40 protein-coding genes and 2 pseudogenes (1 of these 42 running past the window's edge) are annotated in these 57,671 nt (G+C 72.8%); 20 read left to right on the forward strand and 22 right to left on the reverse strand.

Going from position 1 to position 57,671, the window contains the following annotated elements; all coding sequences use genetic code 11:
• Positions 1–1,024 precede the first annotated feature (1,024 nt).
• Together ABD343_RS08105 and ABD343_RS08110 are read left to right on the forward strand one after the other, a co-directional pair.
• Positions 1,025–1,453 (forward strand): hypothetical protein, encoded by a 429-nt coding sequence (locus tag ABD343_RS08105; RefSeq protein WP_344525631.1) that lies wholly within the window; start codon positions 1,025–1,027, stop codon positions 1,451–1,453.
• A gap of 174 nt (positions 1,454–1,627) precedes the next feature.
• Positions 1,628–5,329, forward strand: coding sequence for an amino acid adenylation domain-containing protein (locus ABD343_RS08110; protein ID WP_344526375.1), 3,702 nt, complete (start codon positions 1,628–1,630; stop codon positions 5,327–5,329).
• A 7-nt stretch (positions 5,330–5,336) separates the two neighbouring features.
• Here ABD343_RS08110 and ABD343_RS08115 read toward each other — a convergent pair whose 3' ends face one another.
• A complete protein-coding gene (locus ABD343_RS08115) occupies positions 5,337–6,380 on the reverse strand; it encodes an NAD(P)-dependent alcohol dehydrogenase (protein WP_344525633.1) in 1,044 nt (347 codons plus the stop codon).
• Positions 6,381–6,509: 129 nt separating this feature from the next.
• Here ABD343_RS08115 and ABD343_RS08120 point away from each other — a divergent pair, with 129 nt between their 5' ends.
• Positions 6,510–7,406: a helix-turn-helix domain-containing protein gene (locus tag ABD343_RS08120; RefSeq protein WP_344525635.1), complete on the forward strand. Its 897-nt coding sequence runs from the start codon at positions 6,510–6,512 to the stop codon at positions 7,404–7,406.
• A gap of 103 nt (positions 7,407–7,509) precedes the next feature.
• On the opposite strand, the gene ABD343_RS08125 is transcribed toward ABD343_RS08120, so the two are convergent.
• A complete protein-coding gene (locus tag ABD343_RS08125; RefSeq protein WP_344525637.1) occupies positions 7,510–8,676 on the reverse strand; it encodes a beta-1,3-glucanase family protein in 1,167 nt (388 codons plus the stop codon).
• A 244-nt stretch (positions 8,677–8,920) separates the two neighbouring features.
• On the opposite strand from ABD343_RS08125, the gene ABD343_RS08130 reads away from it, so the two are divergent.
• The 3 genes from ABD343_RS08130 to ABD343_RS08140 all read left to right on the forward strand — a co-directional run bounded on the left by ABD343_RS08130 (position 8,921) and on the right by ABD343_RS08140 (position 13,454).
• The gene (locus ABD343_RS08130; RefSeq protein WP_344525639.1) at positions 8,921–10,183 is read left to right on the forward strand and encodes an MFS transporter; all 1,263 of its coding nucleotides are present in this window, start codon (positions 8,921–8,923) and stop codon (positions 10,181–10,183) included.
• Positions 10,184–10,264: 81 nt separating this feature from the next.
• Positions 10,265–11,089, forward strand: coding sequence for an aldo/keto reductase (locus ABD343_RS08135; RefSeq protein WP_344526377.1), 825 nt, complete (start codon positions 10,265–10,267; stop codon positions 11,087–11,089).
• Between the two features lie 313 nt (positions 11,090–11,402).
• Positions 11,403–13,454 (forward strand): NACHT domain-containing protein, encoded by a 2,052-nt coding sequence (locus ABD343_RS08140; RefSeq protein WP_344525641.1) that lies wholly within the window; start codon positions 11,403–11,405, stop codon positions 13,452–13,454.
• A 119-nt stretch (positions 13,455–13,573) separates the two neighbouring features.
• On the opposite strand, the pseudogene ABD343_RS08145 reads toward ABD343_RS08140, so the two are convergent.
• Positions 13,574–13,852: pseudogene (locus ABD343_RS08145) on the reverse strand (transposase); the annotation flags it as partial.
• A gap of 1,119 nt (positions 13,853–14,971) precedes the next feature.
• Between ABD343_RS08145 and ABD343_RS08150 the strand changes: the two are divergent.
• A complete protein-coding gene (locus ABD343_RS08150) occupies positions 14,972–15,901 on the forward strand; it encodes an NADP-dependent oxidoreductase (protein ID WP_344525643.1) in 930 nt (309 codons plus the stop codon).
• A 37-nt stretch (positions 15,902–15,938) separates the two neighbouring features.
• Here ABD343_RS08150 and ABD343_RS08155 read toward each other — a convergent pair whose 3' ends face one another.
• The 3 genes from ABD343_RS08155 to ABD343_RS08165 all read right to left on the reverse strand — a co-directional run bounded on the left by ABD343_RS08155 (position 15,939) and on the right by ABD343_RS08165 (position 17,953).
• Positions 15,939–16,400, reverse strand: a complete 462-nt coding sequence (locus ABD343_RS08155; RefSeq protein WP_344525644.1) for a MarR family winged helix-turn-helix transcriptional regulator — start codon at positions 16,398–16,400, stop codon at positions 15,939–15,941.
• Between the two features lie 113 nt (positions 16,401–16,513).
• Positions 16,514–17,677: a beta propeller repeat protein gene (locus ABD343_RS08160; protein WP_344525646.1), complete on the reverse strand. Its 1,164-nt coding sequence runs from the start codon at positions 17,675–17,677 to the stop codon at positions 16,514–16,516.
• A gap of 51 nt (positions 17,678–17,728) precedes the next feature.
• Positions 17,729–17,953, reverse strand: coding sequence for a hypothetical protein (locus tag ABD343_RS08165; RefSeq protein WP_344525648.1), 225 nt, complete (start codon positions 17,951–17,953; stop codon positions 17,729–17,731).
• 9 nt (positions 17,954–17,962) lie between these two features.
• On the opposite strand from ABD343_RS08165, the gene ABD343_RS08170 reads away from it, so the two are divergent.
• Entirely contained in the window at positions 17,963–19,381 is a 1,419-nt protein-coding gene (locus ABD343_RS08170; RefSeq protein ID WP_344525650.1) for an NsdA family TPR-like regulatory protein, read from the forward strand.
• 129 nt (positions 19,382–19,510) lie between these two features.
• Positions 19,511–19,804 (forward strand): acyl carrier protein, encoded by a 294-nt coding sequence (locus ABD343_RS08175; protein ID WP_344525652.1) that lies wholly within the window; start codon positions 19,511–19,513, stop codon positions 19,802–19,804.
• A gap of 2,318 nt (positions 19,805–22,122) precedes the next feature.
• On the opposite strand, the gene ABD343_RS08180 is transcribed toward ABD343_RS08175, so the two are convergent.
• A complete protein-coding gene (locus ABD343_RS08180) occupies positions 22,123–23,433 on the reverse strand; it encodes a M64 family metallopeptidase (protein WP_344525654.1) in 1,311 nt (436 codons plus the stop codon).
• Between the two features lie 292 nt (positions 23,434–23,725).
• Here ABD343_RS08180 and ABD343_RS08185 point away from each other — a divergent pair, with 292 nt between their 5' ends.
• Positions 23,726–25,087: a helix-turn-helix domain-containing protein gene (locus tag ABD343_RS08185; protein ID WP_344526379.1), complete on the forward strand. Its 1,362-nt coding sequence runs from the start codon at positions 23,726–23,728 to the stop codon at positions 25,085–25,087.
• Between the two features lie 380 nt (positions 25,088–25,467).
• Here the strand turns inward: ABD343_RS08185 and ABD343_RS08190 are convergent, their stop codons facing one another.
• The gene (locus ABD343_RS08190; RefSeq protein ID WP_344525656.1) at positions 25,468–26,958 is read right to left on the reverse strand and encodes a carboxylesterase/lipase family protein; all 1,491 of its coding nucleotides are present in this window, start codon (positions 26,956–26,958) and stop codon (positions 25,468–25,470) included.
• 98 nt (positions 26,959–27,056) lie between these two features.
• Here ABD343_RS08190 and ABD343_RS08195 point away from each other — a divergent pair, with 98 nt between their 5' ends.
• The gene (locus ABD343_RS08195) at positions 27,057–27,656 is read left to right on the forward strand and encodes a TetR/AcrR family transcriptional regulator (protein ID WP_344525658.1); all 600 of its coding nucleotides are present in this window, start codon (positions 27,057–27,059) and stop codon (positions 27,654–27,656) included.
• Positions 27,657–27,948: 292 nt separating this feature from the next.
• Here the strand turns inward: ABD343_RS08195 and ABD343_RS08200 are convergent, their stop codons facing one another.
• A complete protein-coding gene (locus ABD343_RS08200; RefSeq protein WP_344525660.1) occupies positions 27,949–28,173 on the reverse strand; it encodes a Tn3 family transposase in 225 nt (74 codons plus the stop codon).
• 221 nt (positions 28,174–28,394) lie between these two features.
• Here ABD343_RS08200 and ABD343_RS08205 point away from each other — a divergent pair, with 221 nt between their 5' ends.
• Entirely contained in the window at positions 28,395–29,024 is a 630-nt protein-coding gene (locus tag ABD343_RS08205; protein WP_344525662.1) for a DUF3887 domain-containing protein, read from the forward strand.
• 411 nt (positions 29,025–29,435) lie between these two features.
• On the opposite strand, the gene ABD343_RS08215 is transcribed toward ABD343_RS08205, so the two are convergent.
• The 7 genes and pseudogenes from ABD343_RS08215 to ABD343_RS08245 form a co-directional block, all read right to left on the reverse strand.
• Positions 29,436–29,912, reverse strand: coding sequence for a GNAT family N-acetyltransferase (locus tag ABD343_RS08215; RefSeq protein ID WP_344526381.1), 477 nt, complete (start codon positions 29,910–29,912; stop codon positions 29,436–29,438).
• A gap of 111 nt (positions 29,913–30,023) precedes the next feature.
• A pseudogene (locus ABD343_RS08220) lies at positions 30,024–30,698 on the reverse strand (methyltransferase domain-containing protein); the annotation flags it as partial.
• Between the two features lie 5 nt (positions 30,699–30,703).
• Complete coding sequence (locus ABD343_RS08225) at positions 30,704–31,048, reverse strand: ArsR/SmtB family transcription factor (protein WP_344525664.1); 345 nt, start codon at positions 31,046–31,048, stop codon at positions 30,704–30,706.
• A 340-nt stretch (positions 31,049–31,388) separates the two neighbouring features.
• Entirely contained in the window at positions 31,389–31,892 is a 504-nt protein-coding gene (locus ABD343_RS08230; protein WP_344525666.1) for a GNAT family N-acetyltransferase, read from the reverse strand.
• Positions 31,893–32,070: 178 nt separating this feature from the next.
• The gene (locus ABD343_RS08235) at positions 32,071–33,243 is read right to left on the reverse strand and encodes a cytochrome P450 (RefSeq protein ID WP_344525668.1); all 1,173 of its coding nucleotides are present in this window, start codon (positions 33,241–33,243) and stop codon (positions 32,071–32,073) included.
• A 376-nt stretch (positions 33,244–33,619) separates the two neighbouring features.
• Entirely contained in the window at positions 33,620–34,063 is a 444-nt protein-coding gene (locus ABD343_RS08240; protein ID WP_344525670.1) for a GntR family transcriptional regulator, read from the reverse strand.
• Positions 34,056–34,844: a hypothetical protein gene (locus ABD343_RS08245; RefSeq protein WP_344525672.1), complete on the reverse strand. Its 789-nt coding sequence runs from the start codon at positions 34,842–34,844 to the stop codon at positions 34,056–34,058. Before ABD343_RS08245 ends, ABD343_RS08240 begins: the two co-directional genes overlap by 8 nt.
• A gap of 73 nt (positions 34,845–34,917) precedes the next feature.
• Between ABD343_RS08245 and ABD343_RS08250 the strand changes: the two genes are divergently transcribed.
• The 8 genes from ABD343_RS08250 (at position 34,918) to ABD343_RS08285 (ending at position 40,724) form a co-directional block, all read left to right on the forward strand.
• Positions 34,918–35,085, forward strand: a complete 168-nt coding sequence (locus tag ABD343_RS08250; RefSeq protein ID WP_344525674.1) for a hypothetical protein — start codon at positions 34,918–34,920, stop codon at positions 35,083–35,085.
• A 504-nt stretch (positions 35,086–35,589) separates the two neighbouring features.
• The gene (locus ABD343_RS08255; RefSeq protein WP_344525676.1) at positions 35,590–36,321 is read left to right on the forward strand and encodes a helix-turn-helix transcriptional regulator; all 732 of its coding nucleotides are present in this window, start codon (positions 35,590–35,592) and stop codon (positions 36,319–36,321) included.
• A 112-nt stretch (positions 36,322–36,433) separates the two neighbouring features.
• Positions 36,434–36,649, forward strand: coding sequence for a hypothetical protein (locus tag ABD343_RS08260; protein WP_344525678.1), 216 nt, complete (start codon positions 36,434–36,436; stop codon positions 36,647–36,649).
• 78 nt (positions 36,650–36,727) lie between these two features.
• Positions 36,728–37,348 (forward strand): MauE/DoxX family redox-associated membrane protein, encoded by a 621-nt coding sequence (locus ABD343_RS08265; protein ID WP_344525680.1) that lies wholly within the window; start codon positions 36,728–36,730, stop codon positions 37,346–37,348.
• A 25-nt stretch (positions 37,349–37,373) separates the two neighbouring features.
• Complete coding sequence (locus ABD343_RS08270) at positions 37,374–37,913, forward strand: thioredoxin domain-containing protein (RefSeq protein WP_344525682.1); 540 nt, start codon at positions 37,374–37,376, stop codon at positions 37,911–37,913.
• Positions 37,914–37,918: 5 nt separating this feature from the next.
• Entirely contained in the window at positions 37,919–39,820 is a 1,902-nt protein-coding gene (locus ABD343_RS08275) for an ABC transporter ATP-binding protein (protein ID WP_425578137.1), read from the forward strand.
• A complete protein-coding gene (locus tag ABD343_RS08280) occupies positions 39,817–40,392 on the forward strand; it encodes a S24/S26 family peptidase (protein ID WP_344525686.1) in 576 nt (191 codons plus the stop codon). Before ABD343_RS08275 ends, ABD343_RS08280 begins: the two co-directional genes overlap by 4 nt.
• Before the next feature lie 62 nt (positions 40,393–40,454).
• Positions 40,455–40,724 carry a hypothetical protein gene (locus tag ABD343_RS08285; protein ID WP_344525688.1) on the forward strand — a complete coding sequence of 90 codons (270 nt, stop codon included), beginning with the start codon at positions 40,455–40,457 and terminating at the stop codon, positions 40,722–40,724.
• A 327-nt stretch (positions 40,725–41,051) separates the two neighbouring features.
• Here ABD343_RS08285 and ABD343_RS08295 read toward each other — a convergent pair whose 3' ends face one another.
• The 6 genes from ABD343_RS08295 to ABD343_RS08320 form a co-directional block, all read right to left on the reverse strand.
• Positions 41,052–41,753, reverse strand: coding sequence for a SpcZ (locus ABD343_RS08295; protein WP_344525690.1), 702 nt, complete (start codon positions 41,751–41,753; stop codon positions 41,052–41,054).
• Between the two features lie 4 nt (positions 41,754–41,757).
• The gene (locus tag ABD343_RS08300) at positions 41,758–42,636 is read right to left on the reverse strand and encodes a TauD/TfdA dioxygenase family protein (protein WP_344525692.1); all 879 of its coding nucleotides are present in this window, start codon (positions 42,634–42,636) and stop codon (positions 41,758–41,760) included.
• An 86-nt stretch (positions 42,637–42,722) separates the two neighbouring features.
• Positions 42,723–43,478 carry a hypothetical protein gene (locus tag ABD343_RS08305; protein ID WP_344525694.1) on the reverse strand — a complete coding sequence of 252 codons (756 nt, stop codon included), beginning with the start codon at positions 43,476–43,478 and terminating at the stop codon, positions 42,723–42,725.
• The gene (locus ABD343_RS08310; RefSeq protein WP_344525695.1) at positions 43,372–44,526 is read right to left on the reverse strand and encodes a GSCFA domain-containing protein; all 1,155 of its coding nucleotides are present in this window, start codon (positions 44,524–44,526) and stop codon (positions 43,372–43,374) included. Before ABD343_RS08310 ends, ABD343_RS08305 begins: the two co-directional genes overlap by 107 nt.
• 41 nt (positions 44,527–44,567) lie before the next feature.
• Complete coding sequence (locus ABD343_RS08315) at positions 44,568–54,302, reverse strand: amino acid adenylation domain-containing protein (protein WP_344525697.1); 9,735 nt, start codon at positions 54,300–54,302, stop codon at positions 44,568–44,570.
• Positions 54,302–57,671 carry the 3' portion of a non-ribosomal peptide synthetase gene (locus ABD343_RS08320; protein ID WP_344525699.1) on the reverse strand. The gene runs 608 nt beyond the window's last position, so 3,370 of the gene's 3,978 nt are visible here — the last part of the coding sequence; the start codon falls outside the window, past its right edge — the gene reads right to left on this strand; its stop codon occupies positions 54,302–54,304. Before ABD343_RS08320 ends, ABD343_RS08315 begins: the two co-directional genes overlap by 1 nt.

Raw genomic sequence — 57,671 nt, forward strand, 5'->3', positions numbered from 1 at the left:
GTCAGGGAAAAAGAGGGGCGGGCTGGGAGGGTGGGGTTCGGATTGGCTTTTGTGTGCTGGTTGTTGGGGGTTCGGGAGGAGGTGTTGCTGGGTGGGTGGACCGCTGTGCGGCCATGTACCGGTTCAGGGGGCAAGGTCGGCCCCTCCGGGGCCCGGGGCGTCCAGAATGCACCCACAGTTACTGCGACGCAACCCTCGACACCAGATGATGAGGCGTCAGAAACAGACTCTAGTTCACATTCGCAACCTTCGGAGACAGGTCTACACCATTCTAGCGGAAACGATCATCGAAAACTGACGGTGCATCAGAAAATACGGGCCCCGGCCACTCCCACCAACAACGATCCACAGCCCAGCGACAACGCTCCGCACTACGGCGACAGGCACCCCGCAGCCCCACTCGCGCAAACCGCAATACCCCAACCCGACGACACCTCCCACAACAACCCTTGCGGAAAGCGCACTTGCGGAAAGCGCACGCCTGACCCATGTGTTACGGACGGGCGCCCGCGTCCCACAGCGGTCAGGACCATTCCGGTCAAGACGCATAATAGGGAGCGGTTTTCAGCGGCCACATCGTCTTCATGGCCCGAGCGCCTCGAAGGTGCCGGGGACGAGGCGGTTGAGGTGGACGGAGTTTGCACTCCTCAGCGAAATCGGTGACGCGCGTGCGGGTACCGGTCCCCGAGTCGATGAGGAGCGGGACGCTGCTGCTGGTGGTGAGCATTCGTAGGTAGGCGGCAGCCTGCAGCAGTGGACGGGGGGCGGGGCGGGCCCGGAAGGTGATGTGGTGTGTCATCATCCCCGACAGCGTCAGCCTCTCAGGGGTGCGGCGAATTCGGTACCCCAAGCACCACACCCCGAGCAGGACACGCACGGCAGAACCGAGAGCGTCCGTACAGCAGTTGGCGTGTGTGGTGCTGCTAGATTGCCGTTTCCCTGATGCGTCAGGGAAACGGCAAGCCACGGAGGTGGGGACGTGCGAAGGACGGTCCGGGGCGCTGCGGAGGTGGGGGCGGCGGTCATGATCTCGCTCATACTGGCCGGATGCGGTGACGACAAGCGGCCGTCGGGTGGCGCGGAGGACGCGCGTTCCCCGAACGGAGACCCGGCCTACGACCAGGACCTGCCCGGCGTTTGGGCGAGCGACGGGAACGGGGAATTCTTCACGCTGGTCATCGTCGGCGACAGGACACTGATGCGCTGGAAGGACGGGCCCGACGGGCTGTGCAACGGCGACGTCATGCGCACCGAGAGCTCCACGGACCTGATGTTCCAGTGCTCCAACACCCCCCAGGAGCACGAAAAGGGAACCGTCGAGTACCTGGAGGACGGCAAGCTCCGCGTGAACTGGCAGGAAGCCGAAGGCTCACGGGGCGACAGCAACTTCGCCAGGATCGCCGACGCCCCCGCGAAACTTCCCAAGACACCCGAGGACCTGCCCGGCATCTGAACAGAGCCGTTGCGAGACAGGAATGGCTCTCCCCACGGCGCAACATGGTCGAACGCTGCCTCCACAGGTCACACCACGCACGAGGCAGCCCGGTCAAGGTCTTTCCCCGCTAAGCCAATGATCGTTCCCCAGCGTCGTGCAACCATCGGACGGCCTATGGGTTGGGAGCAGGAGATGCATTACGCCGAGCACGAGGCCGCCCGCCGAAGAGCGGGCGCCCCGGACCGCAGGGCCCCCCGCGCACCCGCTGCGGGCGGCGCCCCGGACGAGACCGTCTGGGGCCTGTTCGAGGCACGGGCGGCGGGACATGGGAGCCGGGTCGCCATCGTGGACGGGGCGGTCGACATCGACTACGCGCGATTGCGGGCCCGGGCGGAGGCGATCGCCGGGGAACTGGCGGCCCGGGGTGTGGCGCCCGGGGCTCTGGTCGGTGTGTGCCTCGGCCGGACTTGGGAGCTGGTCGCAACGCTGCTGGGAGTGCTGCGGGCAGGCTGCGCGTATGTGCCCATGGACCCCGCCTACCCGGCCGAACGGCTGCGTTACATGATCGAGCATTCCCGGGCGGCGTCCGTGGTCGTCGATGCCGGTACGGCGGCGCTGTGCTCTGCGGCCCCCGACCACGTGCGTCTCGATACGGTGCCGGACCGCCCGGCGGCGTCGCGGGCGGCCTGTTCGGCCGGTGATCTCGCGTACGTCATCTACACCTCGGGGTCGACCGGGAAGCCCAAGGGGGTGGCGATCGAACACCAGAGCGTGGTGGCGATGACCGCCTCGATGCGCCGGCTGCTGGGGGACGAGGACCTGGCGGGTGTCCTGGCCGCGGCCTCGGTCTGCTTCGACCCCTCGGTGATGGAGATTCTGGGGACGCTCGCCCTCGGCGGCACGGTCGTCCTGTCGCAGAACGTGCTCGCCCTGCGCGAGCTGCCCGCGGCGCACCGCGTGCGCACGGCCATCATGGTGCCGTCCGCGATGAACGCGCTGCTCGCGGCCGGACCGCTGCCCGGTGGGGTGCGGTGTGTGGTGCTGGGTGGTGAGGTCTTGTCCCGCTCTCTGGCGGAGCGGTTACACGCTGATCCTTGTGCGCCGCGGGTCGTGAACGTCTACGGCCCGACCGAGGCCACTGTGTTCGTCACCGCCGTCGAAGCGGGAAGCGGGCCGATCACCATCGGCAGCCCGGTCCCGGAGGCACGGGCGTACGTGCTGGACGAGTCCCTGAATCCGGTGCCGACCGGCATGGCGGGAGAGCTGGCTCTCGCAGGCGACCAGTTGGCCAGGGGGTACCTCCATGACGACGAGCGTACCCGGCAGAGCTTCCCGACCCTCGCGCCGGACGGCCCGGTTCCGGAGCAGCGGATCTACCGGACCGGCGACCTGTCCCGGTGGACGGAAGCAGGAGAGCTCGAATTCCTCGGCCGTGCCGACCGGCAGGTCAAGATCCGGGGCCACCGGATCGAACTCGATGAGGTCGAGGCCGCGCTGGCCTCGCTGCCCGGAGTGGACGAAGCCGCAGTCGTTGCCACCACGGGCGAAGGAAAGAGCCTCCTGTCGGCGTACGTGGTGAGTCGGCGGGAGTCGTCGGTGACCGCGTCGACCGTGCGCTCCCTGCTGGCCGACCGCCTGCCGAAGTACATGATCCCGCACCACGTCATCTTATCGGCCGAGCTGCCGAAACTGCCCAACGGCAAGGTCGACCGGCTTCGGCTCCCCGCCCCCGCGCGCCACGGCGACGAGGCGGCTCCCGAAGGGCAGGCGGGCCACAACGGCCCGACCGCCTCGATCGCCTCGGTCGCCTCGGTCGCGCCGGTCGCCTCGGTCGCGCCGGTCGCCTCGGCCACCTCGGCCGCCTCGCGTACCGGCCCCGGTGCGCTGCCCTCACCGCACGAGCAGCGGCGCTCGGTACTGCTCGCCATGGTGCTGGAGGAGGCGGCGCTGCTCCTCGGCACCCCCGGTCCCGACGCGGTCCCGCCGGACGAGCCGCTGGTCGCACTAGGGGTCGACTCGCTGGACATCGAGGAGCTCACCGTGCGCCTGTCGCGGGTGCTGGCCACTGACCTGCCTTCCTCCACCCTGGTGGAGCAGATGACTCCCATGGAGGCCGTCGAGGGGTTGATGGCGGTGCTGGACCGTGCTCCCGGCGGCGGCGAGGGGCGCGGGCGCCCGCGGGGCGTCGGGGCCGCGGATCGGCTTGAGGTGTTCCAGGACCAGGTCCGGTCCGGGCACCCGCCGGCCTTCGCCGCGAAGGCGCCGGCCTGGTCTGCGACCGACCGGGGCGCGCTCGTACAGCGCTTCCGGGGTCTCCTGGCGCGCTCGGGACTGGATCCGTACGGAAAGGTCGTCCGCACCGGAAGCGCTGCCCGGGGTGTCGTCGCCGACCCGGGTACGGGCGAGGAGCATCGGGCGCTCATCTGGACCACCAACCTCTACCTCGGGCTCAACCGCGACGCGGAGGTCATCGAGGAGGCACGGAGTGCGCTGGGCCGGTTCGGTACCGGGATGGGGATATCAGCGGCGGGCTCGGGGCAGACCGGCCTGCACACCGACTTCGAGCAGGAGTTCGCCGCCATGGTGGGCAAGCCGGCCGCCTGCCTGTTTCCCACCGGGTTCACCGCGAGCCTCGGAGCCGTCGCCGGAATCGTGGGTGATCAGGACGTCGTGGTCATGGACCAGCTCTGCCACGCCTCCCTGGTGGACGGGGCCCGCCTGAGCGGCGCGAGGGTGCGGACCTTCCGGCACAACGACGCGGCCGACCTGCGGGCAGTCCTCGCAGCGGAGTCTTCGCCCTACCGTACGACGCTGGTGGTGCTCGAGAGCGTGTACAGCATGGGCGAGGGGGCGGCGCCGCTGCGGGAGATCGTGTCGGCGGCGAGGGAATCGGGCGCGCTCGTCCTTGTGGACGAGGCCCATTCGTTCGGGCTGTACGGGGAGCGGGGCGCCGGGCTGTGCGCCGCGGAAGGTGTCACCGAGCACGTCGACTTCATCCTCACGACCCTGAGCAAGGCCCTCGGGAGCATCGGCGGTGTGGTCGCCGCCCGGGAGGAACACATCGCGTTGCTGAGGGCGTCGGCGAGGTCGTATGTCTTCCAGGCGAACATCTCACCCGCCGACGTGGCGGCGGCTCTAGCCGCCCTGCGCAGGGTCGCTGCGGGCGACGCGCTGCGGGCCAGGCTGTGGGACACCGCGCGCTACATGCGGAAGCGTTTCTCGGATGCCGGCTACGAACTCGGCACCGGGGACGGGCTCATCATCACCCCCTTCTTCTCCGACGGCGAGACGCTGGCTGCGCTGGCCCGGGGGCTCTTGCGGCGGGGCGTCCATGTCGCTGCCGTGACGTACCCGATCGTCGAGCGCGGGCGGGGCCGTCTGAGGTTCATCTGCTCGGCGTCCCATACCCGGGCGGATGTCGACGAGACGCTGCAGGCTCTGATCGACGCCGAGGCGGGAGCCGCGACAGTTCCCACGTCGCGCGCTGACATGGTCCGGCGAGCGGGAGGGGACGCGGAATCCACCCGTTTCGACGTGGCGAACTGGGCTGACGCGTTCACGGCCTATCTGGAATCCGTCTTGGCCGGGCTTCCCGCACCGGCGCCACATCTCACGGTCACGATCGTCCTCCCCGGGGACGAGGGGGATCTCGTAGTCCGGGTCCGGATCGACGAACACGGGGTCGCCCGAGACCCCGGCAGCACCAGCGCGACGCCTGTCTGTTCGCTTCGCCTGGTCGACGAGGAGGCGGCAGCCGCACTGTGCTCACGGAACGTGGAGAGCCTGCTGGAGAGTGTCCTCGCGGGCACCTGTGTGCTCACCGGCCATACACAGGCGTTCGTCTGGCTCATCGGACGGCTCAGTGACTGGCAGAACTCAACACGTGGTGTGTAAGGCCTGCTCAGATCGTGGCGGTGTCGATGACGAAGCGGTAGCGGACGTCGGAGTTCAGGACGCGCTCGTAGGCCTCGTTGATCTGGCTCGCCTCGATCAGTTCGATCTCGGCGCCGATGCCGTGCTCGGCGCAGAAGTCGAGCATCTCCTGGGTCTCGGCGATGCCGCCGATCATGGAGCCGGCCAGCACCTTGCTGCCGCCCAGGAGTGAGAAGAGGTTGAGGGCGATCGGCTCCTCGGGGGCACCCACGTTCACCAGGGCGCCGCCCGTCTTCAGCAGGCCGAGGTACGCCCCGAAGTCCAGCGGTGCGGAGACGGTGGAGAGGATCACGTCGAAGGTGCCGGCCAGCTCCTGGAAGGTGGCCGGGTCGCTCGTGGCGTAGTAGTGGTCGGCGCCGAGCTTCAGGCCGTCGTCCTTCTTGCGCAGCGTCTGCGAGAGAACGGTGACCTCCGCGCCGAGCGCGTGGGCGATCTTGACGCCCATGTGGCCGAGGCCGCCCAGGCCGACGATCGCGACCTTCTTGCCGGGGCCGGTGCCCCAGTGCTTGAGCGGGGAGTAGGTGGTGATGCCGGCGCAGAGCAGCGGCGCGGCCACGTCGAGGGAGAGGGCGTCGGGGATGCGGACGGCGAAGCCCTCGGTGACGACGACCTTCTGTGAGTAGCCGCCGTAGGTGGGTTCGCCGTCCTTGCCGATGCCGTTGTACGTCTGGACGTTGCCCTCGACGCAGTGCTGCTCCTGGCCTGCCTTGCAGGGTTCGCAGGCGCCGCAGGAGTCGACCATGCAGCCGACGCCCGCCCGGTCGCCGACCTTGAACCGGGTGACGGCGGAGCCGACCTCGGTGACGATTCCGGCGATCTCGTGGCCGGGCACCATCGGGAAGATCGCCTCGCCCCAGCCCTCGCGGGCCTGGTGGATGTCGGAGTGGCAGATTCCGGCGAACTGGATGTCGATGAGTACGTCGTGTTCGCCGACGGCGCGGCGTTCGATGACGGTGCGTTCCAGCGGGGCCTTGGAGCTGGGCGCGGCGTATGCGGCAACGGTGGTGGTCATGGGTTCCAGGCTGCTCCCGCCGCACCCTCATCACCAAAGAATCCGCAGGTCACCGCTTTGCGTACGCTCAGTGGTCCTACTACTGGCGGGGTCAGGCTCCCGGTCGTACGACCGGGCATACTGGACGGTATGGACGAGGACAGGACACCCGCGACGGACGGCCTGGACCGGCGGGCCGAGCTCAGCGAGTTCCTGCGCACCCGGCGGGCCCGGCTCAAGCCCGAGGACGTGGGGCTCGCCTCGCAGGGGCGGCACCGGCGGGTGCCGGGCCTGCGGCGCGAGGAGCTGGCGCAGCTCGCGGGGGTCTCGGTCGCGTACTACACGCGTCTGGAGCAGGGCAATGGGCGCAATGTGTCGGCAGAGGTCCTCGACGCGATCGCGGGCGCTCTGCGGCTCAGCGACACCGAGCACGCCCACCTCGTCCACCTGGCCCGGCCGACGCGGCAGCGGCGCAGGCCGCCGTCGCCGAAGCGGCGGGAGCGGGTGCGGCCCGCGCTGCGGCATCTGCTCGACGCGATGGAGGGTGTGCCCGCGTACGTGGTCGGGGCGCGCTCCGACATTCTCGCGTGGAACCGGATGGCGGCGGCTCTGTTCGGTGACTGGGGGCGGCTGCCGGTCGCCGAGCGGAACTGGGCGCGGCTCACGTTCCTCGAACCGGACTACCGGGAGCTGTTCCTCGACTGGGAGTCGAAGGCGGCCGACATGGTCAGCTATCTGCGGCTGTACGCGGGGCGGAATCCGGAGGATCCGGAACTGTCGGCGCTGGTGGGCGAGTTGTCGGTCAAGAGCCGGGAGTTCAGGGGACTGTGGGCCACGCATGATGTGAAGGAGAAGGGGCACGGCGTGAAGCGGATGCGGCATCCCGTGGTGGGCGAGCTGTCACTCGCGTACGAGACGCTGCATCTGCCGGATGATGACGGGCAGTCCGTGTCCGTGTATCACGCCGAGCCGGGGTCTTCTTCCGCTGAGGCGCTGCGGCTGCTGGCCAGTTGGGGTGTGGGTGACTTGTCGGGGGCGAAGGTCTAGTCCGGGGCGGGGCCGGTGGTGATCGCCGCGGCCGCCCGTCGGGGGCCCGGGGGTCCCGGGGGTCCCGGGGGTCTCCGGGGTCTCGGGGGTCGGGCGCCAGGCCTCAGTCCATCGGGTCCAGGGTCAAGGTGAGTTCGGTGGGGGCGTTGTCCTCGATGTAGGAGGCGTGGCCTGCCACGTCGTCGAAGGCGAAGCCGTAGGCCTTGCCGTCCTCGGTGATCTCGTGCATGGCCTTGACGTATTTGTGGACCGTGTTGCCCTGGTAGAAGCGGGCCGGGTCCATCACGGGCTGGCGGTCCTCGGCGGCGAGGGTCGTGCGGTTCAGGGCGGCGCCGATCACGGCCGCCACCGGGCCGCCGAGCTGGTCGTTGGGGGCGGCCAGCGCGCCGTCGCAGAAGAGGACGTCGCGGGTGGTCGGCTTCTCGATGGTGACCGTGCCGGGGCCCGTGAGGGTGAGCGCGGTGCCGTTCACGCGGCCCTTGAACTCGCCCTGGCCGGTGGTGACGGTGAGGTCCTTGCCGGTGTAGACGTTCCAGACCTCGTCGATGTACGCGTCGAGGTAGTTACCGGGGAACTTGCCCGCGTCCAGGCCGTGGCCCGGGGCGATGATGCGGCGGTCCTCGACGATCAGGCCGTTGAACGGGCCGTCCGCGAGGGCCTCGAACGCCTTGCGGCGGCCTCCCGGCTTGAGCCTGCCCGTGGTCTGCTGCTTCTGGCCCTTGAGGGAGATCGAGAGCGGGACGCTGAACATGTCCACCGCCGTGGTGTTGCAGAAGAACCCGGCCTCGGTGAACGTGAATTCGGCGCAGTCGTGCAGCACCGGGTAGTTCGGGTCACCCTCCACCCAGCCCGCGGGGTAGGCGAGTGAGGCCTTGCCGTTGCCGTCCTGGACCGCCTTGAACTTCAGCTTGCCGCCGAGCGACACGTAGATGCGGCCGCCCGCCATGTGCGGCAGCCGCAGGTTCCCCGCCTCCGACAGGGGAATCGCGTAGTCCGTGAAGCCCTCCGCGATGTTGTCGCCGAGTCCGACGGTCTTCGCCTCGCCCCCAGCGGTCACCCAGGTGCGCTGGCCCCCGACCTCGCCGAGGACGTAGAGGAAGACGGACTCGTTCCGGAACTCGCCCGAGTTGTTCACCACCTTCAGCGGCATCGTGGCCGCGGCGGCGCCCGAGGGGGCGAAGCCGTCCATCGAGCGGCTGCCGACCACCCCCGCCCCTGTCACCGCCGCCGCTGCCGTGGCTCCGCCGAGGAGTTTCCTTCGCGAGATCACTTGTCCGTGCCCTCCTTACTGTCCGCGCTGTCCGCGCTGTCCGCGCCATGTCAGGAGCCACTACGTGTGCGGCTCGGCGACGGTTCACCGCGGGGCATCGCGCCGGTGTCAGCCGCGCCACAATACCCGCGCTTGCAATTATCCCTCGTGTGCAACTATTGTCGGCGCACGTAAGGCGCTCACGCTTTGCTTACGTGCCGCTTGCGCACCCTTCCCCTCCCCCGTCTCTCAGAGGACCCTCGTCATGCCGCTCGCACTGCTGGCCCTGGCCATAGGGGCTTTCGGAATCGGCACCACGGAATTCGTGATCATGGGGCTGCTGCCCCAGGTCGGCGCGGACCTCGGTGTGTCCGTTCCGACGGCCGGGTTCCTGGTCACCGGCTACGCCCTCGGCGTCGTGGTCGGCGCGCCGATCATGACCGTTGTCTCCACCAAGGTCTCCCGCAAGAACATGCTCATGCTGCTCATGGGGCTGTTCATCCTCGGCAATCTCATCTCCGCCGTCGCCCCGGTCTTCGCCGTCATGCTCCTCGGCCGCGTGGTGGCCTCGCTGGCCCACGGCGTCTTCTTCGGCATCGGCTCCCTCGTCGCCGCCGAGCTGGTGGCGCCGGAGAAGAAGGCCGGCGCGATCTCGATGATGTTCACCGGTCTGACCGTGGCGAACGTCGTCGGCGTGCCCCTGGGTACGTTCGTCGGCCAGAGCGCGGGCTGGCGGGCGACCTTCCTGATCGTCGCCGCGCTCGGCGTGCTCGGCCTGGCGGGCGTCGCCAAGCTCGTCCCCGATGTGCCGAAGCCGGAGGGCGTACGGCTGCGGCACGAGGCCGCCGCCTTCAGGAGGCCTCAGGTTCTCCTGGCCATGGCGATGACCGTTCTCGGCTTCGGGGGCGTCTTCGCGGCGATCACCTACATCGCGCCGATGATGACCGAGGTCGGCGGCTTCGCCGAGTCGTCCGTCACCTGGATCATGGTCGTCTTCGGGCTGGGCATGGTCACGGGCAACCTCGTCGGCGGCCGCTTCGCGGACCGCAGGCTCATGCCCCTGCTCTACACAGCGCTGACCGGTCTGGCGCTGGTCCTGCTGCTCTTCACCTTCGTGGCCTCCGTCAAGGCGGCGGCCGTCGTGGCCTTCTTCCTCATCGGCGCCCTCGGCTTCGCCACCGTCCCGCCGCTGCAGAAGCGCGTTCTGGACCACGCCCACGGGGCCCCGACGCTGGCCTCGGCCGCCAACATCGGCGCCTTCAACCTCGGTAACGCCCTCTCCGCCTGGCTCGGCGGCCTGGTCATCTCCGCCCAGCTCGGGTACACGGCGCCCAACGCCGTCGGAGCCGTACTGGCCGCCGCCGCGCTGGTGCTCGCCTTCGTCTCGCACCGGCTCGAACTGCGGCCCGCCCGTCCCGGCACCACGGGCACGGCGAGCGTCCCCGTCACCGCTTCCGCCTCCACTCCCTCCCCCTCCGCCCCCTCCGCCCCCTCCTCCCCCGCTCCGCAGGAAGCCGTCCGCTCCTGACGTATCGGGCGATCACCCCGGCAGAACCGCACGAAAGGCCCCCACATGACCCCCATGCCTCCCATGGCCCCCATGGCCCCCATGGCTCCCGTACCGAACGTCGCCCTCGCCAACGGTGTGAGCATGCCGCAGCTCGGCTTCGGCGTCTTCCAGGTCCCGGACGAGGAGACCGCCGCCGCCGTCTCCAGCGCCCTGGAGGCCGGGTACCGCAGCATCGACACCGCCGCCGTCTACGGCAACGAGCGCGGCGTCGGGCGCGCGCTGGCCGGCTCCGGGATCGCCCGCGAGGAGTTGTTCGTCACCACGAAGCTGTGGAACGCGGACCAGGGCCGCGATACGACGCTCGCGGCCTTCGACGCCTCGCTCGACAAACTCGGCCTCGACCACGTCGACCTCTACCTCATCCACTGGCCCACCCCGGCCCACGACCTGTACGTGGAGACCTTCAAGGCGCTGGAGGAGATCCTCGCGGACGGGCGGGCACGCGCCATCGGCGTCTCCAACTTCCAGGTCCCGCACCTCCGGCGTCTCATGGACGAGACCGGCACCACCCCCGCGGTCAACCAGGTCGAGCTGCACCCGGCCCTCCAGCAGCGGGAGTTGCGGGCCTTCCACGCCGAGCACGGCATCGCCACCGAGGCGTGGAGCCCCCTCGCGCAGGGCGCGGTGCTCAAGGACGAGGCGCTCGTCCGGGTCGCCGGGGCCCACGGGGTGAGCCCCGCGCAGGCCGTACTGCGCTGGCATCTCCAGCTCGGGAACATCGTGATCCCCAAGTCCGTCACCCCCGAGCGCATCCGGCAGAACCTCGACGTCTTCGGCTTCGAGCTGAGCGACGCCGACATGGCCGCGCTCGGCGGACTGGACCGGGGACTGCGCACCGGCCCGGATCCCGACACCCTCAACTGAGGCGCTCCACGAGCCTTGAGCCGCGAGCCCCTCGCGCCGGCCCCCCGGCCTACGGCGTGAAGAGCTCGCTCGCTCAGCTCTCCGGAGTGGGCGCGGGCCCGTTGAGCACGGTACGGTCATCCCCCCCGCCTCCTGTCCCGCGTCGATTCGGGCAGCAGCGGGACGGACGAACTCCCGCCCCGCATCCGACAGTTCATGACGACGTATCACCCGTGCCGCGGTGTTCGGGCTCCATGTCTAGGCGCCGCGGAGCAGGGAAGGATGACGAGTCATGAGACGTGGGGGGCCTGGCCGGGTGCCGGGGCGTGCGGGTGTGTATCCGCTGTTGTTCGCGCTGGGGGCGGCCGGCGCGTTGGCTGTGGCCTGGTCCTTCGACCTGAGCGTGGCCGAAACCGCGGTGACGGTGCTGCTGGGCCTGGCGCCGGGCTTCTTGGCCTGGGAGGCATTCCGGGTCTCGGTGCCTCCCGTGGATCTGGATGTGGTGGCGAAGAAGCTGGCTGTGGCGGTCAAGTCCCAGTGGGAGGACGAGGCGAAGGTCCGCGGGGTCAACGATCCCTATCCACTGCCGGTCGCCTGGCGGCCCGCGGACGATGACTTAGCCGAGTCCTGGCCGCTGTTGACGGACTTGGCGCGCGCCTGGCCCGGCGGGCCGCCCGGCGATCCCGGCAGGTGGCCTCAGGGTTCGGTCGGACTGGCCGGCCAGGATGGTCGGATCGGAGAGGTGTTCACTGACCGCGTGCCTACCCGGCGCCTGGTGATTCTGGGTGAGCCCGGCGCGGGCAAGAGCGTGCTGCTGATCCGGCTCCTGCAGGACCTCATCGAACGCCGCACCGACGGTGACCCGGTGCCTGTGCTGTTCTCACTGGCGTCCTGGAACCCCAGCAGGCCGTTGAAAGCATGGCTGGCTGACCAACTGCGCCGTATCTACCCCGGACTGCGCGTCCCGGCACCGCCCCCGATCGCCACCACGGCCACGAACAGTCCCGGTGATCTGGCCCAGGCGATGTTGGACGCAGGCCGCATCCTGCCCTTGCTCGACGGGTTCGATGAACTGCCGCCCGCCTTGCACCTGGAGGCGCTCGACGCCCTCAACCGCGCGCTGCCGGCCAGACAGCCCCTGGTCCTGGCCAGCCGCACCGCGCCCTACCGGGCGGCTCTGACCCGGCCTGAGGCCACGGTGCGCCTCAACGGGGCTGCCGCCATCCAACTGCTCCCCCTGGCTCCTGATGCCGCGGCCGCCTACCTGCGCCGGGACGCCGGCGGGCCGCACACCCCCGCCGCACGCCGCTGGGATTCCGTGATTGCCCGCCTGGGCACGGACACCCCGGTCGGCCAGGCGCTGGCCACACCGCTGGGGCTGTTCCTGGCCCGCAGTATCTACACTCCTCGGCCCCAGGCCGTGCCCGAATCTGCCGCAGCCCCGCATCCGGACCATCTGTGTGACACCTCGGCCTTCCCCGACCGCACCGCCGTGGACACCCACCTGTTCGACGCCTACGTCCCCGCCGCCTACGCCCCCGACCACCCCCGCCCGCTGCGCTGGAAGGCCGAACGAACCCATCGCGCCCTGGTCTTCCTCGCGCGCTTCCTGCAGACCCACCGGGACGGCAGCCCTGACCTGGTCTGGTGGGAACTCCACCGCGCCCTCCCCGCGTACACCTACAACGTCGGCGCCGGTCTCGCACTCGGGCTCGCGTGCGTGCTGACCGGCGGGTTCACGGCCGTGAGTGGGCTCATGGGCACGCTCGGGCTCGCAGCCGGGCTCATACTGGCTGGGCCAGGACGCCCGCCGAGTACACGACTGCGCTGGTCACCCCGCAAGTTCGCGGCCGGGTTCACGTTCGGGCTCGCGGGCGTCGCGGGCGGGCTCGTGCGCGTGCTCGAACGCGGGGACGGGCTCAACCCCGCGGTCCTGGTCACGCTCGGACTCGCGGTCGGGCTCATGAGCGGGCTCGCGTTCGGCCTCAAGACAGAACAGCCCGATCTGGCCACCACCACCGCACCGGACACGCTGCTCTCCTCAGATCGCCGTACCTTCACGCTCGGACTCGCGGTCGTGCTCGCAGCCCTGCTCGCAGTCGCACTCGCCATCGAGCTGACGCCCGGGCTCCGGTTGTCCCCGGGCCCGTTCGGGATCGAGCACGGGGCCGCACTCGCAGGCGGGCTCGGGATCGGACTCAGCTACACAGCCTGGGGGCACTTCGTGATGGCCAGGGCATACCTGGCCGCACGCGGCAAAGTCCCATGGGCTCTGATGGCTTTTCTCCACGACGCGCACGAGCGCGGCGTGCTTCGACAGGTCGGGGCGGTATACCAGTTCCGGCACATCGACCTGCAACGCCACCTCGCCCGGCAACGACCATGAACGGACTACCCGAACCCCATGCGCCCTGCGCGGACAACCACCAGCGTGGTGACGAGTCCGCCGGCCAGGAAGAGGTCGTGCCCTCCCACAGCAGGGCGCGGCAGCCCCAGACGTGCAGAGTGGAGTTTCGCCCACACCCTTGCCTCGGTCCACTCGGTGAACCGGCGGAACGCGGTCACCCCGAGGGGCCCAAGCCCGGAGGCAGTTGGTTCCACGTGCAGCCCGTGGTGGCCACGAAGATGATCGCGGCCAGCACCTCCCGGCCGCGCCGCCGCCGACCGCCGACCGCCGACCGCCGACCGCCGCCCTGCGGACGCTCCGGCGCCGGCGGCACCATCCGCTCGAACAACTCCCACAGCTCATCCGACGCCATCCCGCTCAACAAGCGAAGAAGTCACCGTCCCAGACTCCCGCAAGATCACACCAGACGAAATGGCCTCTTAGCGGAGATATGAGGGGAGGTTGTCTCCTACAGACTGTGGAAGCTGCGCAGTCGTTCCGCCTCTTCTTCCATGCCGAGGCGCGGGACCCGCCCAGCCGCCCGGGGAGGGCGTCCGCGAGCGGCTGGCACTGCCGCTTCGAGGCCACCTGCCTCCCGCCTCCGTCGACCGTGCGGAAGACCTGGGGGTACCGCTGCCGTAGGGACGCGGGAAGGGCGCTCCTGGAGAGCAACAGCTTCTTCAACTGCCCCTGTGACGGCGACTCGGTCTGCCACCTGCTCTTCTCCCGGGGCGAGGACGCAGGATCGCCCTGCGAGGAGCAGGCTCCCAGCGTGCCCGCGAGTGCTACCGCCGCCAGGGCCACCGTGCCGCGCAACCGAGCTGCCACTGCCCCTCCTTGAGCCGGAACTGCCCACGCAGGGTAGATCAACACCGCTACGGTCGGTCCGCGCCGGGGCGGGCGGGCCGTGGTGACCCGCGCGAACCGGCCGGGCTGCCACCGCCCCTCACAGCACCCAGGTCACGGGCCGACGGACACCGGAGGCCGCCCGGGCAGGCAAGGGCTGGACCTGCCCGGTCCGGCCAACGTCTCCCGCCCCGGCCGCGCTGCTGCGCGCGCTCGGCGTGCCTCCACAGAGGGCTGGCGGTGCTCGGCCCCGGCCACGACGGCCGCGTCGATCGGCCATGCTCGTGGCCGGGGCGGAGCCGTCTTGGGCTCCGCCCCGGCAACGGGAGTTTCCAGGCCGTCCACCGGGCCTAGGTCACCGGCCTGCGGGCATCGCGCAGGGTCACGGCGTCGACGTCTGATGCTGTGCGCTGCTGTCACCGGTGGCAAGGTCTCCCTATCCGGGCCGCGGGACAGGTGCAACGCCTACGCGCGAAGTGGCATCCAACCATCCATAAGACACACACCCGCTCCACGGAAGCGCAGGTCAAATCGCCTTTCTCCACGCGGGGAGCGCCCAGCCCGCGCGGACGCGTGGGTGAGCCTAGAGTGGATCGTGCTTGCCGGCGTGGGCGTACGGCCGCTCGCGTACCGGCGTGCGGGTTCCGTCGGCCGCAGCGGAGGGTTGCCGCATGAAAGCGATCACGCTCAGTGAGTACGGCGGTCCGGAGGCGCTCCGGCTGACCGATCTTCCGGAGCCGAAGGTGGCTCCGGGCGAGGTCCTGATCCGGGTGAAGGCCGCCGGAGTCAACCCCGTCGACTGGAAGCTCGCCGGGGGCGGGCTCGACGCCCTCATGGAGACGCACTTCCCCCTGATCCCGGGCTGGGACGTGGCGGGGGTGGTCGAGCGCGTGGGGCTGGACGTCGAGGAGTACGTGCCGGGCGACGAGGTGTTCGGCTACATCCGCAAGGACAGCGTCCAGTGCGGGGCCTACGCCGAACTGGTCTCCGCGCATGTGCGCATGCTGGCCCGCAAGCCCACCGCGCTCTCCTGGGAGCAGGCGGCGGGCGTGCCGCTGGCCGGGCTGACGGCGTACCAGGCGATCGAGCGGGTCGGCGTCCGCGCCGGGGAGACCGTCCTGGTGCACGCGGCGGCGGGCGGCGTCGGGTCGCTCGGGGTGCAGATCGCGGTGGCGCGCGGCGCCCGCGTGATCGGCACGGCGAGCGCGCGCAACCACGGTTTCGTACGGGAGCTGGGCGCGGAGCCCGTGGAGTACGGGGACGGGCTCGCCGCGCGGGTGGCGGAGTTGGCCCCGGACGGCGTGGACGCGGTGCTGGACTTCGTGGGCGCGAACGTGGTGGAGGTGTCCCTGGGCCTCCTCGCGCGGCCGGAGCGGCTGGCGTCGATCGCCGATCCGGAGGCGGCGGCCAGGGGCGGCCACTATGTGTGGGTCCGCCCCGACTCGGCGGGGCTCACGGCGCTCGCCTCCCTCGCCGACAGCGGAGGCCTGGCCGTGCATGTGGAGCGGGTGCTGCCGCTGGAAGAGGCCGCCGAGGCCTGGCGGCTGAACCGCCTCGGGCACACGCGCGGCAAACTCGTCCTCGCGGTGGACGGGCGCTGAGGCGGGACCGTACGACTCAGGCCGGTCGGGCCTCCCGTCAGGCCGGGACCGCTGTGCCGGATTCCACGACCCGCACCAGGGGGGCCAGTTCGGGGCGCGCGCCTGCCTCTTCGAGCGCCTCGCGCAGGGCCTTGTCGTTGGTCGGCCGGGCCTCTTCCAGGAGCGTCCGGCCTGCCTCGGTGACGTTGGTGTAGATGCCGCGGCGGTCGGTGGGGCACAGGTAGCGCTCCAGGAGGCCGCGGTCCTCCAGGCGGGTCACCAGGCGGGTGGTGGCGCTCTGGCTGAGGACGACGGAGTCGGCGACCTGCCGCATCTGCAGGTGGCCGCCCTCGCCGTCGTGCTGGCGGCTCAGGACGTCCAGCAGCGAGTACTCCCGCACGCTCAGGCCGTGGCCGGACTGGAGGGCACGCTCGATGTGGGACTCGATCTTTCCGTGGAGCAGCGAGAGCGCGCACCAGCCCTGGGCGAGGGCGGTGAGCGCGGGGTCTTCGGCGGTCATGGGGTCTCGAACCTCCGTCGGAGTGGGGCTGCGTCCCAGGATAGGCCATATCTGAAATTGTCGGCGTGCGCAATTATCGCTCGCCTGCAATCACTGTCCGGGTCTGCCGCGGCTCATCGCGGAGCGTGGCGCTTCCATGTGCGGCCGGCGTCGCGGGAGGTCCACAGGCCCTCGCCCTCCGCGAGGGCGTAGGTCGCGGTCGTCGTGTCCGCGATGCCGTAGAGCGTGGTGCCACGGGCCGTGAGGGTGGTGAAGGAGTCGGGCGGCGAGGGTGTCTTCAGCGGGTGGAAGCGGCGGTTGGTCCCGTCGTCGGCGAGCCAGGCGCGGCCGCCCTCCTCCCCCACCAGCAGCCGCCCGTCCGAGAGCGCCTCCAGCACGAAGGACTGGGGCCCGCGCGTGAGCCGCTTCCAGGGCACGCCGCCGCCGGTGACCGTGCGCCAGTGGGCGCCGTCGTCGTCCGTGACCAGCAGTCCGCGTACGCCGCCGCCCCGGACCAGGGAGACGGCCACGGTGCCGCCCCGCGCGGTGACCGCGCCGCCGGTGTACGGGCTCGGGAGCGGGGCCGAGCCGCGCGTACGGCCCGCGTTCTGCCGTACGACGCGGTCCTGGCCGTCCGAGAGGGGCTGGTCCAGGCTCCAGGCCGTCCCCTTCTCGTCGACGGCCAGCCGGTGCGCGTCGCGGGGGACGCGGGCGACGGGGGCGACCGTGCGGGTAGAGGGGCGGTAGAGGAGGGTCGGCTCGGACTCGGAGAGCAGGACGTCGCCGGGGCGGGTGCCCAGCGCGGCGGCGGAGGTGGTGACCTTGTGACGCTTGCCGCGGGTGTCCAGGAGCCAGCCCCCCGCCGAGTCGCCCTCGCCGGGCGGTACGCGGACGAAGCCGTCGCGTACGCCTGCGAAGCGGGGCCCCGTGCTCTCCGCGTCCCGGTGCCGGGCGCCGTCGGCGACCGTACGGCCGCTCGGGGAGAAGAGGCGCCAGGCGGAGGCGGCCGGGCCCTCGTCGTCCTCGACGGGGTTCGCCTCGTAGGTCAGCAGCAGCGAGCCGTCGCCCGCGCGGGCCACGGCGGCGGGGGCTCCGGCCGCCTCGATGACGTCGGCGGGACTGGGGTGCGGGTCCTTCAGGACGCGCTCGTACAGTTTCTCGCGGTCCTCCGAGCCGCCCTTCCCTCCGCCGCCGTTCCCGTCGCCGGTTCCGCAGGCCGTGAGCGCCAGTGCCGCCGCGATCGTCGCGGTCGCGGCGGCCATGGCCGCCGGGCCTCGTATTCCCCTCCTCCACACCATGCGCCGATCCTCACACAGGCCCGCCGCGTCCCGCCTCCCCCTCCAGGCACTTCAGCAGTCCCGCGGCCAGCTCCCGGCGGGGTGGCTGCCCGCGAAAGCGAAGGCGAAGGCGAAGGCGCGGACGCGGACGCGGGCGTTGGGCTCGGTGGTCTCCTCGGCATCGGTACGGCGGTAGACGTTGGCGTGGGCCGTGGCGTACGCGTCGGGCGTCGGCGAGCGCGTCGCAGGGTGCGGAGTCGCGGCCCGTACGGGCGGCAGCGCGGGCGGCGGCAGCACGGTGCCGAGGTGCCAGGCCCCTGCATTCTCCTGCCCGCACGTGGACAGCATGAATGTATCTGTCAAGGCGATGGTGCGAACCACAAGCTCCGTGCCCTGCTCCGGGAGCTGCAGTGGACGCAAGAAGCATTGGCGCAGGCGGTCAACGCCGCCGGCGCCGAGGGCGGGCTGCGCCTGCGCTATGACCGCAGCTCGGTCTCACACTGGCTCTCGGGCACCCGGCCCCGCTATCCGGTGCCCCTGCTGATCGTCGAGGTGCTCTCGCACCACCTCGGCAGAACGTGCAGCCTTGACGACGCCGGCTTCGACGAGCGAGGAAGAGCGCACAGCCCGTGCCAGGTCACCGGGCAGCCGCCCCTTCACGCCCTGGCGGAGCTCGCCGGCAGGGACGCCGACCCCGCGCGGCGCGAAGGCGTGCGCCGTTTGCCGTACACCGTGCCCGACCCGGCCAGCCTCAGCCTCCCCCGCCTCTCCGGTCCCGCAGGAACCGCGGGGACCGCAGGAACCGGGGGAGCCGCGGGAGCCGCCGTCGGACTCCCCCGTACCAGTCACGACGCATCGGTCCGGTTCTTCACCGGTGAGCTGGGGCGCTACGGAGGCGGGCACACACGCAACACCCTCGCGCTCTACCTCTGCGACGCGGTGCTGCCCACACTGGGACGACGTGGCCCTGGCCCCGCTCCCCCGCGCCCCCAAGCGCTGCTCCGAGCGGCCCGGTTGGCGTTCGTGCTCGCGCGGATGCACGCCGACGAACTCGACCACGGCGTGTCCCAACGCTATCTCCATCTCGCCGCCCGGCTGGCCGACGAGGCGGACGACCCGGTCACCTGGAGCATCGTCATCCGGGCACACAGCGCCCAGTTGCTGGCCCTGGGGCACCGCCGTCACGCCCTCTCCCACGCCGAAGCGGCCACCGCCGCGCTGCCGCGCGGCGCTTCGCCCCCGGCCCGCGCCTACGTCCATGCGCAGCTCGCGGTCGGTTACGCGGCGCTGCGCGACAAACGGAACGCGCTGGCGGCTCTTCGCATCGCGGAAACGGCCACCGAGGCCGCCGAGAAGATCACCCTGACCGCAGGGCCGGGTTCTTCTCAGACCGTTCCGGATCCCTTTGACGCCTACACATCGGCGGCCCTCGCCTTCCAGACGGCCGAGACCCTCCAGCGGCTCGACGACACCCGCTCCGCTCTCGCAGCTCTGGCACGATCTGCCGCTGCGCGGAGCGCTGATGACCGCCGCGGTCTGGCACTCACCCACGCCCGGCGCGCCACACTCCTGCTGCGAGCAGGTCAGCGGGAAGAGGCCCTTGCCCGTTGGCCCGGTCTCGTCGCGCTCAGCGCACCGTTGAGGTCCGCAGCGGTACGGCGAGTCGTCCATGCGCTGGGCGACAAGCTGCGCCCGGGCGCCAGGAGCGCGGCGACGGACTTCTGAGGTTCCGCATCACACCGGGGCGCACGGCAAAGGGCGTTGAACGTGTTGAAAACCTGTTTCCACACGATCCCAGAGGAGAGCTCTCCTTTGGACACCCGTGTACGCGCACTATCTTGACGAGGCGGCGCCATGACGGACGACCCTCCGGTCTCCCGACAGCACATCCAGGACAGGATCCGAGCGCACATCGCCGCAGAACTGTGGCTCTCACCGGAGCGGGTACACCGTTCCGACCGCATGATCGACCTGCCGGGCGGCTCGCCCTCGCGGCTCATCCGTACGATCATCAAGCTGGAGGAGGAGTTCGGCGTCTGGTTGCCGAAGTCCAATCCCCACTGGTTGACGACACTCGAAGCCGGGGCCGAGCGGATCGCGACGGCGCTGGAGTCCGCGCGCCAGGGCTCCGGCTCACCCCACGGGTGAGCGGCCCCGATTACCCGTTGCCGACTCATTCCCTGATCGGCTGGGGCTGGCTACGCGTGCCGAACAGGCCGGGCATGCCCCGTCGCCGTCCCGGCCCTCGAATGGGCCAGTCTCTTGCCCCAGGGAGCCGCGACTGGTGGCTGAGCCGGTACGGCCCCGGGACCCGCAAGCACGCGGGCTCAACAGGTCCCACGTCCTGGACGAGGCCTATCGGGTGACTCTCGGGCAACTCGAAACGCGATGGGTGTGGGGCAGAGCGCGCCATGGCCACATGGAACACATGGATGATCCGATCGCCTATGCATCAATCGCCCCGTTCCTGGACCGCGCAGACAGCACGGTTCACTCGTTCCGTGACGAGCACGGGCTCGGTTCGAAGACCCCCGAACCGCGACTTCGGAGCAGAGACCAGCAGCCGCGGGGGCGCGGCCCGGCCAGTGCGACCCATGATGCGCCCTCCTCGCCCGGGCGCGCCACGGACAGCGCTTGAGAGCGACGGTCCATGAACGACCCGGGCCAGCACCGTGCGGCTGTGCGCCGGGGCCGATCGCCCCCCCGCCCCTGCGCACGGCCGCGGCCGACACCGCGACACGGCCTTAAGGCCCCATCGGCCCTGGCTAAGTGCGGGCGAGCGCGAAACGATGATGTCCGGCGAGGTGCGCGGCGGGCGCCTTGCCAGGCGTGACCGGCCGCCAACGGATGGCTCGTCGACGGCCGGTCGTGATCCGGAGCGCCTCTGGAGCCCGATTTCGCGCTCCGGATCACCCCGACCCGCGCCACCTTGCCACTGCGGGCTGCCCGGGCAATGACCCGAGAACCGCCGAGGCCACCCGCTGGCTCTGCGAGAGCGACCGTGAGTGGCTCGCCGCGTGGTGGCAGGAGGTCGCAGGCCTCCTGCCACGAGTCGGACAGGGCACGTGGCTCAGTACGCGGCACCCTGGAGAGGGTGGGCCCTGCCACCCGCGGTCGGGTCGAAGGCGACCGTGGTCCGGGAGGAAACCGAGAACCTGCCACGTACGCCGCGGTCACCCGCAGTCGCCCGCCGAGCCGACCTCACCCGGAAATATGATCCACACAGCCAGGGCGGGGCACGCCTTGCCGCTCACGCAGCCCGGCTATCTCAAGGACGCCTTCGGCTTGCTCGCCAGGGCCTGATCAAGGCGTTCGCCTTGTACGTGCTGCCCGGCTTCGGCTGAAGACGTCGCCTACGGGCAGCTCGCAGAGAAGCGGCAGGCTCGCCCGGCATCGTCTGACCGGAAGCCCAGCTAGCGACTGCTCGGACGTTCCTCCTCCGAGGAGCCTGCTCGGGGGTGCCTCCGGCTCTGTCCGATAGTCAGTTGCGCTTGATGCCAGGACGAGCCATCCCGGGGCGGCCGAAGGCCAGCGGGAAACGCTGCATCAGGGGCCTTTTGCCGATCGGCACGGCTCCGCGGGCCGCATGAGCGGGCGCCCCCGGCCGATCACGCGTGGCGCTGGTCGAGTATTCATTCCCGAGATGGTCACCGGGGGCTTTCGTCTGAGGGTTTGGCCTGCCTTCGCCCAGCCCGGCGCCTACCGGCTGCGCGCCGTCTACCAGGCACCCGACGGCTCCCGCATCGTCTCCCCACCGAGGCCTCTCCGCGTCCGCTACCCCCTGTCCGCCGCGGACGAGCAGGCCGGCGAGCTCCTCATGGGAGACCAGCAGGGCACGCTGCTCGTCCTTCTGGGCTCCGACAGCACCCACCTGCGCGCGGGCAACGACGCACTGGAATACCTCTGGCCGGAATCAGAGATCCCCATCACAGCCGGAGACGGGGGCGAGGTCGCGCACGGCGTCGGACAGCTCGACGAGCAATCGCACGTCTTCTTCCGGAGCCGGACCGGGCGGCAGAGCCAGAGCGATGGCGGGTACGCGACGCGAGTCACGAGCCGCTCCGCTGCGTACCGCGTGATGCAGGTGCCGGGCGAGAACGGCCGGCGGCACAACACGGAGTTCACCACCCCCGCGACCGGTGACGCGAAGGTGAGCGGGTCTTCGACGTGGCGTCGGGCGGCGCCCTTCAGTTCAGCGTCGGAGTCGAACTCGACCGCTCCGTGCAGCCCGCCGACATCGCTGTCGGGACGAAGGCAACGGCCAGCAGCGAGGAGATCAATCGGGTTCGCAGCCTGGGAACCTGCTGGGAGGGGGCGGCCTGCGGTCGCCCCCTCCCGGAACTGCTGGGCACACCACTCAACGGACACCGCGCAGGGGCCTGGCGGGCAGGACGCACAGGCTCCTGCGCGACTGTCGTCCATGCCGGGGGGGGAAGACTTCCGCCCGACCTCCTACCGGCAGGGGGTCAGCGTTGGACGTTCCACTTGAGTGTGCCATTCAGGAGCTCACGGAGTTTCGGGTCGCGAACCGCTTCGGTCGGGTCTGAGGCCCGCACGGTCACGGCGTGCGTACGACCGTCGTCGGGGACCCTGAGCGTGCCGGGGGTGACCGAACGTTCGCCGCGGGCCTTGCGGACCTCATCGCCGTCGACGTACCAGCGCACGCGTGCTTTCTGGGATGCCTCGATGCGTATGCGCTTGTCGCCGCGCAACTGCCGGTTGGTCGAGGTGGTGCTGGTGACGGCGGGGGCGTGCTTGTGGAAGCCAGCGATCATGGCCTCGCGGCCGGGGAGGTTGAACTCGCGGCCGAGGGTGCGCATGATCGAGTTCTCGGTGGGCCGGTTGACGCCGCGTGCGCAGCAGCCGCCGCCCTCGAATGTGCCTACCTTGCCGCCGTCCGGTGAGTCCTGGCCCAGCCAGCGGTACCACTTCGTCCGCTGCGCGGCCATCTGCTCGGCGCTGAGTGTGGAGAGGTTGGGCTCGGTCGGCTCGGGGCCGGTGTGCCGGCCTTCGCCGTACCAGTATTCGTCGGCGAGCTTGCCGAAGGAGTGGCCCGACTCGTGCACGACGAGCTGGACGGCCTGGGCATTGTCCGAGGACGCGGTGGCGATGCCGTCGTATCCGGACGGCGAGGAGATGTTGTTGTAGCCCGCGCCGCCATATTTGGTGGTGTTGCTCAAGACGATGACGAGGTCGGGGTCGGCGGCCTTGCTCGCGTAGGCCTCGACCTTGTTCTCGTCCACGCACAGCAGCCGCTCCATGTTGTCGCACCAGAAGTACGAGCCAAGGGCGGTGTTCTTGCGGACCTCGCTGGTCGGATCGCCGGAGACGCCGGAATCCTGCGAGTGGGCGTCGACGGCCCAGACGTTGAAGAGGTCCTTGTACTGGGCGTACGGCTCGACCTTGGCGACTTCCTCCCAGTTGCGGCGCACGTCGGCGTGGAAGTCCTCCTGCTGGCCGGCGGTGTAGCCGTCACCGATGAAGACGACGTCGACCTTGGCGTCGGCCGGCCCGGCCTCCTTGATCGGCACGACATCGCCATCGCCCTTGATCTTGTTCTGCTGCTTCTTGGTGAGCGGGGCGGACGCGGGGATGCGTGCGTGTCGGGGGTGACCGCCCGGGCCGTTGGCGTATTCGACCTCGACGCGGTCACGGGACGGGGAGCCGCCACGGTCGTCGTCGGACCGAGCGGAGGGGGCGCCATCGCCCCATTCCTGGCCCGCGGCCACCGGGGCTGTGACGGCGAGCGCCGCCACGAAGGCGATACCGGCGGCCACGGTCAGCCGAGTGCGGGACTTCCTGGGTGCGGGTCTGGGCATGGGAGACCTCCGTGAACTGCGCGGACGCGATCAGCGGCCCGCGCATTAAATGTGGGGGTAATCACGCTTAATGCCTTGGTTAACGTAGAGGTCGGCGGAGTCCGAGGGCAACGCTCGGGCATAAGGTGGCTGTGACGATGGCGAGTTCGCGCCATGCGCTTCCGTGCCCTGCACCACAGACCCGCAGGGCACAGCTCGGCGCCCGACCTGATGGAGGAGGCAAGAGGTGGCGAGAAAGCAACCTGCCGGCATACGGCCTGACGAGCCCACCGCCATCGGACGGAGAGTTCTGCAGCTTCGGACCGAACGGGGCCTCACCCAACGGCAGTTGGCCGAGCCCGCGTACACGCCCGCCTACATCTCGACACTGGAATCGGGCAAGGTGCGCCCCTCCGAGGCAGCACTGCGGCACGTGGCGGCACAACTCGGCGTCAGCCCCGAGGAGCTCGCCACCGGCCGCCCGGCGCACCTCGCCGCCGACCTGCGACTGCGACTCACTGACGCACGGCACGCCCTGGCCACCGGGGCACCCGAGGACGCGGCTGCGCTCTTCCGGTCCCTGCGGGCCGAGACCGTCGAGCACCGGCTCCCCGACGAAGAGGCGAGCGCACTCCTCGGCCTGGGTGACTGCCTCTTGGAGACCGGCGACCTCACCGAAGCGCGCCAGTGCTTCGGAGAGGTCGAGCGGCTGCTCGCCAACGAGCCGCTGACCCGCCGGGTCCCGGCCGTACGGGGACGTGCCGCAGCCCATCGCCTCGGCGGCGAACTCCGCTACGCCTGCTACCTGCTGGAGACCACCCTCGACGAACTCAACGCATCCGGACTGCACGACCCCGACGCACTCCTGCTCCTCTACACGGCATCCATCGCGCCCTACCTGGACATGGGCGCACGGGTCCGCGCCGGACGCGCCGCCGAGCTGGCGCTCGCACTCGCGCCGCAGGTGGACGACCCGGTACTGCTGGCCGGGATGCACCGCGGCGTGGCCCGCACCCACATCGCCCAGGGCCGCATCGCCGAAGCCGACGCCTCGCTCACAAAGGCCCAAGAGCTCTACCAGCAACTGCACATCCGCACCGACCTCGCGCACTGCCACTGGATGCGCGGCTACGTGCACGCCCAGCACGGCGACCTGGAACGCGCCGAGAGCGAACTGTGCACCGCCCGCGCCATGCTGGCCGCCAAGCGGGCCGCACTCTTCACCGAGCAGGTCGAAGTCGAACTCGCGGACGTGCTGCGCCGCCGCGGCAAGACCCAGGAAGCCGAAGAGCTGCTCCGCCCGCTCCTCACCGCACAGAGCCCGGACACCGGATCGCTGCGCACCGGACGCGGCGCCGTGCACGCGGGAGCGGCACACCGTCTGCTCGGCCTCATCGACGAGCAGCGCGGAGACGACCCCGCGGCCGAAGAGCACTACCGTGCGGCCCTGCCCCTGCTCGAAGCCGCGGACGCCGCCGGTGACGTCGCCGACCTGTGCCGCCTCCTCGGCGATCTGCTGCGCCGTGCCGGACGCGTGGAGGAGGCCCTGGACACTTACCGCACCGGCCTCGGCCACCGGGCCACACCTGGCACGACAACACTGGGGCCCGTGCCTGCCAGCCCGCCGATGTGAGCATAAGAGCTTGGTGACGCGTATGGGTGAGGCCCCAGGGACGGTAGCGCGCCCGCTCTTACGATCCCAGTGTCGCGGCCCGCCGGGCGCCCCCCCGCCCCGAGATGCCGAGCAGCTTGGGACTGAAGCGCCGCCGCCCGGCCGACCTCGTCCTGCGCATCTGCGCGATAAGCCCTGGAACCCGTCCGGGCCCTGGCCGGGATCATCTGTGACCTGGGCCCTCCCCCGTCGGCCTCTTCCGGCTCTTGATGTCGTCCGTCGCCCTCGGGCGGGATCTGATGCCAAGCGGGCCGGGTGTTGCCTGGCTGTACGCCAATTCGCGCTGTCCCCGATGGGCAGGTGTGTGGCGGCGTCGCGGTCGTAGGAGCCGACCCGGACCATTACGAATGATCGAAGGGGGCGGGGAAGTCGCCTTCCCAGATCTGGCGGGATGCCTGTTCGGGGTAGGGCAGAGTCTTCGACTCGGCGTCCAGGACGCGGGTGAGGTGCCCGCCGGGCCGGTGGGCGGACCAGCCCGCGTCGCCGGTGGTGACGAAGCGAACCCATGCCTCCTGGAGTTCGCGGGAGAGCGCGACGGCCTCGGGCGTAGGCTCCTCGCCGATGAGCTGGGTGCCGACGGGGCTGTCCAGCGTGCCGAACGCCAGGGGCACGTCGAGGCTGTGGCAGGCGCCCAGGATGCCGTCGAGGGCCGGGGCCACCCAGCACAGTTCGAACAGGTACGAGGTGCCGCCGGCTGCGGCGTTCGCCTCGGCCAGCTTCTGTGACGGCATGCGGAAGAGGGCGTCGGAGTACACCGTCTCCACCAGCTCCTCCGGGCCTGCCTGCGGGAACGCGGCACGGTAGGCCCGGGCGCCGTCCGGTTGCGGGGCGAGCAGTTCCAGGGCTGCCTCGGCGTCCTCCTCGGTGAAGGTGCCGTGCCGTCCGCTCATGACGCTGAAGTACCGGAATTCGTCCCGGGTGTGGCCGACGAGCAGTTCGGTCCCGCTGGCGCGCGCGCCGGTCAGCGCGGGCCAGGGCGTTTCCGGGAGGACCTCGCCGTCGATGACGGGGCACAGCGCGGTGCCGGTCTCCGTGAGGCGTCCCCAGCTCTCCCGGTGCGCGTGGAGGCCGGCGTTGAAGGAGGTGAGCTGGGCGGCCAGGTGCCACGGGTCGATGTCGCGCAGGGCCTCGGCGGTGGGGGCCGCCGCGCCGAGCCGGTCCGCGAACGCGGCGGTGACCTGCCGTGCCAGCGCGGGGGTGCTGTGCAGCCCCGGCACAGAGTGGGCGATGGCCCGCCGGAACAGGCCGCGCGCGGACTTCATCGTCAGCAGGGCGGCGACCGAGCCCGCCCCGGCGGACACCCCGCCCACGGTGACCCGGCCGGGGTCGCCTCCGAAGGCGGCGATGTTGCGCTGCACCCACTCCAGCGCCGCGATCTGGTCGAGGAAGCCGCGGTTGGGCGGCGCGTCGTCGAGGAACGCGAATCCCTCCGCGCCCACACGGCAGTTGAGGGTCACCACGACGACTCCGGCCTCGGCCAGCGCTGCCGGGTCGTACATCGGGTCGCTCGACGCCGCCGAGAGGTAGCCGCCCACGGGGATCCACACCAGCACCGGCAGTCCCGCCGCGCCGGGATCCGGAGTGCCGACGTTGAGCGTCAGCCAGTCGGTGCCCTGCGGGGGCACGTCGATCGGCAGGGACAGCGGCACCACGGGACCGAACTCGACCGCCTGCCTCGTCCCCTCCCAGCGGTGCGGCGGCGCGGGCGCGGCGAAGCGGAGCGCTCCGACCGGGGGCTGGGCGTAGGGGATGCCTCGGAACACCGCGTGCCCCTGCCGACGGCGCCCCTGCACCACGCCTTCCGTGGTCCGTACCTTCGGCTGTTCGGACATGACGATTCCCTCCCTCGGGCGGACCCCAGGATTATGGGTCAGGTGTATTATGTCGACTGTATTGGAAAAGTCCTGGGGTAGCGAGGGACGGGCTGGCGATGCCGAAGCAGGTGGATCACCGTGGACGCCGCGAAGCGATCGCCCGCGCACTGTGGCGGGTGGTGGAGCAGCGCGGCGTCACACATCTGACGATGCGCGTGGTGGCGCAGGAAGCGGGCATGTCACTCGGGCAGCTCCAGCACTACTTCGCCTCCCGGACCGCCATGCTCTCCTTCGCCATGGATTTCGCGTCCGAGCAGACCTCGGTGCGCGTACGCCAGGGGATCGAAAAGCTCGGTGACCGTCCGCACCCCCGTGACGTGCTGCGACTGACGCTCGCGGAAATGCTCCCCCTGCATGCCGATGCCCGCGCGACAAGCCGGATGAGCGCCGCCTACGTCCTGGAGGCGCTGCACGACCAGGCCGTGCACGAGCAGGCGCGCCGCGGCCTCGTCCAAGGGCGGGCCCTCGTCGAGCAGTTGGTCCGCCAGGCGATCGCCGACGGGCACATCGACTCCGGCCGCGACCCGGCGACCGAGACCAACCTGCTCCTTGCCCTCACCGGCTTCACCCCCCTGATCGAACTCGCCGTGATCGAGCCCCCGGACGCGCTCGCCGCGATCGACGTGCATCTGGACCGGCTGTTCAGCAGCACGTGACCTGCCCTCCCCCCGGACGTCGGGCAGGCGGAGACAAGATCAGCTCTAGCGCGGGCCACGGCGCCTGGCATCGGTTGGCCGGAGACTGACGCAACGGTCGGCAGCCTTGCCGTCTCAGCCCGCCGGGCGCCGGTCCTGCGTCGCTGGCTGTCGGAGCGTGGACGGGGCGGCCGGGGCGAGGCCGAGCCGCCGGTCCCTCTCCAGCCGGACAGCGCCTCAGGGCTTGATGTTCGGCCAGGACCTGCTGGAGGAGCAGAGCGTAGACGTGGACGAGGGCGGACTGGAGCAGGTGTCAGCGCGGGCATCGACGTCTCGGCGCGCTCCTTGCCCGGGCGGTCAGGGCGCCGTCCTTGCCGTAGTGCAGCACGGTGTTCGCCGAGTTCCACTTCTCCACGGCCTGGAGGCCGCCGTGGATCTCGCGGCGCAGATCGGGGCTGGCGAGGTAGCCGCAGGCGAAGGCCGTGGGTACGGCGCGGCCGAGTTCTTCGAGCGCCTGGAGGGGCGAGCCCAGCAGCACCTGGAACGGGCGCCGCTGTCTGAGAGGTCCTAAGAGCCTGTGTCTGATCTCAATGGCTCACGAGTTGCACTGGTCACTTGCGATCGCAGCTCATGGGACATCGTGATGTCGTCACAGTCCTGCTTTCCGGGGCCCATAAAAAGTGGCCTCCCCTGCCACGGGAAACCGAATCTGGCGCGTAAAGGGTTCCTTGACGAGACATGTAAAGGCATCCTTGACGCATGCCCGATCCCTCGCCGTCTCTCTCTGCTCTAAGTGCCCTGCTTGCTGAGCAGGGCACAGCCCTGGCTGCTTCGTTGGGCAGCCCGGTGATCCCGCCCGCCTACCTCGACCTGGTCCGATGTGCCCAGGATGTCGACGTTCTGGCCGGGCAGGTACTCACGCTGTGCGTGCAGCGGTGCCGGGACGCCGGTCATACCTGGCAGGAGATCGGCGACCTTCTCGGAGTCACTCGCCAAGCCGCTTTCCAGCGGTTCGGCAAGACCATCGATCCCCGAACGGGAGACCCCATGGACAAGACAGTGCACATGGCCGACGCTGCGGAACGCGCCATCCAGGTCGTCACGGACGTCCTCGAAGGCCGCATGGCCGAAGCGAGGCGGTCATTCAATGCCGAGGTCCTGGCGGCATTCACCGACGAGGTGCGGGGCACGTCCCTGGCCTCCGTCGCCGGTCTCGTCGGCACATTCGAGGGTCTCGGCGAGCAGGCGCCGTTCGTCCGCCGCATCGGCGACCATACGGTCGTCGACATCCCACTGCGCTATGAGGCCGGTGGTATGAAGGCCCGCGTTGCGTTCGACGCGGACGAGAAGGTCGCCGGAATCTTCTTCCTCACACCCGAGACTCCGTGAGCGGCTGCGTCCGCCCCCCCCCCCGGTACTCGTCAGGTCCGATGGTCCGGAGCCTGGTCAGGCCGCGTGGCGTCACGTAACCGTGGGCGACGTCACGGCGCTCGGCGGGACGGTTCCTGCGGCGGGTAGGGCGTCGGGTCATGAGGGTTATGGCAGCCCAGGTGATCAGTGATTCGCTCATCTCGGGCAGGCGTTCGTGGTCGCGGCAGTGACGGCGGGCTCGCATGACCCACGACCAGGAGCGTTCTACTGCCTGGCGACGGGAAAGGACGACGAAGCCTTTCGTGTGTCCAGCGACTTGAGCGCGAGCCATTAGTGCTGGGCCGAGGAGGAGAAGATCGGTGACGATGGTGAGGTGACGTGACTGCCACGATCGCCCGATGAGCCAACGCTTCCTTCGCTTCCGGGCTCTCAGCCGATCAGCGGGCTGCGGCGCTCGATGAGCACCGTGTCCCGCCACACGCCATCCTGCCGCGCGATCCGCTCGCGGCGCCCGACCTGACGGAAACCGGCCCGCTCGTGCAGCGCCAGGCTCGCGGTGTTCTCCGGGAAGACGCTGGATTGCACCGTCCAGATCCCTGCCGCCTCGGTCGAGGCCACCAGCGCCTCCACCAACGCCCGCGCGACGCCCTTGCCGCGCGCGGCCGGGTCGACGTAGACGGAGTGCTCGACCACCCCCGCGTACACCGCCCGCGCCGAGACCGGCCCGGCCGCGACCCACCCGGCCACATCGCCGCTGGCCTCCTCGACGGCCACGTACCGGTGCAGGGGCAGCTTCGCCCTATCGAACGCCTCCCAGGAGGGCGGCTCGGTCTCGAAGGTCGCCTCGCCCTCCTCGATGCCCGCCCGGTACAGCTCCAGCACCCGCCCCGCATCCGCTTCCCGCATCGGCCGCAGCGTGTAGCCGTCGGGGGCGGCAGGCCTGACCGCCTGCACGAGCGCGGAGTGCAGCCCTGCGCCGGCGTCGGTGGTGGGCGTGACGCGGATGTGCGTGAAGCCCGCCGCGAGGAGCTGCGCGCGGTACTCGTCCGCCGTCAGCGTGCCCCCGGTGCACCCCACCTCGCGCTCCGCCTCGGCCCGCTCCTGCGGGGCGAGCCCGGGACGGGCGAGGACGTCGCTCACCGAGAAGCGGCCCCCGGAACGCAACACCCGGTACGCCCCGGCCAGCACGCGCGGCTTGTCGGCGGACAGGCTGAGCACGCAGTTGGAGAGCACCACGTCCACGTGCCCGTCCGGCAGCGGGACTTCTTCGATACGGCCGTGCAGGAAGCGGACGTTGTCCACCCCGGCCTCCCGCGCGTGTTCCTCGGCCAAGGCGACCATGCCGGGGGTGGCGTCCAGGCCGTAAGCGAGTCCGGTGGGGGCGACCCGGCGGGCCGAGAGCAGGACGTCGATGCCGCCGCCCGACCCCAGGTCCAGCACCCGCTCCCCCGGCGCCAGTTCGGCGACGGCCACCGGGTTCCCGCACCCCAGACTCGCGCGCACCGCCCCCTCCGGCAGCGCTCCGGTGGCCGCGTCCCCGTCGTACCCGGCGACCCCGAACCGGCCCGCGGCGAAGGCCTCCTCTCCGCAGTCCACCACCTGCTCCCCCGCCCGCGCGGCCTCGGCCAGCGCCCCGTAGCGTGTCGTCACCTCCGTGTGCGACTGGTCATCGCCGGACGCGTGCTGGGCCATGGTGATCACTCCTCGCAGGCCTCGGGGCCGGGCGGAACGGGTGCGGGACGGCCCATCACCACGTCAGCGGCGGACGGGAAGCAGGTCACGCACGACTCGTTGATCCGGAAGTAGCCGGCCGTCCCGACCCGCTCGACCCGCACGAAACCCACCTCGGCGAGCTGCTTGAGGTGCGCCGAGACCGTCGACTGGCTCACCCCGACCGCCGCCACGATCTCGCCCACCGTCATCGCCCGCCCGCACCGGGCGAGCAGGGAGACCACCTGGATCCGGGTCGCATCGGCCAGCACCTTGAACCAGGAGGCGTACTCCTCGGCGGTGGGCCGGTCGAGAGGCTCAGCATCTTTCATCGTTCATCGACGATAAACGATGAAGCGCGACGGGAACAGAGTTACGCACCGCCTCCCGCTGCCGCGGAGGCGACTCCCGTGACGCGGAGAGCTGGTCGGCCTGTCCGACCGCGGCTGGCTACGGAAGCTGCCCACACGTACGTTCACCTCATCGAGGCCATGGCCGCCTGACCCGGCTGTCCCCGGCGACTGTTGGACTGGCGTGAAGAGAACCAGGAGCACGCCGAGGAGCAGCGTTCGATGAGGTTGCGGCGTCGGTAGGCCGTCCGGTCAAGGAGGCAGCGGCTCTCGCGTCCGCGGAGGCGGCCGCCACGCGTCCGGTCCCGGGGAGGCCGGAGGTTCACGTGGGGGCGGTGAGCGAGATCCAGAGGTCCGGCGGCTCGTCCGGGCAGCCCGGTACCGGCCTGCGTTCCTCCGTCCACGTCCACGCGTCACCGGCGAGTTCACGGGCGGCGCGGCGCCAGAAGGGGCCCGCGGCGGGATTGGTGTCCTGGAAGGCGACCTCCCATCGCCCCGGATGCCGGGCCACGAGCTGCCGTACGGCCGTCAGCCCGACCCCCGTTCTCCGCGCCCCGCGCACCACGAAGAACGCGGTCAGCTCGTACGCCGGGCCGGGGCTGCGTTCCACGAGCGCGAGTCCGGCGGGGCGTTCACGGACCGTCAGGAGATACGGGTCGCAGGTCTCGTCGTCGAGCGCCGTGCGGAGCCGCTCGCTCTGAAAGGTCCCGTCGGGGTCGGGCAGGTGGCCGTTGAACTCCGACATGTCGTGGCAGCACAGCAGCCAGAGCCGCTCCAGTACGGGCTGGTCGGCGGCGTCCGCGCGCCGTACGCGTATCTCTTCCATGGGCGCGCCCCGTCCTTCGCCGCGGGCCGTGGGCCGTGGACCGTGGACCGGCCGCGCCGCTCGCCGGAGCGGAGCGGGCGCGGCCGGGATGCGCAGAGTTGGTCGGCATGTCACCAGATGCGCCACGCCTGCTTGTTCGTCACCTGCTGGAGACGCCGGATGAACTTGCGCATGCTCTTCACCTCCTGTCGTCGCTCGATAGGGCCGCCGTGGCGGAGGACGCGGTGGTCGCCCGGCGGTGGAGCCGGAAGTCGGGCGGGGTGATGATCCCCTGGATTCTGGGCCGGGCGGAGCCTTCGCGCACGGACAGCCGCGCCCCTTGGGAGAGGGCGGCCAGCAGGGCGCCGGCCGTGTCGAAGGCGACCGAGGCCCCTGAGCACGCGCGGGGACCGGCGCCGAACGGCAGGAACGCGCCGCGGACGGTGTCGTGGGCCCACCGGTCGGGCCGGAAGCGGTCCGGCTCGGGCCAGATGTCCGGGGCTCGGTGGAGGAGGTACGCGCAGACCGCGACAGTCTCGCCCGGCTCCAGCGGAACGCCTGCCACCGCGTGCGGCAGCCGTACGGTGCGCGTGTACAGCCAGGCGACGGGCCACAGCCGGAGGGCCTCGCGCACGGCCCGTTCCGGAGGCACCGTGGCCAGGTCGATACCGTCCCGGTCGGCGAGCAGCAGTGCCCAGGCGACTACGTGGGCGACGGGCGCGACGCTGGTGCGGAACAGTTGGAGGTAGGCACCGGCGATCTCCAGCGCGTCCGTCTCCGCGGGCGTCGCGAGGCGGACCGCGTCCAGCAGGTCCTTCGGCGCGAGGCGGGCGGGGGCGGCGCGTCGCTCCCGTACCTCCTCGGCGATCGCGTGATGCACCCGCGCCCGCAGAATGTGCTGCGGCGCCCGCGCCAGGAGGCGGGGCGCGCGGATCAGAACGTCGTGCCGGTGGACGCAGCGCGCCACGAGGGCGCGTAATCGGGGGCCGCTGTCCGGGTGCAGCAGCACGTCGTCGAAGGCCTGGTGTACGAGGACGCGGCCCGTGTGCGGCCACAGCGAGTGTTCGCCCAGCGTGGCCACGGCGCGCGGCAGCGCGTCCGGGTGGTCGGCCAGGTGGGCGCGCAGCGCCCGGCGGGCCGCTCGTCCGACGGCCACCTGCGTCGCGGGATCGGCCAGGTGGCCGCCGCGCGGGCGCAGGAAGTCGGTGACCTCCTCGTAGCACCGCCCGTTGTCCCGCAGCACCCGCACCGCCGATTCGGGATCGGCGACGCACAACGCCCCGTCGGGCATACGGAACGGAGTCCCCCGGTCCCGTGCGGCCCGTTCGACGAAGCCGATCGGATCCCGGCGGAACGCGCCTCGCGCAGTCATGAGCCGTGCCCCCTCCCGCCCTCCCACCGACGCGGCCTGACGACGCGTGGCCTGCAGGCATTCTCGCCCCCTTCGTCGGCGGAGGGAGCAGGAGAAGACGGCTATGACCGGAAATAGCCGAGGAAGCCCGGCATCCATATCCGCCCGCCCCGTAGGCGGAGACCGCTCTCCGGCTCCCCCCACCTGCTCAGGGGCGACTGTCCCGCCGTCCGTCCCCCGTCGGGTACGGCGCATCAGAGAGAGCAGAAGGAACCGGCCGGAGCGCGCTCACGCCAAGGACGGCGGCGCGACCATGAGCCACGTGGTGCGCCTGCCCTTCAGCGCGAAGAAGGGCGCGCCCGAGCGGGTGGGTGCGGCCTGGACCGGCTCGGCCGTCTCAGTGGCCGCCGGTCACCATGGAGCCTCCCGCAGTGTTGTCGGCGGTGGGCGACGAGGAGGCGGGCCGCAGGTCCAACGCGTCGTGGACGGCGGTCAGGATTTCCTCGGCGTCGGCCCCGAGCGCTCGGGCGGCGGCGGTGAAGTCCCTGGCCAACGTGGACAGGTGACCCGCATCGGGGCTGCTCGGCCCGGGAGGGAGCGCCGCGACCCGGGTGCCCGCGCCGCGGCGGGTGCGGATCAACTGGGCTGCCTCCAGCTCGCGGTAGGCGCGGGCCACGGTGCCCGGCGCCAGACCGAGGTCGGCGGCGAGCTGGCGCACGGTGGGCAGCCGCTCGCCCTCGACCAGGCAGCCGGTGCGGATCAGCGCGGCGAGCTGGGAGCGGATCTGCTCGTAGGGCGGCACCTGGCCCGTGGTGTCGACGCGGACGGCGGGGTCATTCATCGCCGAACGTCCCGTCGTCGGCTGCCTCATCGTCGACCGCCCGGGGTGCCACCACGGTGATCAGGGACCATCCGAAGGTGAACAGGCCCAGCAGGCCCAGGGGGCACACGGCCATGAGGGTGGCCGCGCCCAGCGGGCCGGCGCAGGTGTTCTCGGTGAGCGCAACGAAGATCATCAATACGGTGAGCAGCAGTTGGCTCGACACGAGCAGTCCCCAGGCTCCGGTGATCGCCCACGCGCGGTTGCGGCGCTGCTGGTCGTCGCCCGGGCCGTGGGCGATCCGGCGCAGCGCCCACAGGCAGGCGGGGGTTGCGACCGCGAGGGCGGCGAACATCGGGCCGCTGTAGTACAGGCCGGGCCAGGGGCCGAGGGAAGCAGGCACTCCTTCGCAGGTGACGGTGATGGCACGCCCCGCGCCGCCCTTCCGGTCGGGGGAGGCCGTGGCCATAGCGGCCAGCAGCAGGGTGATGAGGCATGCCGCCTGCACCAGCAGCAGGGGCGTCATCCGGGGCGGTACGTGGGTTCGGACGAGGCGCGGGGCGAGGGTCGCGGTGCGCACGGCTTCCTGGGGAGGCAGGGTCAGGGCGTCGCCGAGCAGGACACCGCCCACCGCGCACAGGCCGAACGCGGTGATGGCGAACACGAGGGGCATCGTGATGTCGACGCTGCCCATCGTGGCCAACTGATGCGCGGTCACGGTGCCGATGGCCAGCCCGGACCAGCGGGCGTAGCGGTCGACGTGTTCGAGGAACCGGGACTCGAACGGGACGGTGTCGAGCATGTGGAGATCCCCCAGGCCACCTTGTATCGAATGGTTGACACAAGATGTCCCAGCGGGAGAACTTGTGTCAAGCATGCGGTACAAGGTGGCACTCGACCGGAAGATCGACTACCTGTTCTTCAGCGACCGAGGCTGGGACCTGGTGGGCGGAGACGTGGTGCGTACCGGCTCCGAGCTGTACACCGACGGGCTGCTCAGCGACCACTGGATGGTCAGGGGCCAGATCCGCCCGCCGGCGTGACACCACCGCGGTGAGGCAGCCGTCGGCCCCGGTGCTGTCTCCCTCTGGGGAGCGGGCGGCGCCGGGGCCGCTTCGCGCTCCCGTCAGCGCTTCACGCGATGGCGGAGGTGGACCACGCGCGAGCCGAACGTGCGGGTCCTGACGAGTTCGAGCCTGGGGAGCCGCCTCCAGAGCGTGGCGAACTCCTGCCTCGGCGGACGCGTTCGACGCGTACGGCCACCGGACGCCGCCGGACTCATCGCGACTCGCGGAATCCCCCCGGCTCCGGGCCCGGGGCCGTATTCGGCCGCCCGGATGGCCGAAAGCCAGCAGTTGGCACACAACGACAAACTCCTGGCACTCCGCGCCAAGGCGGATATGGCGGTTTTCCGCGAAGATGACGGGCGGCCGTGCCCAGGGCTGTCGGCCGCCGGGCGGGGAGGGACCGGGGGGGGGACCGTGCATGCTCATCGTCATGTGGGCTGTCCGCGTGTGCGGTTACGGCCGGGGGTGCTGGGCTGTCGTATGCGGGAGAGCCCGGGCGACGACGCGCCCGGGACGTTCGGGTTCCGCAACGACGTGGTGACGCTGGCCGTGGGGGTCGGCGGCTCGTTGCGGGTGCTGGGCGCCGAGGGCGCGAAGGGTGGTGCGGGCGGAGAGGTCACGGCCGTCGTCGCCGGTCTCGCCACCCGGTCCCGGGCCATGATCCAGTACGGCGGGCCGGGCGCGGTGGAGATACTGCTCGAACCGTGGGCCGCCTTCGCCCTGTTCGGGCCCTCGATGCAGGGGCTCGCCGACTCCGTCGCGTCCCTCGCGTCCGTCCTCGGGGCGCGCTTCGGCGAACTGGGCGACGCGCTCGCCGGCACGTCCGAGTGGCAGAAGCGCTGCGCCGCGCTCGACTCGGTCCTGGCCTCCTGGGCCGCCGCCGGTCCGGTCGGCTCGCCGCAGGTGCGCGACGCATGGCGTACGTTGCGGCGTACGGGTGGCACGGTGCCCATCGGGCAGCTCGCCGGACAGAGCGGCTGGTGCTGGCGTCTGTTCGAGGACCGCTTCCGGCACCAGACCGGCCTCACCCCGAAGAAGGCGGCCCGTACCGTACGGCTGCGGTGGGCGCTCGAACTGCTCGCGCGCGGCAGCAGGCTCGCCGACATCGCCGCGCGGTGCGGTTTCAGCGACCAGGCCCACCTGTGCCGCGAGGTGAAGGCGATGACCGGGCGTACGGCGCGGCAGCTCCGTCACGCGTCGGCGGCCGACTGAGCGGACTCAACGGGCGAGCGGGCGAGGGGGCGTGCGAATTTCTTCAATACACCGCGCGCCGCCCACGGCACTGTGTTCAGCGCCGTTCTTGATCCGGCCGAAGGAGATGCCAATGCTCGCAACCATCGAAGCCATGGGCAGCAGGCTGCTCGGCACACTCGTTCCGCAGGTCGACGCAGCAGCCGCGGGGAACATCCAGCCGTGCTGGAACGCCTGCTGGCAGTGCAACAGGCTCTACGGCCACCCGTCCGCCAGGTGCAGTTGCAACGCGCCGTGCTGCGCGCTGGGCGGCGACCGCTACGAGTGCCTGTGCGGCCGGTGTCCGTGATCCCGGGCCGGCACCGTCAGGACGTCCAGGGCGTCGCGTAGCGGCGCCACCGGCACGGCGGAGGGGAGGGGAGGCAGCGTGCCGTACGCCGCCTTGGGGCTGCGCTGTCTGATCGGCCTGGTGTTCCTCGTCTCGTCGCTGAGCAAGGTGGCCGGGCGGGGGCGCTTCCGTGCCTTCGCCGCCGCCGTCGAGGCCATGGGGCTTCCCCGTCACCGGGTCGTACCGGTGGCGGGGATCGTGGTCCTCGCCGAGTTCGCCGTGTGGCTGCTGCTGGTGCTCTCACCCGCCGCCGGGTTCCCGCTGGCGGCGGCGCTGCTGGGCGTCTTCGCCGCGGGAATCCTCGTCGTGCTGCGGCGCGGCACTCCGGTGCCGTGCCGCTGCTTCGGCGCCTCCGCCCCGCTGCTCGGCCGCAGGCACGTGGTGCGGAACGCGGTGCTGGCCGTGGGCGCCGTCGCCGGAGCGGTTGCGGTGTCCCTGTCCGGCGGGGGCTGGGGTGGGGCCGGGGGTCTGACCGATGGGGCGGTTGTGGCCGTCGCGGCGGTCTCGGGCCTCTGCGTGGCAGGCGTCGTCGTCATCCTGGACGACCTGCTCGAACTGTTCCGCCCGCTCCGGCCCACCCAGCCTGCCCGGTCCGCCCAGCCCGCCCGTTCAGGGGTTCCCCGAGGCCACAGCGCCCCGCACCGTTCCTCCGCCAAGTGACCGTCCCTCAGCCACTGGAGAGACCATGCCGTTCCTGATCGTCGCCGTCGTGTTCGTCGGCCTGCTGTGCACCCTGGACCTCGTCCTCAGCCTCGGGGTGATCAAACGGCTCCGGGAGCACACGGATCTGCTCAGCGCGCTCAACGGCCGGGCCTCCCTCGCGGCCGGGGAGGAGGTCGGGGAGTTCACCGCCGTCACGGTGGACGGCGTCGCGGTGAGCCGGGCGGGGCTCGCGGACGACACCCTGGTGGGCTTCTTCTCCCCCGGCTGCGCGGCGTGCAAGGAGCAGTTGCCGAAGTTCGTGGCCTACGCCCGGGCGCTGCCCGGCGGCCGGGCGCGCGTCCTCGCCGCCGTGGTCGGCGACCCGAAGCGCACCGCCGCCATGGTGGCCGAACTCGCCCCGGTGGCCCAGGTGGTGTCCGAGGCGCCGAACGGCGAGGTGGGTTCGGCCTTCCGGATCGCCGCGTTCCCCGTCTTCCTCACGGTGTCGGCGCGGGGCGGCGGGGCCCGTGTCGTCTCGGACGCCCGGGTCGATCTGGAGCACCTCCCCTCCGCGGTGCTGTGAGCGCCGTGCGCGAGGGCGAGCCGGAAGGGGCGGCTGGGGCCGGTTCGCCGACTGCGGTGCGCCGGTTCGCCGCCGCCGTGGCGCTCTGCGTACGGGCGGCGCCCGGCGTCTTCGTCGCCCATACCGTGCTCGCCCTCGTCACGAGCACGACGCCGGTGGCCTCGGCGTGGCTGATGAAGCTGATCATCGATCACCTCGTCCACCGCGGTGCGCCGGGCACACTGCTGGCCCTGACCGGGGGGCTCGGCACGGTCGGGCTCGTCTCCGCGATGCTGCCGCAGCTCCTCCAGTACCTGCGCGGAGAGCTGGACCGCGAGGTCGGACTCCGCACGCAGGAGCGGCTGTTCACCGCGACCGGGCGGCAGGTCGGCCTGGGGCGGTTCGAGGACCCGCACTTCCTCGACCGGCTCCGGCTGGCCCAGCCCACCGCCGGAATGAACCCGAACGATGTCGTGGCGGGCGTGCTGAACGTGGTACGCGCCGCGCTCACGATGGGCGGGTTCGTCGGCTCGCTCTTCCTGCTGGGGCCCGTGATGGCCGGGCTGCTCCTGCTGTCCGGTGTGCCGATGTTCGTCGGCGAGATCCATCTGTCCCGCCGGCGGGCCCGCATGGTCTGGGAGATCGGCCCGGTGGAACGGCGGGAGTTCTTCTACAACGACCTCCTTTCGAACGTGCAGGCGGCCAAGGAGATACGCCTCTTCGGCACGGGCGGCTTTCTGCGCGGCCGGATGCTGGCCGAGCGGCGTACCGCCAACGCCGCCAAGCGGACCATGGACCGGCGCGACGTCGCGGTCCAGACCGGGCTCGCGGCGCTGGCCGCCGCGGTGTCGGGGACCGGGCTGGTGTGGGCGGGCATGGCGGCCCAGCGCGGGGTCCTGTCGATCGGCGACGTCACGATCTTCATCGCCGCGATCGCCGGTATGCAGGGCGCTCTGGCCACCGTGGCGGGGGAGATCGCGCGTTCCCATCAGGCGCTGGAACTGTTCGGCCACTACCTCGCGGTCACGACGGCGGAGCCTGACCTGCCGGTCGCCCCCGCTCCCCTGCCCGTCGCCGCGCTGCGGGACGGCATCACGCTGCGGGACGTGTGGTTCCGCTACTCGCCGCAGCACCCCTGGGTGCTCCGGGGCGTCACACTGCACATCCCGCGCGGCCGTACGCTCGCGCTGGTCGGCCTCAACGGCGCCGGGAAATCGACCCTGGTGAAGCTTCTGTGCCGGTTCTACGACCCGACCAAGGGCACGATCCTCTGGGACGGGGTCGACATCAGAGAGGTCGACCCCGCCCAGTTGCGCCGACGGATCGGCGCGGTCTTCCAGGACTTCATGCACTACGACATGACCGCGACCGAGAACATCGCCCTGGGCGACCTCGACGCCCTCGACGACGCGCCACGGCTGCGCTCCGCCGCGCGCCGCGCGGGCGTCCACGACACGCTCGCCGCGCTCCCCCAGGGCTACGAGACGCTGCTGAGCCGGACCTTCTTCATGACCTCGGACAGCGAACACGGGCCGCTGGACGGTGTCGCCCTCTCCGGCGGTCAGCGCCAACGGCTCGCCCTGGCCCGGGCGTTCCTCCGCGACCGGTGCGACCTGATGATCCTGGACGAGCCGTCGGCGGGCCTCGACGCCGCCGCGGAGCACGAGGTGCACAGCTCGCTGCGGGAGCACCGCCGGGGACGTACGAGCCTGCTCATCTCTCACCGGCTCGGGACCCTCCGCGACGCCGACGCGATCGCGGTGCTGGACGACGGCGAACTCGTCGAACTGGGCGACCACGCCACGCTGCTGGACGCCGCGGGCCGATACGCGCAGTTGTTCGCGCTCCAGGCATCCGGATACCGGGACGACGGGGCCGGGGAGCCCGCCGGGTCGGCGGCCCTGACGGCGAGGGAGCGGTGCTCGTGAGGCGCGTGCGGGGCGGTCGCGCCGGGGTTGCCGGTGCCGGTGCCGCCGCCGTCACCGGCACCTCCGCCGTCACCGCCGCCGTCACCGCCGCCGTCGCCGTCACCGTCGTCGGTGCCGTGCTGGCACGGCGCGCGCTGGCGCTCGTGACCGTGCGCGGCCGGAGCATGGAGCCGACCTTTCACGACGGCGATCTGGTCCTCGTCGTGCGCACCCGTGCGCTCTCCGCCGGGCGGATCGTCGTCGTCGAACGTCCGGCTGCCACCGGCGGCTGGAGCACGCCGCCGCTGGGCCGGACGGCGTCCGCCGCCGCGGTGCACGAGCGGCAGTGGATGATCAAACGGGTCGCGGCGGCGCCGGGCGCCCTGCCTCCCCCGGGGGTCTCCGGCGGACGCGTGCCGCCCGGCCAGGTCGTTCTGCTCGGTGACAACCCGCGCCGCAGCGTCGACTCACGGCAGCTCGGCCACTTCCCCGCCGCGCGGGTGCTGGGCGTGACGCTGCGCGTCCGGGCAACGCATCGCCCGGAGGCCGTGGGCGGCGCGCGCACGGTGCTGGGCGGAGTGGGCGCAGGGTGACGCTTCCGCGCCCGCGGGTACGCCCTTCGCGACATCCCTCGCTCGGTGTCCTGCTGTGCTGCGTGCTGCTCGCCCCTCCCCTGAGCGGGTGCGGGCTCTTCGACGTCGACCCGGCCCCGTATTCGGTGATGCTCTGCTGGATCTTGTCCTTGATGGCGCGGGTCACCCCGTTCTCGTCCGTGGCGATCATGGAGTTCCAGGCGCGGCTCTCGTGCCGGTACCGGAGCATCGACATGACCGCCGCCTCGCTGACGCTGAAACGGTGCGCCGGCTCGCCGGTCGTACGGCCGGTGACGACGTCCTCCAGCATGGCGGCCGCGTCCGCCCGATGAGCGCGGAAAGTGTCTCGTCCCGCCGCCCCGCACCCCGCAGCACCGCCCGTGCGCGCACGGCCCGGCCGGGCGTGGCGGGACGCCGTCGGCGAGATCCGCCGCGGCATGCTGGTGCGAGTCGAAGCTACGTCGAACGGTATCCGGTTACGCACTTCAGGCCGGAAGGATCAGCATTGCCGGCTGCTGTCGGAGGAGTTCCCCGATTACCGATGCGGTGACGGTGCGCGAGATCGCGGACAAGGCCGATGTGACACCCAAGACGGTCTTCACGCCCTGTGAGCGGCCGCCGGGCCTCGTATGCCCCTCCTCCCCACCGTGCGCCGATCCTCACGCAGGCCCGCCGCGTACCGCCTCCCCCTCCAGGCACTTCAGCAGTCCTTCCGCCAGCTCGCGGCGGGCGGACGCGCGTGCGGCCCGTGCCTCGGGGGAGCCGTCGGTGTGCGGGGCGGCCGCCGCGCGGGCGTACGCCCGCGCGCGGGCGGCGGGGTGGCTGCGCGCGAAGGCGGCGCCGTCGCCGGTGGCGTACGCGGCGGCGAGGGCGCGGGAGTTCGCGGCGGCGTTGGCCTGGGCGAAGGCGCGGGCGTTGGGCTCGGTGGTCTCCTCGGCGTAGGTGCGGCCGTAGGCGTCGGCCTCGTCCTCGCCGTAGCCGTTCGCCACCGCGTACGCGCGGGCGTTGGCGTGGGCCGTGGCGTACGCGTCGGCGTAGGCGAACGCGTCCCGGTAGACGGCGAGCAGGACCGGCTCCAGGACCTGGGTCCACGCGTCGGGCGTGCCCGGCCGGCCCGCGAGTGCCGCGCGGTGGGCGTCGGCGAGCGCGTCGCAGGGCGCGGTGTCGCGGCCCGTACGAGCGGCGGCGCGGGCGAGCAGCGGCAGCACGGTGCCGAGGTGCCAGGCGTGGACGGCGCCGAGTCCCGCGGGGACTTCGCGCGCGGCCGAGGCCCGCTCCGCCTCCTCCCCCGCGTCGAGCGCCGAGAGCAGGTCGCGGGGCCAGGCGGGCGCGGGCCGCGCGGTTCCGTTCGGCGTACTCATCGCGTCAGGCCTCCGGGCGGGTGCCGTCGATGGCGACGCGGCGGCCGTAGCGGGAGTGCGGGAAGTAGTCCCAGACCGCGTGGTGCTGCACACAGCGGTTGTCCCAGAACACCAGCGTGTTCGGCTGCCAGCGCACCCGGCACTGGAGCAGCGGCGTCCCGGCGATGTGCGCGTACAGCGTCTCCAGGACCGCGCCGCTCTCGGCGGCCGAGAGCTGGGTGATGCGGGAGGTGTAGGGCGCGTTGACGAACAGCAGCTTGCGGCCGGTCTCCGGGTGGCGGACGACGACCGGGTGCTCGGTGCGGGGGATGTCGTACTCGGGCGGCGGGGTGCGGCCCGCCAACTGCCAGGGGCGCGCGCCGTCGTGCAGGGCGGTCAGCCCGTCCAGGAACGTCCGGAAGGCCGGGGAGAGCACCTCGTAGGCCAGGTGCATGTTCGCGAACAGGGTGTCGCCGCCGCTGCCGGGCTCCGGCGTCCGGGTCAGGTACAACATCGAGCCGAGGGAGGGTTCGGGGTCGGCGGTGCCGTCCGCGTGCCAGCCGTTGCCCGCGACCTCGCGCGAGGCGCTGTCCGCGCTGATCTCCAGTACGTACGGGTCGGCGTCCTCCTCCGGGAGCGCCACCAGGTGCAGGGGGCCGAAGAGGCTCGCGAACCGTTTGTGGTCCTCGTCGGTGAGGTGCTGGTCGCGGAAGACCAGCACGTGGTGGTCGGTGAACGCCCGCTTGACCTCCTTCTCCTGTTCCGGGGTCAGCTCCTCGGAGAGGTCCAGTCCCGAGACCTCGGCGCCGAGGACGGGGGTGAGCGGGGCGACGGACAGGGTCTCGTACGGGACGTGGGGGCGGGTGGTGAGCTGCTCCAGGGCCTTGAGCGCGGTCTCTTCCATCACATCTCCTTCGTGGCACGGGAAAGGGGGCGGCGGGTTCGTGGGGGGGGCGGGCGGGGTGGCCTGCCCGGGGTGGTCTGTCCGGGTCACAGGCCCCGGGCGAGGAGGTCGGAGACGATCAGGCGGCCGAAGGCGAGGTTGCCGTGGATGGCGTCGTCGGCCTCGCAGAACGCCGGGCGCTGGAGGCCCGAGCCGTCGGTGACGCGCTCGCGCAGGTCCACCAGTTCGATCTCCAGCTCCTCCAGCGCGGCGCGGACGACGTCCTGGGCCGCGAGGAAGGCGTCGGTGTCGCACATGCCGGGGACGCGCTGCGGCGGCAGCACCGCCACCACCCGCAGTCCGAGTCCGCGCGCGTGGGCGTAGAGGGCGAGGGCACCGCGCACCATGGTCCGCACGATGTCCGCGAAGAGGCCGCCGTCCGGGAAGCCGGGGGCGAACGCGCCGTCGCGGTCGCGGTAGATCCGCCAGTACTCGGTGGTCGCGAGGGTGTGCGCGCTCAGCCCGAAGGTGGCCACCAGCGGCACGCCGCGCGCGGCGAGGCCGTCCAGCCCGGTGACGCCGAGCGCGGCGAGGTGGGCGCGGTAGAGGCGCTCGGCCTCCGGGTCGCGGAACGCGATGTCCGCGCCGCGCGGGTCGTAGAAGTCCGCGTTGAACTCGCGGGCCGAGCCCAACGGGCCGCCTTCGAAGGGCAGGCGGGCGGCCCGCGCCGCGCGGCCGATCGGGCCCGCGTGGGAGTCACCGAGCAGGAGGAACCTGGCCTGTGCCTCCTCCTGGGCGGCCGCCTGGGCCGCCGTCTCCCTCGCGTCGGTCGGGGCTGTAGTAGTCGAGTACGGCGTCTTCACACGACACGTCCTCTCCGCTGTCGGAGCCGGGGGCAGGGGCGGGGGCGGGACCGGGGTGGGGGCCAGGGTGAGGGCCGGGGTGAGGCTCGTCGCGCAGGGCCGCGAAGAAGTGCCGCATCACGAACGCGACGCCGTCGGGGCTGACCGTGCGCAGGTTGGGGCCGTACGCGGCGCCCCGGAAGGGGTGGCCGGTGACCAGCTCGTAGGCCGGGAAGTAGTCCACGTACGGGCTCTCCTGGGCGAGCTGGCCCGCCGCGACGCGCAGGACGGACTTCGCGTAGCAGGTGGCTGTCAGTACGTGCGCGCCGGTGGCCGTCGCGGTCAGCGGCACCGGCGATACCGTCAGCAGTACCCGCAGCCCGGGGGCCGCGCGGCGGGCCAGCGCCACGGCGGCGGCCAGGTCCCGGTGCACCTCGGCCGCTGTGAACTGGTGGAGGGCATGGCGGTCCGGATCGAACGTGCCGCGCACCGTGCCCGGGCACACCTGGTGCACCGTGCCGTCGGCGGTGTCCCGCCACGCCTCGGTGAGGCCCAGCGTGAAGACGAGGCAGCCCGCCTCGGCGACGCCGCGCCGCACGGCCTCCAGGGTGCGTTCGCGCGCGGCCAGTACGTCGGCGGGGGCGGCGTGGCCGTCGGGCTCGACGGAGGGGCGGTACGGGTCGAAGAACCGGCCGTCCTCCTCCCACACCTCGCGCGGGGGCTCGGCCTCGCCGAACGCCCAGCGCAGCCACTGGAGCAGCGCGGCGGCGGTGTAGAGGCTGCCGGTGCGGAAGGAATAGTGGCCGTACTGCCGGGCGTCGCGCTCGGCCGGGGTCAGTCCGGGCGGCGGCAGCTCGGCCTCGTACCAGTGCATGCCCTCCTCGCGCAGCGCGGGCCCGATGTGCCGGGCGAAGCAGGAGCCCGCGGTCAGGACCGGCTCGTCCGCGCCGAGGGCGAACGCGGGTGACCACAGGCCCTCGACCGGCGCGGCGAGCGGCGCGTCGGGCGCCCGTTCCCCGAGGGCGGTACGCCAGAACGAGCGGGACGGGAGGGACGCGTACGGATGCACGAACCTGGCCTCTTCCTGTTCCTGTGTCTGTTCCTGTGCCGTCAGTGGGTGTTGATCGCTTCGGCGACGCGTTCGACATGCGGGGCGGCGACCAGTTCGTAGTGCGTCGCCTCCACCTGCCGTACGTCCGCGCCGGAGCCCAGGAGCGGAGTCCAGGGCGAGGACGAGCACGAGGGCGAAGGTGAAGGTGAAGGTGCGGGGAGGTGGGTGACGGAGCGGGTCGCCAGCCACACCGTGCTCGGGGTTTCCGCGAGGGGCGGCGGGCGGTGCGTCGCCATCGCCGTGAGGTTGGCCCGGCAGCACCGCGCGAGCCGCTCGGCGTACGCCTGTCCGGCGCCTCGGGCGGGTCCCGAGGGGGTGGCGGTGGCATTGCCGCGCAGCTCGTGCGCGAAGACCGCGTCCAGAGCCTCCTCGTCGTAACCGGCCAGCAGCGGGCCCGCGTCCGGGGGCGGCGGATCCAGCAGATAGGCGTGCGCCACGGGCGACGCCGCCGCCTCCGCCTCGGCCGCCATCGACTGGACCACCCAGGCCCCGAACGACCATCCGGCCAGCCGGAACCGGGTCAGCGGGTCCGGGAAGCGGGAGCGGAGCGCGGCCAGGTAGCGGGAGGCGCGCTCGGGGACCGTCCAGGGCGGGTGACCGGGGTCCGTCAGCGCCGGGTCCGGGATCAGACACACCGTCAGGTCCGCGTCGAGCGCGGAGACGAGGGGGCGGTACGCCTGGATGTCCCCGCCGACGGGATGGACGAGGCACAGCACCTCGCGTCCGGTGCCCTGCTGCCACACCTCGACCGCGACCGGCTCGGAAGCGGGAGCGGGAGCGGGAGCGGGCGCGGGAGCGGGCGCCGGGCCGTGTCCGAGTCTGGTGAGCAGCTCGTTCACGCTCACCCGGTGGCTGAGGCGGGAGAGGTCGAGGTCGGTGCCGTAGAGCCGTTCCGCCTCGGACAGCAGGTCCAGGAGCAGCAGGGAGTCGGCGCCGAGGTCGTAGAGGGACGCATCGGGATCGAGGGTCCCGACTCCGAGCAGGCGGCGTACGACCGAGGTCAGCTCCTCTGCGGGGTCGTCCGGTCCCGGGGAAGGGCGCGGGGAAGGGGGTGTGTCCTGCCGGGGCGCCGGAACGGGGGCGTAGAAGTACCGCGCCTCCTCCAGCGGGGTCGTGGAGACGAGCACGTGCGGAAGCCGCAGCTCGACGGCCGAGCCGAGCACCTCCAGTCCCTCTTCGGTGGTCAGTCCGACGGCCAGGTGGGCCTGGTGGCGGGCGTCGGTGCCGAGCGCGTCGCGCGCCATTCCGGTCTCGCGCCAGACGTCCCAGCCGATCCCGGCCCGGACCGTGCCCGCAGTGCCTGCCGCGCTCGCTGTGCCTGCCGTGCCGTCCCCGCCCTCGGGGTCGTACTGGGCGAAGGCGTCCAGGGCGCCGTTGGCCGCCGCGTAGTCGAACTGGCCCGTCCCGCCGAAGGCGGCGGCCATCGACGAGCAGTACACCGCCAGTTCCGGGCGCCGCTCCGTCACCAGGCGCTCCATCAGCAGCGCGCCGCGCACCTTGGCCCGTACGGCCCGCCGCACGGCGTCGGCTCCGGCCTCGGCCCCGCGGCGCACCAGCAGCGATCCGGCGGCCACGCCCGCGGCGTGGACGACGGTCGTCGGGTCCCCGTGGCGGGCCAGGAGGGGCGCGAGTCGGGCCAGTACGTCGTCGAGCGCGTCCTCGGCGAGGTCGGCAGCGACGACACTCACGCGGTCGGCCCACCGTTCCAGGGCGCGCGGCGGCTCGGCGCGGCGGGCGAGCAGGACGACGTGGTCCGCGCCGCGTTCCAGCAGCCAGGCGGCGATGGCGCTGCCGATGCCGCCGGTGCCGCCCAGGACGAGGTGGACGCCGGGGCCCGTCGTCGGTGCCACGGGGCGGGGCGGGGCGACGGGCTGGTGCACGGGCTGCCACCAGTAGCCGCGGCGCAGCGCGAGCCTCGTACCGGAGGCGGGGGCGGAGGCGGGCCCCGCTCCGGCTCCCGGTACGGGCTCGCTGTCCGCGAGGCCGAAGACGTGGGGCAGCAGGTGCGCCCAGTCGGCGGGGTCCGGCGTCGGGAGATCCAGCCAGCGGGCGTCCACGCCCAGTTCCTGGCGCGGCACCTCCACCGCGCCCGCCAGCAGCCCGAGTTCGGGGCGCCGCACCGGGCCGTCCACGGGCTGCGCCGTGTGCGACAGCCACCACACGCGCGGGCGCCGTTCCTCCGGCAGCCGGGCGAGTGCCCGGCACAGCGCCGCCGGGGCGTCGAGGCATGCCCGGCCGGCGTGCTCCGCCGTCTCCTCCCCCACGGGGCCTTCCACGCCCAGCGGCAGCGCGTGCAGCCACTCCACTCCCCCGGGGGCGTCCCGGGTGACCTCCTCCAGCAGTCGGGCCAGCGCGTCGGGGTCGGTGTGGGCCGCCGGGTCGGTGACGTGGACGATCCGGGGCCCGTGCTCGTGCTGGGCCAGGCCCTTCCAGCGCGGCCGTGCCCCCGCGTCGTCGGTGACCACGACCCAGGCGCGTCCCGGGGGCGGCGCGGCGTTCTCCGTCGCCCGGCGCGTCCTCGTCCACACCGTCTGGTGCAGCCAGCGGTCCTTCGGCGCTCTTCCGGGCGCGCCGGGGAGGGTGCCGGTGCGCCGGGGGAAGTCGAATTCCGTCAGGTCGAAGGCGGGCGGCGGGAAGTCCCAGGGCGCCTGCGCCGGGCCCTCGGGCCAGTCGATACGGGCGCCCGCCGTCCACGCCTCGGCCAGCGCCTGCGGGGGCATACCGGCCGCGGACACCCGCTCCGCCCCTCCTCCGGCGAGCGGAGGCGGGTCCGCGAGGTCCGGTCCCCGACCGTCGCTGAGCGTACGCAGCCAGGCGACCGCCGACGCGGCGTCCGGGCACACGGCCGCCGCCCGGCAGGCCGAGGCCGACACCGACACCGACACCGACGCGGACGCCGAAACCGACGTTGACGCCGACGCGGGGCGTCCGGCCTGGAGATGGCGCAGCACCTGGCCGTATCGCTCCGGGGCCCGCGTCAGATAGTCGGCGATCCGTGCGGCGTCGGTGCGGAGCGCGGAGGGGCTGTGCGCGGAGAGCGTCACGCAAGGCGGCGGCCCGGGCCGGGGTCCGGGCTCCGACTCCGGCTCGGGCTCCGGCTCCGGCTCCGGCTCCTCCGGGGCGCCCTCGTCCGGCGGGTTCTCCAGCATGAGATGGGCGTTGGTGCCGCCGATGCCGAAGCTGCTCACCGCCGCGACGCGCGTCCCCGCCCTCGGCCAGGGTTCCGCCGCGGCGGGGAAGCGGAACGGCGCGGCGTCGTCGCCGATCTCCGGGTTGAGGCGGTCGAAGCCCACGGTCGGCGGGATCACCCCGTGGTGGACGGCCAGCGCCGCCCGTACCAGTCCGACCACGCCCGCCGCCGCGCCCAGGTGCCCGAGCTGGCTCTTGACCGAGGAGACGGCGCACGCGCGGTCCGGGTCCGGGGGCGCCTGAGGCAGGTCGTACGCCTGTCGCAGCGCGCCCATCTCGACCGGGTCGCCGAGCCGGGTGCCGGTGCCGTGCGCCTCGACGTAGCCGACGTCGGCCGCCTCCCGGCCGCTGCGCCGCAGGGCCGTACGGATCACCTCGCGCTGTCCGGCCAGGGACGGGGCGCTGTAGCCGAGCTTGTCCGCGCCGTCGTTGTTGAGGGCGGAGCCGGTGACGACCGCGTAGACGGTGTCGCCGTCCCGGCGGGCGCGCGCGAGGGACTTGAGGACCACCACGCCCGCCCCGCTGGCGCCGACCGTGCCCTCGGCCCGGTCGCTGAAGGGGCGGCAGTGGCCGTCCGGGGAGAAGATGTGCTGCGGCCGGTACACGTAGCCGTCCGTGAGCCGGGCGTCGACGAGCACCCCGCCCGCGAGCATCACTCCGGCCTCGCCCTGGCGCAGCATCCCGGCCGCGACATGGACGCCGACCAGGGAACTGGCGCAGGCCGCCTGCACGGTGAGGGCGGGCCCGGTCAGGCCCAGGTGGTAGGCGGCCTTCGTGGCGAGGAAGTCCTTCTCGTGGTGGAGCGCGAGGCGGAAGGCGTCGGGCAGCAGCGCGGGGTCGCCCTCGGTGAGGAGGTCCTGGAAGTACGTGCTCTCGCCGCATCCGGCGACCAGCCCGACGTCCTGGGCGGAGGGGTCGGCTATGCCCGCGTGGGCCAGCGCCTCGGCGCAGGTCATCAGCAGGTGCCGCTGCTGCGGGTCCATGAGCCGGGCCTCGTGCGGGCTGATGCCGAAGCGGTCCGGGTCGAAGGCGAGGAGTCCGTCCATCTGGCTGCGGGCGCCGACCAGTCCGTCGGCGGCGGGGAAGTGCTCGATGCCGGTTCCGGCGCTCTCGACCATGCGCCAGAACGCCGCGAGGTCGGCGGCGCCGGGCAGCCGTACGGCCATGCCGACGACCGCGACGGGCTCGTACGGGGAGTGCGCGAGGGGGGCCGGGGCGGTGGCCGGGACCGGGGCCGGGGCCGGGGCCGGAGTCCCGTAGCGGTCGTCGCCCTCAAGGAAGCGGTTCAGCCGGCGCACGGTGACGTGTTCGAACAGGTCCGCCACCGTGAACGACAGCCCCAGCTCGGACGTGCAGCGCAGATGGAAGCGCATCAGATCGAGGCTGGTGGCGCCCGCGTCGAAGAACCGCTGGCCGGGCGCGACGGGCTTGCCGGTGGCCTCCGTGAACGCCGCGCACAGCCGCGCCTCCCCCGGCGAAGCCTCGACGTCGGACGCGAGGCCAGGCTCTGTGGCGGGCGCGGTGGTGCCGCTGGTGCCGCCGGGCGTCAGCTCCCGGCCGGGCGCGGCCAGTGCGGCCCGGCGGTCCAGCTTGCCGCTCGGCGTACGCGGCAGCGTCCCGACCCGGCGGAAGGCGCGCACGCGGACGTGGGCGGGCAGCAGCCCGGCGAGGTGGGCCGCCAGCTCCTCGGCGTCCGGGCCGCCCTGACCGGATTCCTGACCGGGTTCCTGGCCGTTGTCGTCGCGGCACCGCACGACGGCCACGAGGCCGCCGTCCTCCAAGCCGACCGCGGCGCCCAGGACCCGGGGGTGCCGCAGCAGCGCCGCCTCGACCTGGCCCGGCTCCAGCCGGTGCCCGCTGAGTTTGATCTGGTCGTCCGCGCGGCCCGCGTGGTGGAACAGCCCGTCCGCGTCCACGCGGGCGAGGTCGCCGCTGCGGTAGAAGCGCCGGAGGGCGCCGTCCTCGCGGCGTTCGGTGAACCGTTCCCGGTTCAGTTCCGGGTCGTCCAGGTAGCAGGGGGCGGCCATCGCGCCGCCGATGAGCAGGTGTCCGGTCGTGCCCGGCGGCACGGGCTCGCCGCCCTCGTCCACGACCCGCAGCCGGGCGTTGGCCACCGGCTGTCCGATCGCGGGCCGCTCCGGCCAGGAGGCGGGGTCGCCCGAGAGACACAGCGCGCTGACGACGTGGGTCTCGGTGGGCCCGTAATGGTTGAACAGCCGCGCGCCGGGCAGCCCGGCGAACCAGCTCCGGATCGCGTCGGTGCACACGAGCTGTTCCCCGGCCGTGATCACCTCGCGCAGCCGCGAGGGGAAACGGCCCTGGCGGACGCCGTGTTCGGCGAGGAGCTGGAGGGCGACGCAGGGGAGGAAGAGCCGCTCGGCGCCCGCGCGTTCCAACTGGCCGAGGAGCGCGGTCATGTCCCGGCGCCACGCGGGGCGCACGAGGTGCAGGGTGCCGCCCGCGCAGAGGGTCGTGAAGATCTCCTGGAACGACACGTCGAAGGAGAGCATCGAGAACTGCTGGGTGACCGCCGCCCCGTCCAGCCCGCCGTGCTCGCGCTGCCAGTGCAGCAGATTGCAGAGCGTACGGTCCGGCACGTCGACGCCCTTGGGGGCTCCGGTGGAGCCGGACGTGAACAGGGTGCAGAGGGGACGGAGTCCCCGGTGCGGGGACGAGGGAGGGAGCGGCGCGGCGGGCGGCGGATCCGCCGACAGGTCGACGACGAGCCGCCGCGGGCCCTGCCGCCCGGATTCCGCCAGCTCGTGCGGTTCCCCGGCCCAGTCGTCCCCGTCAGGCCCGTCGGCCGTCACCAGGACGCAGCGGGGCGTGGCGCGTTCCAGGATCTCGCGCAGCAGCGCGGGCGGGTACGAGGGGTCGAGCGGGACGACCGTCACGTTCCGGCGCGCCGCGGCCAGCAGCGCGACCACGTGCTCGGCCGACGGCGGCAGGTACAGCGCGACGCGCGCGGCCTCGGCCGGGTCGTCCGGTACGGGGAGCCGGTCGGCCAGCGCGGCGGCCCGCGCGTCGAGTTCGGCGTACGTCCAGGTGCGTACGCCGTCGGTCACGGCGGGCGCGTCCGGCGTCCGGCGTGCCTGGCGGGCGAAGCCCTCGGCGACCGTGGTGAACGCCGGGGCGGAGACGGGGCCCGTGCCGTGGTCGGGCAGCGCGCGGCGGTAGGGGGCCACGAGGGAGACGAGGGTGGGGCCGTCTCCGTCCGCGCCGGTCTCCGCGGCGCCCTCCGCATCGGTCTCCGCGGCGCCCTCCGCATCGGCCTCCTCGCCGGTCAGCAGGTCGATGCCGCGCCGGAAGAGCGCGTCCGCCGCCGCCACGCGCTCCGCGTCGAGGCGGCCCTCGGCGTACTCCCACAGGCACTCCAGTTCGCCGCCGCGCTCGACGACGGAGAGCGTGAGCGCGCACTTGGCCTGCCGGGGTTCCGGCCACAGCGGGCGGGCGGGGCAGCCGGGGAGCGCGAGCGCGTCGAAGTCGGTGTTCTCCAGGACGAACAGGAAGTCGAACGGGTCTCCCCCGCCGCCCGCGAACGCGCCGTCGCGCAGCACGTCCGCAAGGGCCACGTCCTGCCGGTCGAGGACCGCCGCGGCGGCGTCGGCCTGCCGCCGCAGCAGGTCACGGAGCGATCCACGGGGCGTCAGTTCCTGGGGCAGCAGCACCGTGTTGGCGAACATGCCGACCGCCGTCTCGAACTCGGCCACCGGCCGCCCGGCCACCGGCGCCGCCACCAGGGGGCGCGTGCTGCCGGTGATGCCGTACAGGCTCCACGCGTACACCGCCAGCAGCACCTGGAACCGCGTCAGGCCCAGCTCGGCGCCCAGCCGGTCCAGGCGTGCGCGGCGGGCGGCGCCGAGCGTCGTGCACAGCAGGCGCCCCGCGGCCCTCTCCCCCGCTCCCCCCTTATCTCCCGCTTCCCCCGCCGGGGCGTCGGTGTCTTCGAGGGCCGCGTAGTGCTCCCGCAGGGCGCGGCGCTGCTCGCGGTAGGCGTCGGTGGCGTGCCACTCCCGCTGCCAGGCCGCCGCCTCCAGCGGCGAGACCGGCGGCGCGGCGGGAGACGGCGGCTCGTCGTCCGGTGCCGGGGCGGCGAGTTCGCGGAACAGGACGTTCAGGGACCAGCCGTCGACGGCGATGTGATGCGCGTGCAGCAGCAGGACCGGGCCGTCCGCGTCCTCGACGAGGCCCACGCGCAGCATGCGCGGTACGGCGAGGTCGAAGGGCGGCGCGAAGAAGCGCCGGGCGGCGGCGCGCCAGTCCTCGCCCTCGCGGGCTCCGTCCCCGCCCTCGCGCTCGTCGTCCTCCCACGGGTCATAGGGGGCTCCGGTCTCCTGGCGCAGCCCGTCCGCCGTGGCGCGGAACGCGGTGCGCAGCGCGGGGTGCCGGGCCACCGCGCCACGCAGCGCGGCCCGCAGCGCCGTCAGGTCCGGGGTGCCCTGGAGCCGGAAGGCGAGCGGCACGTCGTAGGCACGGCCGTGCGGGTCGCGCTGGTGCAGCAGCCACAGCCGTTCCTGCTCGGAGGTGGCCGGGGCACTCATGACACTCGGGGCGCTCGTGGCCCCGTCAGGCGCGGCGGGCGCGGGGACGGGGACGGGCGGGTACGCGGGTTCCGTGCCGCCCTCCGTGGCCCCCGCCGCGACGGCGTCGGCCAGCGCAGCGAGGTCGGACGTCAGGATCAGGGCCTGCGGGAGGTCGACGCCCCAGCGGCGGCGTACCTCGAAGCGCAGCCGCAGGGCCTTGAGCGAGTCGCCGCCGACGGCGACCCAGCGGTCGCCCGGGCGCGGGTCGGACACGTCCAGGAGGCGGGCCGCCAGCGCGAAGAACCCGTGCCGTTCGCCGGCCGGTGCCGCTCCGTCCTCCTCGCCGCGGGCGTCGCGCCAGGGTTCGGCCCCGGAGCGCAGAAGCGCGTGCTCGTCCACCTTGCCGTTCGGGGTGAGGGGCAGGTCCTCGACCCGGTGGGTGCGATGCGGGTGCATGTACGGCGGCAGGGTGGCCGCCAGATGGCGGCGGTACGCGTCCAGGCTCAGCGGGGCCGGGGCGCCGGGCCACGGCACCACGTAGGCGAGGAGTTCGTGTGTGCCGTCGGGGCCGCGGCGTGTGCAGACCCGTACCTGCCGTACGGCCGGGTGCGCGGCGATCTGCCGTTCGACCTCGCCGGGCTCGATACGGAAGCCGCGCACCTTCACCTGCCGGTCCGCGCGGCCGACGTGGGTGATCAGCCCGTCCTCGCCCCGGCGGGCCAGGTCCCCGGTGCGGTACCAGAGCGCGCGGCCGCCGTCGTGCCAGGGCAGCCGTACGAAGCGGCGTGCCGTCTCCTCGGGCAGGTTCCGGTATCCGGCAGCGAGTCCCGCGCCGGACAGGTACAGCTCGGCGACCTCCCCGGGTCCGGCGGCCCGTGCGCCGTCGGCGACCAGCAGGGCCCCGGTGGCGGGCAGCGGACGCCCGACGGGGACGGATCCGCCCGTACGGTCGGCGTCGCGCGGGATGGGGTGGCACAGGGCGAACGTGGTGCACTCGGTGGGTCCGTAGATGTTGGCCAGGACGGTCGGGCTTCCGGGGTTGTCGCGGTACCAGCGCCGCATGCGTGCCGCGTCGAGCTGCTCGCCGCCGACGAGGACCCGGTCGAGGGTCGAGAAGCAGTCCGGCACCGCGTCGACGACGGCGTTGAACAGCGCGGTCGTCACGAACATGGTCGCGACGCGTGTCTCCCGCAGGGTGTCGGCGAGCAGCCGCGGGTCCTGGAGCCGTTCGTCGGCCAGGACCACGCAGGTCCCGCCCGTGACGAGCGGCACCCACACCTCGTAACTCAGCGCGTCGAAGGCCGGGTTCGACGCGACGGCGCACCGTGCCCCGGCCGCCGGGCACTCCCAGCCCGGCTCGGCCAGCCGCAGGATCCCGGCGTCGCGGACCTCGACTCCCTTGGGGCGGCCGGTGGTTCCGGAGGTGTAGAAGAGGAAGGAGACGCCGGTGCCGTGCCCGGGCCCGTGCCCGGGCAGGGGCGACGCGGCGTCCGGCGGCGGGACCTCGTCGCCGGGAAGCGGGGACGTGTCGCCGGGAAGCGGGGCCCCATCCCCGGGAAGCGGGACCTCGTCACCGGGAAGCGGGGTCCCGTCGCCCGCGTCCGTACCGAGCAGCTCGCCTACGGACAGAAGCCGCGCCCCTGCCGTAGCCTCCGGGGTCTCCTCGCCGTCGCCCCCGTCGTGGACGAGCGCGACGGCCGCCGAGTCCTCCAGGACGTGGCGGCTGCGGGCCGCCGGGCTCTGCGCGTCCAGCGGTACGACGGTCGCGCCCGCGCGGCGGATCCCGAGCATCACGCACACCAGTTGCCACGAGCGCGGCAGCCGGACGGCCACGCTCTGGCCCGCCGCCACGCCCCGGGCGCGCAGCCCCCGGGCGACCGCGCGGCTCAGCGCGTCCAGCGCGGCGTAGTCGAGCACCCGGACGCCGTCCTCCACGGCGGGCGCCGCCGGGGTCCGGCGGGCCTGGTCCAGTACGGCGCCGACGAGGGTACGTACGGGCGGCGCCGGAGCGCGGCGGGCCATCACTCCTCCCCCGCGAGCGCGGTCAGCTCGTCCTGGATGAGCCGTGCGACGCGTGGCGCGCCCCCGCTCTCCAGGACCTCCCAGTGCCCGCAGTCCAGCGGTTCGGCGTGGAACCCGCCCCGGGCGCGGCGCCGCCAGAAGTCCCGGACGCCGGCGAGGTCGGCGGGGTCGGCACCGTCGCCCGCCGCCTGGGCGAGGACGGTGCGGGCCGGGGTGGGGGCGGGGACGTGGTCGCGGGCGGTCATCCGGTGGTGGTTGTAGATCCGGTGGTACTGGTCGATCTGCGCGTCGTCGATGCCCGGGTACATCCCGTTGAACTTCACGAGCTTGTCGCGGAATTCGACCATGTCCACGGGCGCGACCGCGGCGCGTACCGCCGGGTCGTCGGTGGCCTGGGTGTCGAGGAGGACGACGCTCACCGCGCGGCGTCCGGCCTCGGCGAGGAGGCGGCCCATCTCGTGGGCGACGAGCCCGCCGTAGGAGAGGCCGGTCAGGACGAGGGGGGCTTCGGCGGGGAGTCCGAGGGGTTCGAGGAGTGCGAGGTAGGCGCGGGCCATGGCCTCGACCGTGGGCGGGTAGTCCTCGCCGGGGTGGATGCCGGGCGACTGGATGCCGTACAGGCCGACGCCGTCCGGCAGTTCCTTGGCGAGGGTGAGATAGCAGAAGGCGGTGCCGCCCGCGGGGTGGACGCAGACCACGCGCGGCCCGGCCCCGCCGGGCCCGGTGGCGCCGGGGCGGAACTCGATGAGGTCGCGCGGCAGTCCGTCGGGCGGCGGGCCTTCGCCGCCTCGGCGGACGAGGGCGGCGAGGTCCTCGATGGTGGGGTGCAGCACCAGGTCGCGGACGGGCACGGTCACCCCGAGCCGTTCCTGGACGGCGTGGACCATCTTGATGCCGGAGAGGCTGGTGCCGCCGATGTCGAAGAAGCTGTCGCGGACGCCGATGTCGGTGTGGAGCAGGATGCTCCGCCATATCTCGTACAGGACCAGTTCGGTGCGGTCGCGGGGGCTGGCCACGTTGACCTGTGCCGGGGCGGCCTCGGCGGCCTGCCGCAGCAGCTCGGCGCGGTCCAGCTTCCCGGTGCGGCCCAGCGGCAGCGCGGGCAGGTCCACGACGCGGGCCGGGATCATGTAGTCGGGCAGCAGCTCCGCGAGGGCTGCGCGCCACTCCGCCGCCGGGCGCGGGGGCCTCTCGCCGCGTCCGACGCCCGCGACGAGGCACGGCTCGCCCGAGGCGTCCTGCCCGGTCACGACGGCGGCCTCGCGCACGCCGGGGAGGGTGAGCAGCGCGGCCTCGATCTCCGCGGGTTCGATACGGAAGCCGCGCAGCTTGACCTGGTCGTCGGCGCGGCCGAGGAAGAGGGCTGTGCCGTCGGGGAGCCTGCGGGCCAGGTCGCCGGTGCGGTAGACGCGGGCTCCGGGGACGAAGGGATCGGGGAGGAACCGCTCGTCCGTCAGGTCGGGGCGGTGCAGATATCCGGCCGCGAGGCTCGCGCCGCCGACGTACACCTCGCCGGTGACGCCGGGCGGCACCGGCCGCATCCGGGCGTCCAGGAGATACATGCGGGTGCCCGCGAGGGGCCGCCCTATGGGGCACTGCCGTTCGAAGGGGCCGGGGTCGTCGTGCGCAGTGGTGTAGAGCGTGGCCTCGGTCGGGCCGTACCCGAAGCGGATGCGCAGGTCCGGGAGGTGCTGCCGCATGCGGTGCAGCGCGGCCTCGGGCAGCGATTCGACGCCGGTGAGCAACTGCCGCAGGCTCAGCCCGGCCAGCCGCTTCTCGGGGTCCTCGTCGATCCACCGCACGAACGCCGGGGGCAGGAACGCCTGCACCACGCGGTGTTCGCGCAGCCACTCCATCAACGCCTCGGGGTCGGCGCGCAGTTCTTCGGGGACGAGGTGCAGCTCGCCGCCGGTGGTCAGCGGCATCAGCAGCTCGTGGACCGAGGCGTCGAAGCCGATGCTCGACCACGCGGAGGCGGCCTCGCCCGGCGCGCCGCCCATCCGCGCCAGCCAGTCGTCGAAGAGGTTGAGGACGCTGCCGTGCGTCACGGCGACGCCCTTGGGCCGCCCGGTGGAGCCGGAGGTGTAGAGGACGTACGCGAGGCGCGCGGCATCGTGCGCCACCGGAACCGGCGGGGACGCTCCCTCCTCGCCGCCCTCGGCCTCGACGGCGGCCAGGTCCAGCCACTCGGCGGGGCCTTCGGCGCCGTCGCGGTCGCGGTCGTGGTCGCTGAGCACGAGCGCGGGGGCGGCGTCCTCGACCATCGCCGCGAGGCGGCGGCGCGGCTGGGCCGGGTCGAGCGGGAGATAGGCGGCGCCCGCCATGAGGACGCCGAGGACGCCGACGGCCAGTTCGGGGGTGCGTCCGGTGTGCAGGGCGACGATCCGGCCGGGGCGTACGCCGCGCGCGGTGAGGGCGCGGGCGAGGCGGGCGGCGCGGCGGCCGAGCGTGGCGTAGTCGAGCCGCCGGTCACCGCAGACGAGCGCGGTACGGTCGGCGCGCGTACGGACCTGCTCCGCGAACCGCTCGACGAGGCCGCCCGGCGCGTACGGCGGGGGCGGCGCGGCGCTCGCGTCCCAGTCGGCCAGCAGCCGCTGCCGTTCGCCGTCGTCCATCAGCTCCAGCTCGCCGACGGCGGCCCCGGGCCGTGCGGCCATGTCCGTGAGGAGGAGCCGCAGATGGCGCGCGTACCGCTCGGCGGTCTCCCGGTCGAAGAGCGCCTCGGCGTAGTCGAGGTGGCCGATGACGCGTCCGCCGGTCTCGGTCACCGACAGCGCGAGGTCGAACTTGGCGGGCGCGTGCGGGATGGGCAGGGGCTCGACGTCGACGCCGGGCAGGGTCAGCAGCCCGTCGCGCCCGGGCACCCAGGCGCACATCGTCTGGAACAGCGGGGTGTGGGAGGCGCCGCGGGGCGGGTTGACGGCCTCCACGATCCGTTCGAAGGGCAGGTCCTGGTGGTCGAGGGCGCCCCGGAGGACGCCGCGCACCCGGGAGAGGGCCTCCTCGGCGGTGGGCTCGCCGGACAGGTCCACGCGCAGGGGCAGCGAGTTGACGAAGAAGCCGATCAGCCCGGCGACCTCGCCGGTGCGCCGCCCGGCGGTCGGGGTGCCGACCACGAGGTCGTCGCGGCCGCTCAGCCGCGACAGCAGCACCGTCCATCCCGTCAGCACGGCCGTGAAGAGCGTGCCGCGCCGACGGCGGGCCAGCGCCCGTAGCGCGGCCGTCACCTCGGCGTCGAGGGCGAACTCGACGCGTCCGCCCCGGTGGTCCTGCTCGGCGGGCCGGGGCCGGTCGGCGGGGGCGTCGGAGAGGGGCGGCGCGCCGCGCAGCGTCTCCTCCCAGTAGGCGGCCTGCGCGTCCAGGCCGCCG

It is taken from the genome of Streptomyces albiaxialis (assembly GCF_039530985.1).
Lineage (GTDB): Bacteria > Actinomycetota > Actinomycetes > Streptomycetales > Streptomycetaceae > Streptomyces > Streptomyces albiaxialis.

Coding starts and splice junctions, on each gene's coding strand:
- ABD343_RS08105 (WP_344525631.1), top strand. CDS start 1,025: ATGATCTCGCTCATACTGGCCGGATGCGGTGACGACAAGCGGCCGTCG.
- ABD343_RS08110 (WP_344526375.1), top strand. CDS start 1,628: ATGCATTACGCCGAGCACGAGGCCGCCCGCCGAAGAGCGGGCGCCCCG.
- ABD343_RS08115 (WP_344525633.1), bottom strand. CDS start 6,380: ATGACCACCACCGTTGCCGCATACGCCGCGCCCAGCTCCAAGGCCCCG.
- ABD343_RS08120 (WP_344525635.1), top strand. CDS start 6,510: ATGGACGAGGACAGGACACCCGCGACGGACGGCCTGGACCGGCGGGCC.
- ABD343_RS08130 (WP_344525639.1), top strand. CDS start 8,921: ATGCCGCTCGCACTGCTGGCCCTGGCCATAGGGGCTTTCGGAATCGGC.
- ABD343_RS08135 (WP_344526377.1), top strand. CDS start 10,265: ATGGCTCCCGTACCGAACGTCGCCCTCGCCAACGGTGTGAGCATGCCG.
- ABD343_RS08150 (WP_344525643.1), top strand. CDS start 14,972: ATGAAAGCGATCACGCTCAGTGAGTACGGCGGTCCGGAGGCGCTCCGG.
- ABD343_RS08155 (WP_344525644.1), bottom strand. CDS start 16,400: ATGACCGCCGAAGACCCCGCGCTCACCGCCCTCGCCCAGGGCTGGTGC.
- ABD343_RS08160 (WP_344525646.1), bottom strand. CDS start 17,677: ATGGTGTGGAGGAGGGGAATACGAGGCCCGGCGGCCATGGCCGCCGCG.
- ABD343_RS08175 (WP_344525652.1), top strand. CDS start 19,511: ATGACGGACGACCCTCCGGTCTCCCGACAGCACATCCAGGACAGGATC.
- ABD343_RS08190 (WP_344525656.1), bottom strand. CDS start 26,958: ATGTCCGAACAGCCGAAGGTACGGACCACGGAAGGCGTGGTGCAGGGG.
- ABD343_RS08195 (WP_344525658.1), top strand. CDS start 27,057: ATGCCGAAGCAGGTGGATCACCGTGGACGCCGCGAAGCGATCGCCCGC.
- ABD343_RS08205 (WP_344525662.1), top strand. CDS start 28,395: ATGCCCGATCCCTCGCCGTCTCTCTCTGCTCTAAGTGCCCTGCTTGCT.
- ABD343_RS08215 (WP_344526381.1), bottom strand. CDS start 29,912: ATGCGGGAAGCGGATGCGGGGCGGGTGCTGGAGCTGTACCGGGCGGGC.
- ABD343_RS08225 (WP_344525664.1), bottom strand. CDS start 31,048: ATGAAAGATGCTGAGCCTCTCGACCGGCCCACCGCCGAGGAGTACGCC.
- ABD343_RS08230 (WP_344525666.1), bottom strand. CDS start 31,892: ATGGAAGAGATACGCGTACGGCGCGCGGACGCCGCCGACCAGCCCGTA.
- ABD343_RS08235 (WP_344525668.1), bottom strand. CDS start 33,243: ATGACTGCGCGAGGCGCGTTCCGCCGGGATCCGATCGGCTTCGTCGAA.
- ABD343_RS08240 (WP_344525670.1), bottom strand. CDS start 34,063: ATGAATGACCCCGCCGTCCGCGTCGACACCACGGGCCAGGTGCCGCCC.
- ABD343_RS08245 (WP_344525672.1), bottom strand. CDS start 34,844: ATGCTCGACACCGTCCCGTTCGAGTCCCGGTTCCTCGAACACGTCGAC.
- ABD343_RS08250 (WP_344525674.1), top strand. CDS start 34,918: ATGCGGTACAAGGTGGCACTCGACCGGAAGATCGACTACCTGTTCTTC.
- ABD343_RS08255 (WP_344525676.1), top strand. CDS start 35,590: ATGCGGGAGAGCCCGGGCGACGACGCGCCCGGGACGTTCGGGTTCCGC.
- ABD343_RS08260 (WP_344525678.1), top strand. CDS start 36,434: ATGCTCGCAACCATCGAAGCCATGGGCAGCAGGCTGCTCGGCACACTC.
- ABD343_RS08270 (WP_344525682.1), top strand. CDS start 37,374: ATGCCGTTCCTGATCGTCGCCGTCGTGTTCGTCGGCCTGCTGTGCACC.
- ABD343_RS08295 (WP_344525690.1), bottom strand. CDS start 41,753: ATGAGTACGCCGAACGGAACCGCGCGGCCCGCGCCCGCCTGGCCCCGC.
- ABD343_RS08300 (WP_344525692.1), bottom strand. CDS start 42,636: ATGGAAGAGACCGCGCTCAAGGCCCTGGAGCAGCTCACCACCCGCCCC.
- ABD343_RS08315 (WP_344525697.1), bottom strand. CDS start 54,302: ATGGCCCGCCGCGCTCCGGCGCCGCCCGTACGTACCCTCGTCGGCGCC.